Origin of the sequence: Streptomyces chumphonensis, from assembly GCF_014779715.1 — a bacterium.
GTDB classification, from domain to species: domain Bacteria; phylum Actinomycetota; class Actinomycetes; order Streptomycetales; family Streptomycetaceae; genus Streptomyces; species Streptomyces chumphonensis.
The window spans coordinates 57,672-115,342 of the sequence record NZ_JACXYU010000006.1 but is presented as its reverse complement, the minus strand read 5'-3'; the positions used below and the strand labels follow the sequence as shown (position 1 = coordinate 115,342).

48 protein-coding genes (2 of these 48 cut by a window edge) are annotated in these 57,671 nt (G+C 72.7%); 19 read left to right on the top strand and 29 right to left on the bottom strand.

The features are described 5' to 3' along the window. Nucleotides 1-1,360: the 5' portion of a M16 family metallopeptidase gene (locus IF129_RS14035; RefSeq protein ID WP_381479849.1), read on the bottom strand. 32 nt of this gene lie to the left of the window's left edge; only the first 1,360 of its 1,392 coding nucleotides appear in the window; it begins with the start codon at nucleotides 1,358-1,360; its stop codon lies beyond the left edge, outside the window. Next, a complete protein-coding gene (locus IF129_RS14030) occupies nucleotides 1,357-2,745 on the bottom strand; it encodes a M16 family metallopeptidase (RefSeq protein WP_191209964.1) in 1,389 nt (462 codons plus the stop codon). The genes IF129_RS14035 and IF129_RS14030 overlap by 4 nt, the downstream gene beginning before the upstream one ends. Before the next feature lie 315 nt (nucleotides 2,746-3,060). Between IF129_RS14030 and IF129_RS14025 the strand changes: the two genes are divergently transcribed. Beyond that, nucleotides 3,061-5,508: a DNA gyrase/topoisomerase IV subunit A gene (locus IF129_RS14025; protein ID WP_191209963.1), complete on the top strand. Its 2,448-nt coding sequence runs from the start codon at nucleotides 3,061-3,063 to the stop codon at nucleotides 5,506-5,508. 71 nt (nucleotides 5,509-5,579) lie between these two features. On the opposite strand, the gene IF129_RS14020 is transcribed toward IF129_RS14025, so the two are convergent. Continuing rightward, nucleotides 5,580-6,704: a CobW family GTP-binding protein gene (locus tag IF129_RS14020; RefSeq protein ID WP_191209962.1), complete on the bottom strand. Its 1,125-nt coding sequence runs from the start codon at nucleotides 6,702-6,704 to the stop codon at nucleotides 5,580-5,582. Nucleotides 6,705-6,799: 95 nt separating this feature from the next. Between IF129_RS14020 and IF129_RS14015 the strand changes: the two genes are divergently transcribed. After that, nucleotides 6,800-7,702 (top strand): sucrase ferredoxin, encoded by a 903-nt coding sequence (locus IF129_RS14015; protein ID WP_191209961.1) that lies wholly within the window; start codon nucleotides 6,800-6,802, stop codon nucleotides 7,700-7,702. Between the two features lie 28 nt (nucleotides 7,703-7,730). Here IF129_RS14015 and IF129_RS14010 read toward each other — a convergent pair whose 3' ends face one another. The 3 genes from IF129_RS14010 to IF129_RS14000 all read right to left on the bottom strand — a co-directional run bounded on the left by IF129_RS14010 (nucleotide 7,731) and on the right by IF129_RS14000 (nucleotide 12,303). Beyond that, the gene (locus tag IF129_RS14010; protein ID WP_318153732.1) at nucleotides 7,731-9,329 is read right to left on the bottom strand and encodes a solute symporter family protein; all 1,599 of its coding nucleotides are present in this window, start codon (nucleotides 9,327-9,329) and stop codon (nucleotides 7,731-7,733) included. Continuing rightward, nucleotides 9,326-9,790, bottom strand: coding sequence for a DUF485 domain-containing protein (locus tag IF129_RS26960; protein WP_191210108.1), 465 nt, complete (start codon nucleotides 9,788-9,790; stop codon nucleotides 9,326-9,328). Before IF129_RS26960 ends, IF129_RS14010 begins: the two co-directional genes overlap by 4 nt. A 389-nt stretch (nucleotides 9,791-10,179) precedes the next feature. Then, nucleotides 10,180-12,303 carry a DNA gyrase/topoisomerase IV subunit B gene (locus tag IF129_RS14000; RefSeq protein WP_191209960.1) on the bottom strand — a complete coding sequence of 708 codons (2,124 nt, stop codon included), beginning with the start codon at nucleotides 12,301-12,303 and terminating at the stop codon, nucleotides 10,180-10,182. A 423-nt stretch (nucleotides 12,304-12,726) separates the two neighbouring features. Here IF129_RS14000 and IF129_RS13995 point away from each other — a divergent pair, with 423 nt between their 5' ends. After that, entirely contained in the window at nucleotides 12,727-12,957 is a 231-nt protein-coding gene (locus IF129_RS13995; protein WP_191209959.1) for a DUF7455 domain-containing protein, read from the top strand. A 137-nt stretch (nucleotides 12,958-13,094) separates the two neighbouring features. Here the strand turns inward: IF129_RS13995 and IF129_RS13990 are convergent, their stop codons facing one another. The 5 genes from IF129_RS13990 to IF129_RS13970 form a co-directional block, all read right to left on the bottom strand. After that, nucleotides 13,095-13,931: a S1 family peptidase gene (locus tag IF129_RS13990; RefSeq protein ID WP_191209958.1), complete on the bottom strand. Its 837-nt coding sequence runs from the start codon at nucleotides 13,929-13,931 to the stop codon at nucleotides 13,095-13,097. 142 nt (nucleotides 13,932-14,073) lie between these two features. Further along, nucleotides 14,074-15,666, bottom strand: a complete 1,593-nt coding sequence (locus IF129_RS13985) for an RNA polymerase sigma factor (RefSeq protein WP_191209957.1) — start codon at nucleotides 15,664-15,666, stop codon at nucleotides 14,074-14,076. Between the two features lie 415 nt (nucleotides 15,667-16,081). Then, nucleotides 16,082-17,041, bottom strand: coding sequence for a FadR/GntR family transcriptional regulator (locus IF129_RS13980; protein WP_318153730.1), 960 nt, complete (start codon nucleotides 17,039-17,041; stop codon nucleotides 16,082-16,084). A gap of 99 nt (nucleotides 17,042-17,140) precedes the next feature. Further along, a complete protein-coding gene (locus tag IF129_RS13975; RefSeq protein ID WP_191209955.1) occupies nucleotides 17,141-19,030 on the bottom strand; it encodes an ABC transporter ATP-binding protein in 1,890 nt (629 codons plus the stop codon). 97 nt (nucleotides 19,031-19,127) lie between these two features. Then, nucleotides 19,128-19,871, bottom strand: coding sequence for an NUDIX hydrolase (locus IF129_RS13970; protein ID WP_191209954.1), 744 nt, complete (start codon nucleotides 19,869-19,871; stop codon nucleotides 19,128-19,130). Nucleotides 19,872-20,038: 167 nt separating this feature from the next. On the opposite strand from IF129_RS13970, the gene IF129_RS13965 reads away from it, so the two are divergent. Then, nucleotides 20,039-21,577 carry a fused MFS/spermidine synthase gene (locus tag IF129_RS13965; protein WP_318153729.1) on the top strand — a complete coding sequence of 513 codons (1,539 nt, stop codon included), beginning with the start codon at nucleotides 20,039-20,041 and terminating at the stop codon, nucleotides 21,575-21,577. Between the two features lie 49 nt (nucleotides 21,578-21,626). Here the strand turns inward: IF129_RS13965 and IF129_RS13960 are convergent, their stop codons facing one another. Next, nucleotides 21,627-22,850: a DUF4192 domain-containing protein gene (locus IF129_RS13960; RefSeq protein WP_191209952.1), complete on the bottom strand. Its 1,224-nt coding sequence runs from the start codon at nucleotides 22,848-22,850 to the stop codon at nucleotides 21,627-21,629. 156 nt (nucleotides 22,851-23,006) lie between these two features. Here IF129_RS13960 and IF129_RS13955 point away from each other — a divergent pair, with 156 nt between their 5' ends. Next, complete coding sequence (locus IF129_RS13955; RefSeq protein ID WP_191209951.1) at nucleotides 23,007-25,181, top strand: RecQ family ATP-dependent DNA helicase; 2,175 nt, start codon at nucleotides 23,007-23,009, stop codon at nucleotides 25,179-25,181. Between the two features lie 259 nt (nucleotides 25,182-25,440). After that, nucleotides 25,441-25,929, top strand: a complete 489-nt coding sequence (locus tag IF129_RS13950; protein ID WP_224754969.1) for a hypothetical protein — start codon at nucleotides 25,441-25,443, stop codon at nucleotides 25,927-25,929. A 56-nt stretch (nucleotides 25,930-25,985) separates the two neighbouring features. Here IF129_RS13950 and IF129_RS26955 read toward each other — a convergent pair whose 3' ends face one another. The 12 genes from IF129_RS26955 to IF129_RS13890 all read right to left on the bottom strand — a co-directional run bounded on the left by IF129_RS26955 (nucleotide 25,986) and on the right by IF129_RS13890 (nucleotide 41,747). Next, nucleotides 25,986-26,321 carry a hypothetical protein gene (locus IF129_RS26955; protein WP_318153728.1) on the bottom strand — a complete coding sequence of 112 codons (336 nt, stop codon included), beginning with the start codon at nucleotides 26,319-26,321 and terminating at the stop codon, nucleotides 25,986-25,988. Between the two features lie 380 nt (nucleotides 26,322-26,701). After that, complete coding sequence (locus IF129_RS13940; protein WP_191209948.1) at nucleotides 26,702-27,412, bottom strand: ribonuclease HII; 711 nt, start codon at nucleotides 27,410-27,412, stop codon at nucleotides 26,702-26,704. A 113-nt stretch (nucleotides 27,413-27,525) separates the two neighbouring features. Continuing rightward, nucleotides 27,526-28,182 (bottom strand): histidine phosphatase family protein, encoded by a 657-nt coding sequence (locus IF129_RS13935; protein ID WP_191209947.1) that lies wholly within the window; start codon nucleotides 28,180-28,182, stop codon nucleotides 27,526-27,528. 79 nt (nucleotides 28,183-28,261) lie between these two features. Then, nucleotides 28,262-28,870 carry a YdbC family protein gene (locus tag IF129_RS13930; RefSeq protein WP_191209946.1) on the bottom strand — a complete coding sequence of 203 codons (609 nt, stop codon included), beginning with the start codon at nucleotides 28,868-28,870 and terminating at the stop codon, nucleotides 28,262-28,264. A 20-nt stretch (nucleotides 28,871-28,890) separates the two neighbouring features. After that, complete coding sequence (locus IF129_RS13925; RefSeq protein ID WP_191209945.1) at nucleotides 28,891-29,718, bottom strand: arylamine N-acetyltransferase family protein; 828 nt, start codon at nucleotides 29,716-29,718, stop codon at nucleotides 28,891-28,893. Between the two features lie 128 nt (nucleotides 29,719-29,846). Next, the gene (locus IF129_RS13920; RefSeq protein ID WP_191209944.1) at nucleotides 29,847-32,741 is read right to left on the bottom strand and encodes a vitamin B12-dependent ribonucleotide reductase; all 2,895 of its coding nucleotides are present in this window, start codon (nucleotides 32,739-32,741) and stop codon (nucleotides 29,847-29,849) included. 120 nt (nucleotides 32,742-32,861) lie between these two features. Next, complete coding sequence (nrdR, locus tag IF129_RS13915) at nucleotides 32,862-33,386, bottom strand: transcriptional regulator NrdR (protein ID WP_191209943.1); 525 nt, start codon at nucleotides 33,384-33,386, stop codon at nucleotides 32,862-32,864. Between the two features lie 577 nt (nucleotides 33,387-33,963). Next, nucleotides 33,964-34,776: a transcriptional repressor LexA gene (lexA, locus tag IF129_RS13910; RefSeq protein ID WP_191209942.1), complete on the bottom strand. Its 813-nt coding sequence runs from the start codon at nucleotides 34,774-34,776 to the stop codon at nucleotides 33,964-33,966. A gap of 201 nt (nucleotides 34,777-34,977) precedes the next feature. Beyond that, on the bottom strand, nucleotides 34,978-37,026 hold the full coding sequence (locus tag IF129_RS13905; protein WP_191209941.1) for an ATP-dependent DNA helicase: 2,049 nt from the start codon (nucleotides 37,024-37,026) through the stop codon (nucleotides 34,978-34,980). A 54-nt stretch (nucleotides 37,027-37,080) separates the two neighbouring features. Next, a complete protein-coding gene (locus IF129_RS13900) occupies nucleotides 37,081-38,844 on the bottom strand; it encodes an IucA/IucC family protein (protein ID WP_191209940.1) in 1,764 nt (587 codons plus the stop codon). Nucleotides 38,845-38,994: 150 nt separating this feature from the next. Continuing rightward, nucleotides 38,995-39,774: a GNAT family N-acetyltransferase gene (locus IF129_RS13895; RefSeq protein WP_318153725.1), complete on the bottom strand. Its 780-nt coding sequence runs from the start codon at nucleotides 39,772-39,774 to the stop codon at nucleotides 38,995-38,997. A 26-nt stretch (nucleotides 39,775-39,800) separates the two neighbouring features. After that, nucleotides 39,801-41,747, bottom strand: a complete 1,947-nt coding sequence (locus tag IF129_RS13890; protein ID WP_318153724.1) for an IucA/IucC family protein — start codon at nucleotides 41,745-41,747, stop codon at nucleotides 39,801-39,803. 225 nt (nucleotides 41,748-41,972) lie between these two features. Here IF129_RS13890 and IF129_RS13885 point away from each other — a divergent pair, with 225 nt between their 5' ends. The 3 genes from IF129_RS13885 (at nucleotide 41,973) to IF129_RS13880 (ending at nucleotide 44,542) form a co-directional block, all read left to right on the top strand. After that, nucleotides 41,973-43,178: a trypsin-like serine peptidase gene (locus IF129_RS13885; protein ID WP_191209937.1), complete on the top strand. Its 1,206-nt coding sequence runs from the start codon at nucleotides 41,973-41,975 to the stop codon at nucleotides 43,176-43,178. A gap of 153 nt (nucleotides 43,179-43,331) precedes the next feature. Then, complete coding sequence (locus IF129_RS27155; protein WP_224754939.1) at nucleotides 43,332-43,541, top strand: hypothetical protein; 210 nt, start codon at nucleotides 43,332-43,334, stop codon at nucleotides 43,539-43,541. 116 nt (nucleotides 43,542-43,657) lie between these two features. After that, nucleotides 43,658-44,542 carry a trypsin-like serine peptidase gene (locus IF129_RS13880; RefSeq protein ID WP_224754938.1) on the top strand — a complete coding sequence of 295 codons (885 nt, stop codon included), beginning with the start codon at nucleotides 43,658-43,660 and terminating at the stop codon, nucleotides 44,540-44,542. A gap of 91 nt (nucleotides 44,543-44,633) precedes the next feature. Here IF129_RS13880 and panD read toward each other — a convergent pair whose 3' ends face one another. The 3 genes from panD to IF129_RS13865 form a co-directional block, all read right to left on the bottom strand. Continuing rightward, the gene (gene panD, locus IF129_RS13875) at nucleotides 44,634-45,050 is read right to left on the bottom strand and encodes an aspartate 1-decarboxylase (protein WP_191209936.1); all 417 of its coding nucleotides are present in this window, start codon (nucleotides 45,048-45,050) and stop codon (nucleotides 44,634-44,636) included. Nucleotides 45,051-45,258: 208 nt separating this feature from the next. Next, nucleotides 45,259-45,978, bottom strand: coding sequence for a siderophore-interacting protein (locus tag IF129_RS13870; RefSeq protein WP_191209935.1), 720 nt, complete (start codon nucleotides 45,976-45,978; stop codon nucleotides 45,259-45,261). Nucleotides 45,979-46,080: 102 nt separating this feature from the next. Further along, the gene (locus IF129_RS13865; RefSeq protein ID WP_191209934.1) at nucleotides 46,081-46,332 is read right to left on the bottom strand and encodes a hypothetical protein; all 252 of its coding nucleotides are present in this window, start codon (nucleotides 46,330-46,332) and stop codon (nucleotides 46,081-46,083) included. 160 nt (nucleotides 46,333-46,492) lie between these two features. On the opposite strand from IF129_RS13865, the gene IF129_RS13860 reads away from it, so the two are divergent. From IF129_RS13860 to IF129_RS13835, 6 genes are all read left to right on the top strand, one after another. Continuing rightward, nucleotides 46,493-47,302, top strand: a complete 810-nt coding sequence (locus IF129_RS13860) for an alpha/beta fold hydrolase (RefSeq protein ID WP_191209933.1) — start codon at nucleotides 46,493-46,495, stop codon at nucleotides 47,300-47,302. A gap of 374 nt (nucleotides 47,303-47,676) precedes the next feature. Beyond that, the gene (gene pstS / locus IF129_RS13855; protein ID WP_191209932.1) at nucleotides 47,677-48,783 is read left to right on the top strand and encodes a phosphate ABC transporter substrate-binding protein PstS; all 1,107 of its coding nucleotides are present in this window, start codon (nucleotides 47,677-47,679) and stop codon (nucleotides 48,781-48,783) included. Nucleotides 48,784-48,898: 115 nt separating this feature from the next. Next, entirely contained in the window at nucleotides 48,899-49,843 is a 945-nt protein-coding gene (gene pstC / locus IF129_RS13850) for a phosphate ABC transporter permease subunit PstC (protein ID WP_318153723.1), read from the top strand. Then, a complete protein-coding gene (pstA, locus tag IF129_RS13845; protein ID WP_191209931.1) occupies nucleotides 49,843-50,916 on the top strand; it encodes a phosphate ABC transporter permease PstA in 1,074 nt (357 codons plus the stop codon). The genes pstC and pstA overlap by 1 nt, the downstream gene beginning before the upstream one ends. 46 nt (nucleotides 50,917-50,962) lie before the next feature. Next, entirely contained in the window at nucleotides 50,963-51,742 is a 780-nt protein-coding gene (pstB, locus tag IF129_RS13840; protein ID WP_191209930.1) for a phosphate ABC transporter ATP-binding protein PstB, read from the top strand. A gap of 109 nt (nucleotides 51,743-51,851) precedes the next feature. Next, nucleotides 51,852-52,649 (top strand): response regulator transcription factor, encoded by a 798-nt coding sequence (locus IF129_RS13835; protein WP_318153722.1) that lies wholly within the window; start codon nucleotides 51,852-51,854, stop codon nucleotides 52,647-52,649. Here IF129_RS13835 and IF129_RS13830 read toward each other — a convergent pair. Continuing rightward, nucleotides 52,640-53,092: an ATP-binding protein gene (locus IF129_RS13830; protein WP_318153721.1), complete on the bottom strand. Its 453-nt coding sequence runs from the start codon at nucleotides 53,090-53,092 to the stop codon at nucleotides 52,640-52,642. The two genes, IF129_RS13835 and IF129_RS13830, sit on opposite strands and share 10 nt — an antisense overlap. Before the next feature lie 199 nt (nucleotides 53,093-53,291). Here IF129_RS13830 and IF129_RS13825 point away from each other — a divergent pair, with 199 nt between their 5' ends. Together IF129_RS13825 and IF129_RS13820 are read left to right on the top strand one after the other, a co-directional pair. Further along, the gene (locus IF129_RS13825; protein WP_191209929.1) at nucleotides 53,292-54,143 is read left to right on the top strand and encodes a helix-turn-helix domain-containing protein; all 852 of its coding nucleotides are present in this window, start codon (nucleotides 53,292-53,294) and stop codon (nucleotides 54,141-54,143) included. Beyond that, nucleotides 54,140-54,349, top strand: coding sequence for a DUF397 domain-containing protein (locus IF129_RS13820; RefSeq protein ID WP_191209928.1), 210 nt, complete (start codon nucleotides 54,140-54,142; stop codon nucleotides 54,347-54,349). Before IF129_RS13825 ends, IF129_RS13820 begins: the two co-directional genes overlap by 4 nt. Nucleotides 54,350-54,506: 157 nt before the next feature. Here the strand turns inward: IF129_RS13820 and IF129_RS13815 are convergent, their stop codons facing one another. Then, nucleotides 54,507-56,234, bottom strand: coding sequence for a glycoside hydrolase family 6 protein (locus IF129_RS13815; protein WP_191209927.1), 1,728 nt, complete (start codon nucleotides 56,232-56,234; stop codon nucleotides 54,507-54,509). 432 nt (nucleotides 56,235-56,666) lie between these two features. Here IF129_RS13815 and IF129_RS13810 point away from each other — a divergent pair, with 432 nt between their 5' ends. Continuing rightward, a complete protein-coding gene (locus IF129_RS13810) occupies nucleotides 56,667-57,344 on the top strand; it encodes a response regulator transcription factor (RefSeq protein WP_191209926.1) in 678 nt (225 codons plus the stop codon). Beyond that, nucleotides 57,341-57,671: the start of a sensor histidine kinase gene (locus tag IF129_RS26740; protein ID WP_191209925.1), read on the top strand. 1,043 nt of this gene lie beyond the right edge of the window; 331 of the gene's 1,374 nt are visible here — the first part of the coding sequence; the start codon lies at nucleotides 57,341-57,343; the stop codon falls past the right edge of the window. Before IF129_RS13810 ends, IF129_RS26740 begins: the two co-directional genes overlap by 4 nt.

Below are 57,671 nucleotides of genomic sequence, written 5' to 3'. Positions count from 1 at the left end.
TGTTCAGCCCGCGCACGGGAGCCTCGATCTGCTCGGCGTCCCCCACCAGGACGGTCACCAGCCGGTCGACGGGGAAGGCCGCCACCGCCGCCGCCGTGGCCTCGACCGTGCCCGTCTCGGCCAGCCGCTCGTAGAGCCGTGCCTGGAAGTCGTCGGGAAGGAACTGCTCCACCTGGTCCGCGAGGGTTCCGGCGACCGCCGCCGCCGTCTCGTAGCGCAGCGGGGCGACACCCACCAGGTTCTGCACGGCGGTGTCACGCTCGTCGTCGGTCAGCCCCTCGGCCGCCAGGGTCCGCAGGACGTGCCACAGGTCCGCGAGGGCGGGGCCGGTAACGTCGGTGGCCACCGAACCGCTGATCGCGAGCATGGCCGTACCGCTGCCGTCCGGCGTCGACCGCAGCACCTGGCTGTAGGCGCGCACGCCGTAGGTGTAGCCCTTCTCCTCGCGCAGGACCCGGTCGAGCCGGGAGGTGAGCGTTCCGCCGAGGCAGTAGACGCCGAGGACCTGGGCGGGCCACACGGCGTCGTGCCGGTCGGCGCCGGTGCGTCCGATGAGCAGCTGTGTCTGGACCGCCCCGGGGCGGTCCACGATGACCACGCGGCCGGTGTCGTCCGCGGTGACCGGTGGCGCGGGGCGCGGCCGGGCGGACGCACCCGTCCACGCGCCGAGCGTCTCGGTCAGCGTTCCGGCGAGATCGACCCCGGTGAAGTCGCCGACCACGACGGCCGTGACCGCGGCCGGGCGCACGTGCGCCTCGTAGAAGGCCCGCACGGCCGCCGCGTCGATACGCCGGACGGACTCCTCGGTGCCCTGGCGCGGGCGGGACATCCGCGAGGTGTCCGGGAACAGCTCCCCGGACATGGCGATCGCGGCACGACGGGCCGGGTTGGCCAGCTCGTGCGGGATCTCGTCGAGCCGGTTGGCCACCAGGCGCGACACCTCGCCGTCGGGGAACGCCGGGGCGCGCAGGGCGTCCGCGAGCAGGCCGAGCCCCTTGGCCAGCCGGGAGACGGGCACCTCCAGGGAGACGCGCACACCCGGGTGGTCGGCGAACGCGTCGAGCGTGGCACCGCACCGCTCCAGCTCGGCGGCGAACTCCTCGGCCGAGTGCTTGTCCGTGCCCTCGCTCAGGGCGCGGGCCATGATCGTCGCGACGCCCTCCAGGCCCTGCGGCTCGGCGTCCAGGGGGGCGACGAGGTTCACCTCGACGGCCACGACCTGCTGGCCGGGGCGGTGGCAGTGCAGCACCGTCAGCCCGTTGGGCAGGGTGGCGCGCTCGGGGGCCGGGAAGGCCCAGGGCTTCGCGCTGCCGCCGGCCGGCTGCGGGTGGAACTCCATGGTGGGGGTGGCGTCGCTCACTGCTCGGCCCCTTCCTGCGCGGTGTGGTGCACGTCGGCTGCGTCGTCGGAGATGACCTCGGTGGCGTCCTCTTCGCCCCGCTCCGCCCCGGACGTCGGCTCGTAGACGAGGACGGCCCGGTTGTCCCGGCCCAGACGCGCGGCGGCGACCGCCCGCACCTCCTCCGGCGTGACCTCCAGCACCCGCTGGACGGCCGTGAGGGCCAGCTGCGGGTCGCCGAAGAGGACGGCGTACCGGCACAGCTCGTCCGCGCGCCCGCTGACGGTGGCCAGCCGGTCCAGCCACTCCCGCTCCAACTGGGCCTGGGCGCGCTCCATCTCCTCCGGGCTCGGTCCCTCGGCGGCGAAGCGTGCCAGCTCCTCGTCGACGGCCGCCTCGATCTCGGCGACCGTCGCCTCCCCCGACGCCTTGATGTCGAGCCAGCCGAGCGAGGGCGCCCCGGCGAGCCGCAGCATGCCGAAGCCCGCCGTGACCGCCGAGCGGTCCCTGCGCACCAGCCGGTTGTACAGGCGGGAGGACTCGCCACCGCCGAGCGCCGTCAGCGCCAGGTCGACGGCGTCCGCCTCACGGGTGCCGTCGTGCGGCAGGCGGTAGGCCTGGAGCAGGGCCCGGGAGGGCACGTCCTCGTGCATCGTGCGGCGCGGCTCCTCCCCCATGACGTCGGGCAACGTGCCGTCGCGCGGCGGCTGTTTGCCGTCGTGCCCGGGGATCGAGCCGAAGTACTTCTCGATCCAGGCGAGCGTCTGCTCCGGATCGATGTCGCCGACGACGGACAGCACGGCGTTGTTGGGCGCGTAGTACGTGCGGAAGAACTGCCGGGCGTCCTCCAGCGAGGCGGCGTCGAGGTCGGCCATGGAGCCGATCGGCGTGTGGTGGTACGGGTGGCCCTCCGGGTAGGCCATGGCGACCAGCGTCTCGAAGGCCGTGCCGTAGGGGACGTTGTCGTACCGCTGGCGCCGTTCGTTCTTGACGACGTCCCGCTGGTTCTCCATGGACTCCTCGTCCAGGGCGGCCAGCAGCGAACCCATGCGGTCCGCCTCCAGCCACAGCGCCAGCTCCAGCTGGTGGGCCGGCATGGTCTCGAAGTAGTTGGTGCGCTCGAAGCTGGTCGTGCCGTTCAGCGAACCGCCGACGCCCTGGACGAGTTCGAAGTGCCCGTTGCCCGGAACCTGCGCCGACCCCTGGAACATCAGGTGCTCGAAGAGGTGGGCGAGACCGGTGCGGCCCTTCACCTCGTGCCGGGAACCGACGTCGTACCAGAGGCAGACGGCGGCGACGGGGGTCAGGTGGTCCTCGGAGAGCACCACCCGCAGGCCGTTCGCAAGCCGGTGTTCGGTTGCTGTGAGCACTCCCTGGGGGGGAGGGGGCGTGGCCGTGTGACCCATGCGCGAAGTGTCCCTTCGATACGGCGGCTGGTGGACCTCTGCGGGCCGGCGGACGGTCGTCGGCTGCCGCCGATCGGTCGTCGCCCGGCGGAGCGGCCGGGCTGGCCGGGGTGGTCGGCCCGCGCAGTCCTGTCACTCTATGCAAGCGTGGCGGGCCCATGTGAAGTTCCCTGCCGGGCGGGGTGGACGGCGCCCTGTCGGCGCCGGGGTCCACAATGGTCCGCGTCAGTGCCAGCACATCCGCTTCAGCGCCCGGCCGTACCAGCCCGTACGCGGCGGCGCGACCGTACGTCTTGCGAAGGAGCAGCAGCCGCGATGGCCCGCCGCAGCACGAAGACCCCGCCGCCGGAGGATTTCGAGGAGCGCATCCTCGACATCGACGTCGTCGACGAGATGCAGGGCTCCTTCCTGGAGTACGCCTACTCGGTGATCTACTCGCGCGCCCTTCCCGACGCGCGGGACGGGCTGAAGCCGGTTCACCGGCGCATCCTCTACCAGATGCACGAGATGGGACTCCGCCCGGAGCGCTCCTACGTCAAGTGCGCGCGCGTCGTGGGCGAGGTGATGGGCAAGCTCCACCCGCACGGGGACTCCGCCATCTACGACGCACTCGTGCGCATGGCGCAGCCGTTCTCCATGCGCCTGCCGCTGGTCGACGGCCACGGGAACTTCGGCTCGCTCGGCAACGACGACCCGCCCGCCGCGATGCGGTACACCGAGTGCCGCAGCGCCTCGGCCGCCGGTCTGATGACCGACTCGATCGACGAGGAGACCGTCGACTTCGCGCCCAACTACGACGGCAGCGAGCAGGAGCCGGTCGCGCTTCCGGCCGCCTACCCGAACCTCCTGGTCAACGGCGCGTCCGGCATCGCGGTGGGCATGGCCACCAACATGCCGCCGCACAACCTGAGCGAGATCATCGCGGCGGCGCGGCACCTCATCAAGCACCCGGGCGCGGACCTGGAGACGCTGATGCGCTACGTGCCCGGCCCCGATCTGCCCACGGGCGGACGGATCGTGGGGCTCGACGGCGTCAAGGACGCCTACGCCAAGGGCCGCGGCACGTTCCGCATCCGGGCGACGGCGGAGGTCGAGCAGGTCACGGCGCGGCGCAAGGGTCTGATCGTCACCGAACTGCCCTTCACCGTCGGCCCGGAGAAGGTCATCTCCAAGATCAAGGACCTGGTCAACGCCAAGCGGTTGCAGGGCATCGCCGACGTCAAGGACCTCACCGACCGCCAGCACGGGCTGCGGCTCGTCATCGAGATCAAGAACGGCTTCCATCCCGAGGCCGTCCTGGAGCAGCTCTACAAGCTGACGCCGATGGAGGAGTCCTTCGGCATCAACAACGTGGCCCTGGTGGACGGCCAGCCGCTCACGCTCGGGTTGAAGGAGCTCCTGGAGGTCTACGTCGACCACCGGTTCGACGTCGTGCGGCGGCGCAGCGCCTTCCGGCGCGGCAAGCGGCAGGACCGGCTGCACCTCGTGGAGGGTCTGCTCGTCGCACTCGTCGACATCGACGAGGTCATCGGCATCATCCGGTCGAGTGACAACGCCGCGCAGGCCAAGGAGGCGCTGATCGCGCGCTTCGGCCTCTCGGACGTCCAGACCCAGTACATCCTCGACACCCCGCTGCGCCGGCTCACCCGCTTCGACCGGCTGGAGCTGGAGAGCGAGCGGGACCGGCTGGGGCAGGAGATCGAGGAACTGACCCGCATCCTGGAGTCCGACGCCGAGCTGCGCAAGCTGGTCTCCACGGAACTGGCCGCCGTCGCGAAGACGTACGGCACCCCCCGGCGGACCGTCCTGCTGGAGTCGGCCGGCGCGCCCGTGGCCACGGTCCCGCTGGAGGTCGCCGACGACCCGTGCCGCGTGCTGCTCTCCTCCACCGGGCTGCTCGCGCGCACCGCCTCCGTGGACGCCGTCTTCGACCAGGACGCCAGGCGCACCAAGCACGACGTCATCGTCTCCGCCGTCCCCGCGACCGCGCGGGGCGAGGTCGGAGCGGTGACGTCCGCCGGCCGGCTGCTGCGCCTGTCCGTCATCGACCTGCCCCAGCTGCCCGCCTCGGCGACCACGCCCAACCTGGCCGGCGGCGCGAAGCTGACCGAGTTCCTGACGCTGGAGGACGGCGAGTCGCTCCTGTGCCTGACGACGCTGGACGAGTCCTCCCCCGGCCTCGCCCTCGGCACCCGGCACGGGGTGGTGAAACGCGTCGTGCCGGACTACCCGGCGAACAAGGACGAGTTGGAGGTCATCTCGCTCCGGGAGGGCGATCGGGTCGTCGGAGCCGTCGAGTTGCGCACCGGGGAGGAGGACCTGGTGTTCATCACCGACGAGGCCCAGCTGCTGCGGTATCCGGCCGGGCAGGTCCGTCCGCAGGGCCGCGCCGCGGGGGGCATGAGCGGCGTCAAGCTCGGCCCCGACGCGCAGGTCGTCTCGTTCACCGCCGTCGACCCGGCCGCCGAGGCCGTCGTCTTCACGGCGGCGGGAGCGGAGGGCACGTTGGACGACACCCCGGGCTCGGCCAAGCTGACGCCCTTCGACCAGTACCCGCGCAAGGGCCGGGCCACCGGCGGCGTCCGCTGCCAGCGGTTCCTGAAGGGCGAGGAACGGCTGGTGCTGGCCTGGGCCGGCCACGCGCCCGCCCGGGCCGCCACGAAGGCCGGCGCTCCAGCGGGTCTTCCCGAGATCGACCCGCGCCGGGACGGGTCAGGGGTGCCGCTGGCCGGCCCCGTCGCGGTGATCGGCGGTCCCGTCTGATCCGAGCCGTGCGGGCTGCGCCCGCCCGGTCCGCCCGGCCCGCACGCCTGCGGGCCGGGCGGGGAGCGGCCTCAGGCGGGTTCTTCGCGGAACTCGGGGTCGCCGTACGCGGCGGGCTCCTCGGCGTCCGGGGCACCCTCGTCCGGGGCGTCCACATAGCGCAGGACGCCCCACAGGGCGCTGGGGCCCTCGTCCTCGGGCCCCGGCCCGGCGCAGGCGTCGAGGCCCCGCCGCAGGCCCTGCGTGTCCAGCCCCGAACCGATCAGGACGAGCTGAGTGCGGCGCGGCTCCCCCGTCGGCCAGGGCTCCGGGGAGAAGCGCAGGAACGCCCCGACCGCGTGGACGGTCCAGCGCCGCGCCGCGCCCTCACCCCCGAGGTGGAGGTGGCCCTTCATCCGGTAGAGCCCGGCCGGGCGCGCGTCGAGGAAGGCGAGGAGGCGGCGCGGGCTGAGCGGCTCCGCGCAGGTGAAGGACAGCGTCTGGTAGGCCTCGTGCAGGTGCGTGTGGTCGGCGGCGTCCTGGTCGGGGTGGTCCGGATGGTCCGGATCCTCGACGTACAGGTCCTCGAAGGAGAGCTGGCGCACCCCCTCGTCAGGTGCCTCGTCCGGGTCGAAGAGGAGCGCGGGGTCGATCCGTCCGTGGGAGGCGGCGACGACGGGCGTGCCGTCGGCCAGTGATGTCAGGGTGGCCAGCAGAGCCTCGCGGTCCTGCGCCGACACGCGGTCCGTCTTGTTCAGCACCACGAGGTCGGCCACCCGCACGTGCCGCTCCAGCTCCGGGTGGCGGCGGCGCACGGCGTCGAACTCGGCGGCGTCCACGACCTCGACGAGCCCTCCGTAGACGATGCGCGGATCGGAGCTGGCCAGGAGCATGCGGATCAGCGTCTGCGGCTCCGCCAGTCCGCTCGCCTCGATGACGATGAGGTCGATGCCGGCCGCCGGGCGGGCCAGGGCGTCCAGCACGTCGTCCAGGTCCTCGGTGTCCACCGCGCAGCACAGGCAGCCGTCGCCGAGCGAGACCATCGAGTCGACCTGGCCGGAGACCGTCATCGCGTCGATCTCGATGGAGCCGAAGTCGTTGACGACCGCACCGATGCGGACGCCGCGGCGGTTGCGGAGGAGATGGTTCAGCAGCGTCGTCTTGCCGGAGCCGAGGAAGCCCGCGAGGACGATGACGGGGATGCGACGTGGGGCCACCGGTGCCCTTTCTCGTACGGGACCACGGCACCGGCGTCCGACGCCGGGTCCGGGGGAAACGGCAGCCGATCGTAGCGGAGGTTAGGCTCACCTCTGTGACAACGTGTGCGATCGCCTCCCGGGAACAGGCCGAACCGCTCGCGGCCACCGCCGCGACCGCACGGACCTGGTTGCTCCTGGAGCAGCCGGGGCCGTGGGGTGCGGACGCGCTGACCGCGAGCCGCCTGGACCGGGAGGCCGGGCGCGCGCTGGCCGCCGCCGGCCAGGGCACGGGGGTCCGCGTGGCCCTCATCCGGCGCCCGGGCCGGCACGCGGACCTCGGCGGCGCCCCGCGCCGGCGCGTCTTCGCCGCCCACACCGTGCCGGGCCGCTCCTGGGTACGGACCTGGTGGACCACGGACCCGGCCTCGTGCGCCGGGCTGGACTTCGCGGCTCTCGGGCGTGGCGAGCACGGCGGCGTCGGGGAACCGTACCGGGGCGACCCCCTGGCGCTCGTCTGCACCAACGGGCGACGCGACCGCTGCTGCGCCCTGCTCGGCCGCCCCCTGGCGGAGGAGCTCGCGGCCTCCGGCGGCGCGGGCGTCTGGGAGATCACGCACATCGGCGGTCACCGCTTCTCCCCCACCCTGCTGGTGCTGCCGTACGGCTACGCCTACGGACGGGCGGACGCGCCCTCGGTCAAGGACGTGCTGGCCTCCGTCCGCCGGGGCCGGATGGTGACCGAGCGGTGCCGGGGTCGTTCCGCCTGGGGACGTCCGGGGCAGGCCGCCGAACTGGCCGTGCGGGAACTGACCGGCGAGGACGACGCGGAGGCGCTGACGCTCACGGACCCGGTGGAACCCGGCCCGCGGTGGTCCGTCGTCGTGACCCACCGGGACGGGCGCACCTGGCGGGTGGACGGCGTCACGGAGCCGGGCGCCGAGGTCGCGGCGAGCTGCGGAGCCGTGCCCGGCCCCCAGCCCCGGGAACACGTCCTCGCCGTCTCGCGGCTGGGCTGAGGGGCCCGGCACCGGGTCACCGCGCCGCTCACACCGCGCCCGCCCCGGTCAACGCGCGCACCTCCGTCTCCGCGTGGCGGTACGGGTCGGGCCTCCCACGCCCGGAGACGGTGCCGAGCCACCCCGCGAGGAAGCCGAGCGGGATCGAGACGATTCCGGGGTTCTGGAGCGGGAACCAGGCGAAGTCCAGCCCCGGCAGGAGCGCGTCCGGGCTGCCCGAGACCACCGGGGAGAGCACCACCAGGGCGAGGGACGGGAGCAGGCCCCCGTACACCGCCCACAGGGCGCCCCGGGTGGTGAAGCGTCGCCAGAAGAGCGTGTAGAGCAGCACCGGCAGGTTGGCCGAGGCGGCGACGGCGAACGCCAGTCCCACGAGGAACGCCACGTTCAGGTTGCGGGCGAGGAGGCCGAGGCCGATCGCCAGCGCTCCGACCCCGATGGCCGCCAGCCGTGCCACGGTCACCTCCCCGAGACGGCGCCGCCCGCGCCGCCGGGCGAGCGAGCCGTACAGGTCGTGGGCGATGGCCGCCGAGGAGGCCAGCGTGATCCCCGCGACGACGGCGAGGATCGTGGCGAAGGCGATCGCCGCGACGACCGCGAACAGCACCGTGCCGCCCGTCGTGCCCGCACCGCCGCCCAGGAACCGGGCGAGGAGCGGCACGGCCGTGTTGCCCGCGGCGTTGTCCGCGCGGACCGTGTCCGGCCCCAGCAGCGCCGCCGCACCGAAGCCGAGCACGATCGTCATCAGGTAGAAGCCCCCGATGAGCCCGACGGCCCACATCACCGAACGGCGAGCGGCCCGGGCGGTCGGCACCGTGTAGAAGCGGGCGAGGATGTGCGGCAGGCCGGCCGTCCCGAGGACGAGTGCGAGCCCGAGGCTGACGAGGTCGGCGCGGGAGACCCAGGTGTCCCCGAAGAGCAGCCCCGGGCCGAGGAACGCGTCGCCGTACCCGCTGCGCTCGGCGGCTCCGGTGAGGAGGGAGGCCGGATCGCCGCCGAAGCGCAGCAGGACGAGGGCGGTCAGGGTGAGGGCACCGCCCATGAGGAGGACGGCCTTGATGATCTGGATCCAGGTGGTGCCCCGCATGCCGCCGAAGGCGACGTACACGATCATCAGCGCGCCGACGCCGACGACCGTCCACGTCCGCACGTCGGGCCCGGTGTCGCCCAGGAGCAGGGCCACGAGCGTTCCCGCGCCGACCATCTGGGCCACCAGGTAGAGCAGCGAGACCAGCACCGACGCGGTGCCGGACGCGACCCGGACCGGGCGCTCGCGCAGCCGCGAGACCAGCACGTCGGCAAGGGTGAAGCGTCCGCAGTTCCGCACGAGCTCCGCGACGAGGAAGAGCACGACGAGCCAGGCCACCAGGAAGCCCACCGCGTAGACCAGGCCGTCGTACCCGTAGAGCGCGATGAGCCCCGAGATGCCGAGGAAGGACGCGGCGGACATGTAGTCGCCCGCGATGGCGAAACCGTTCTCCACGGGGGAGAACAGCCGGCCGCCGGCGTAGAACTCCTCCGGCGTCCCCTGGCGCCGGTGGGCCGCCCAGGTCGTGACCGCCAGGGTGACGGCGATGAAGACGGTGACGAGGACGAGGGCGGGCAGGCGGTCGTCGTGCCAGTTCACCGGACGGCCTCCCGGGTGAGCTGCTGCGTCTCCCACCGCAGGTCCAGGGCGGCCCGGTCCCGGCGCAGGCGGGCGTGGCAGGCGTACGCGCACGTCAGCAGAGCCGTCGTGAGGAACTGGCCGAGCCCGGCGAGCAGACCCACGTTGACCGGGCCACCGCCCACCGGTGTGCTCATCAGCCCCGGCGCGGTCGTGGCGGCGACGAGATAGGCCAGGTACCACGAGAGGAACAGCGCCGTGGCGGGGAAGACGAAACGCCGATGCCGGCGACGGACCTCCCGGAAGGCGGCGCTGCGGTGCACCGCGACGTACACGGCGGCCCGCGCGTCATCGGCCGGCAGCGGTGCTCCGGGAGCCGCCACGGCCCTCGGGCGCCCCTCTCGCAGCTCGGGCGCCCGCCCGCCGCGCGAGGGCCCCGATCGGCCCCCGGGGGCCTGCCACGGGGCCTCCGGGCCGCTCACGGGACCCCGTGGAGGCGCGGGCCGGGACGGATCGGGGCTGCTGGGCGGAAGCGGCCGGGCGTGCCACGGCACGGCGCCGGCCGCCGGTGCTCCGCCCTGCCGGGAATCCGGCCGCACCGCCTCCGGCTCGCGCCGACCCGAGGCCACCGCGTCGTACCAGGGGTCGTCCTCGTACCCGAGGACACCACCCGTCCCGCGCCCGTCCGGACCGTCCTGCTGTGTCACCGCACTCTCCTCGCTCCCCCGGGAGACCCAGAATGGCGAGCGGGGCGGCGCGCGGGGCGGGCGTTCGGGCGACCTTCACCGTTTCAGGTGACATGAGGCACGAACCGCGTCGGTGACGGACGGCGGGCAGCACACTGCCCGCCGTCCTCACCCGGCCCCGTCCGTCACACGTCGATGCGGGAGCGGTCCAGCGTGGCGGCCGACGTCGTGATGAACTCCTTGCGCGGCGCGACCTCGTTGCCCATGAGCAGGTCGAACGCCTTCTCCGCCGCCTCCAGGTCGCCGATGTTGATGCGGCGCAGCGTGCGGTGGCGCGGATCCATGGTCGTCTCCGCGAGCTGGTCGGCGTCCATCTCCCCCAGACCCTTGTAGCGCTGGATGGAGTCCTTGAACCGGATGTTCTTGCTCTGCAGCTCGAGCAGCGTCTGGCGCAGTTCGTTGTCCGAGTACGTGTACCGGTACTTCTCCTGCCCCTTCTTCGGGTTGATCAGCTCGATGCGGTGCAGCGGCGGCACCGCGGAGAAGACCCGGCCCTGCTCGACCATCGGCCGCATGTAGCGCTGGAACAGCGTCAGCAGCAGGCAGCGGATGTGAGCCCCGTCGACGTCGGCGTCCGCCAGGAAGATCACCTTGCCGTAGCGGGCCTGGTCGATGTCGAACGTGCGCCCCGACCCGGCTCCTATGACCTGGATGATGGCGCCGCACTCGGCGTTCTTCAGCATGTCGGACACGGAGGACTTCTGGACGTTCAGGATCTTGCCGCGGATGGGCAGCAGGGCCTGGAACTCCGAGTTGCGCGCGAGCTTGGCGGTGCCCAGGGCGGAGTCCCCCTCGACGATGAACAGCTCGCTGCGGTCGACGTCGTCACTGCGGCAGTCCGCGAGCTTCGCGGGCAGGGCCGAGGACTCCAGGGCCGTCTTGCGGCGCTGCGCCTCCTTGTGCTGACGGGCGGCGATGCGGGTGCGGGCGGCGGCGACGGCCTTCTCCAGCACGGCCCGCGCCTGCTGCTTCGCGTCCCGCTTGGCGGACGTCAGGAAGGCCTTGAGCTCCTTCGCGACGACCTGGCCCACGATCCGCGACGCGGCCGAGGTGCCCAGCACCTCCTTCGTCTGCCCCTCGAACTGCGGTTCGGCCAGCCGGACCGTGACGACGGCGGTGAGGCCCTCCAGGGCGTCGTCCTTGACGATGTCGTCCTCGGCCACGCGCAGCAGCTTCGACGCCCTCAGCACCTCGTTCATCGTGCGGGTGACGGCCCGCTCGAAGCCCGCGAGGTGTGTGCCGCCCTTGGGCGTGGCGATGATGTTCACGAACGACCGGACCGTCGTGTCGTACCCGGTGCCCCAGCGCAGCGCGACGTCCACGCCCAGCTCGCGGGTGACCTCCTTGGGCATCATGTGCCCGCGGTCGTCGAGGACCGGCACGGTCTCCTTGAACGTGCCCTGCCCCTCCAGCCGGACGACGTCGTTCAGCGGCCTGTCCTGCGCCAGGTACTCGCAGAACTCGCTGATCCCGCCGTCGTAGCGGAAGACCTCCTCCGTCACCGCGCTGTCGTCTATCCCGCGCTCGTCGCGCACGGTGATCGTCAGCCCGGGCACGAGGAAGGCCGTCTGCCGGGCGCGCGCGTGGAGCGTCTCCAGGGACAGGCGGGCGTCCTTGAGGAAGATCTGGCGGTCCGCCCAGTACCGCACCCGGGTGCCGGTCCGGGTCTTGGGGATCTTCTTGCCGGTCAGCAGCCCGCCGGAGGGGTCGAACGGGGCGTCGGGACCGGACTCGGTGAAGATCCCCGGCACGCCGCGCCGGAAGCTGATGGCGTGCGTCTTCCCGCCGCGGTCCACCTCGACGTCCAGCCGGGCGGACAGCGCGTTCACCACGGAGGCACCCACGCCGTGCAGGCCGCCGGAGGCGGCGTACGAGCCGCCGCCGAACTTGCCTCCGGCGTGCAGCTTCGTCATGACGACCTCGACACCCGAGAGCCCCGTCTTCGGCTCGACGTCCACCGGGATGCCGCGACCGTTGTCGCGGACCTCGACGGAGCCGTCCGTGTGGAGGACGACGTCGATCCGGTCGCAGTGGCCGCCCAGGGCCTCGTCGACCGAGTTGTCGATGATCTCCCAGAGGCAGTGCATCAGGCCCCGGCTGTCGGTGGAGCCGATGTACATGCCGGGTCGTTTCCGTACCGCCTCAAGGCCCTCGAGGACGAGGAGATGCCGCGCGGTGTAGTTGGAACCGTCCCGGTCCGCTCCGGTCAGCAGCGCTGTGGACGACGGCACAGACGTCTCGGCGGTCACGCGGTTCGCTCCTCGCTGAATCCAACTGGGGGTGGCTTGCTTGCCGGTCAGAGGGTACCGAGGCCCAGGAGCCCTGGTGAGCAGCCACCCTCGGGTAAACCTATGCTAGAGGAGGGTCGCATACGCGTTCGATAACTCGGGAGGGTGACGTGTACATCACGTTCACTTTGAGGCATGAACCATTTAGGCTCCGGGCACGTCCTCCGATACGAACCGGTTGACAACCGGGACCGACGACAGGACGAACCGCATGAGACCCGCAAGCGACCAGTAACCCTGCAATACGGCTCTTTCGCCGCCAACCGGCAACAGCCAACCCCCTCGGAAGGAAAACTTCGGGGCAAAGCTCCGGGCGGGAACATTCTCGGGCTGGTTGGATGTTGACCCTGGTACGACAGCTCGTCGAGCTAGAGAAGAGGCGACGTGACTACTGTTCTGACACCCGCGAGCCCGCTGACGGCGGCGGACCGCTGCGACCGTTGCGGCGCCCAGGCATACCTGCGCGTCGTGCTGGTCAGCGGTGGCGAGCTGCTGTTCTGCGCGCACCACGGCCGTAAGTTCGAGCCGGAACTCAAGAAGATCGCCGCCGAGATACAGGACGAGACGGAGCGGCTCACCGCCACTCCCGCGAACGCGTCCGACGACGAACGCTGACCTGCGGGTCTGACGGCCCCGCGCCCCCGGCCCGATGGCCGGAGCCCGGGTGCCGCGGACGAGAGCGATGCGCCGGCCCCACGCCGGACAACGGCGGGCGGCCACCCCACCACGGGGTGGCCGCCCGCCGTCCTTCGTCAGGACACGCCCCCGGAGTCCGCGATCAGGTCGCGCACGGATCCCACCCGGGTGTAGACCCCGGGCAGATCCCGTTCACCGCAGCCGACCCCCCAGGAGACCAGGCCCACCAGTCGCCCACGGGCCACCAGAGGCCCCCCGCTGTCGCCCTGGCAGGCGTCCGGACCACCCTGCGGGAGACCCGCGCAGACCATGCTCTCCGGCTGGTACGTGCCCGCAGGGCCCCCCGGGTACGCAGCGGCACAGCGGGCATCCTCCAGGACGCTCACCCGGGCCTTCCGCAACGTGGTGGCGTAACTGCCGTCGCCCCGCACGTCCCCCCAGCCGAACACACCCGCCGACGTACCGGGCGCGTACGCCGGATCCTCCTTCTCCGCCATGGGGAGCACGTCCCCGGCGGGCATCGGACTCGCCAGGGTGAGCACGGCGAGGTCCCCGGCGTTCGTCCGGCTGTCCCACGCGGGGTTGACCCAGACGCGTGCCACCTCGATCTCCCGGCCCTCGTCCGTCCGCAGGTCGGTCCGACCGACGACCACCCGCAGGTCGTCCACCCGCGAGACGTCGGTGCCCAGGACCTCCGAGCTGAAGCAGTGCGCCGCCGTGGCCACGGCACTCCGGCCCACGAGCACGCCACCGCAGAACTGACCCGACCTGCCGCTGCCGAAGTACTCCCGGCTCGCCACGGCCACCACCCAGGGGTGGTCCGCGGCGGTCACTTCGCTGCCGCCGATCACCCGGGTGGCGGCCGTGGCCGACGGCGGCCCCAGCGCCGCCAGATGGCCGAGGGGCAGGGCGAGCGCGAGGGCGCCGAGCAGCAGGCGCGGAAAGTTTCTCATACGGCTTCCTGACTCTACGCAGTCAGGAAGTCACCGAAGGGTCAGGCCGACCGGCGTTTCGCGGCACTCCCCGGCCCGGTTCCGGACGCGCCGAGGGCCGGCCCCCGGGAAGGGTGCCGGCCCTCGGCGGAGAACGCGCTCGTCAGTCCAGGTAGTCCCGCAGGACCTGCGAGCGGGAAGGGTGCCGCAGCTTGGACATCGTCTTGGACTCGATCTGGCGGATGCGCTCGCGCGTCACGCCGTAGACCTTGCCGATCTCGTCCAGCGTCTTGGGCTGACCGTCGGTGAGACCGAAACGCATCGACACGACGCCCGCCTCGCGCTCGCTGAGCGTGTCGAGCACCGAGTGCAGCTGCTCCTGCAGGAGGGTGAAACTGACGGCGTCGGCGGGCACGACGGCCTCGGAGTCCTCGATGAGGTCGCCGAACTCGCTGTCGCCGTCCTCGCCCAGCGGGGTGTGCAGGGAGATCGGCTCACGCCCGTACTTCTGGACCTCGACGACCTTCTCGGGCGTCATGTCCAGCTCCTTGGCCAGCTCCTCCGGCGTGGGCTCGCGGCCCAGGTCCTGGAGCATCTGGCGCTGGACGCGCGCCAGCTTGTTGATGACCTCGACCATGTGCACCGGGATGCGGATGGTGCGGGCCTGGTCGGCCATGGCGCGGGTGATGGCCTGCCTGATCCACCAGGTGGCGTACGTCGAGAACTTGTAGCCCTTGGTGTAGTCGAACTTCTCGACCGCACGGATCAGGCCGAGGTTCCCCTCCTGGATCAGGTCCAGGAAGAGCATGCCGCGGCCCGTGTAGCGCTTGGCGAGGGACACCACGAGGCGGAGGTTGGCCTCCAGCAGGTGGTTCTTGGCCCGGCGGCCGTCCTCCGCGATGATCTCCAGCTCGCGCTTGAGCTTGGGTGCCAGCTTGTCGGAGTTCGCCAGCTTGTCCTCGGCGAACAGGCCGGCCTCGATGCGCTTGGCCAGCTCCACCTCCTGCTCGGCGTTGAGCAGGGGGACCTTGCCGATCTGCTTGAGGTAGTCCTTGACCGGGTCGGCGGTGGCACCGGCGGCGGCCACCTGCTGGGCCGGGGCGTCGTCCTCGTCCTCGTCGGACAGCACGAAGCCCTCGCCGCTCTCACCCTCCTTGGGCTCGGCCGCGGCGTCCTCGGGACCGCCCTTGCCGCGCTTGGCCGTGGGCTCCTCCACGTTCTCCTCATCGCCTTCGAGGAGCTCGTCGACGACCGACTTCTTGGCTGTCGTCTTCTTGGCGGCCGTCTTCTTGGCCGCGGTCTTCTTCGCCGTCGTCTTCTTGGCCACGGCCTTCTTGGCGGCGGCCTTCTTCGCGGGCCGGTCCTCCGCGGCCTCGGCCGCGGGCTCGTCGGTCACCGTGGCGCCCACGGGCTCCGCGGCGGGGGGCGGAGCCGGGGCGGTCTTGGCAGGGCTCTTGGCAGCCGCCGGTTTGGCGGCGGCACGCCGGACCGGTGCCTTCGCTGCGGCGCTCTTGCGGGTGCGCTTGGGCGCCTCGGCGGCACTCACCATCAGCGTCACACCCTCCTCGTCGAGGATCTGGTTGAGGCTGCGCAGGACGTTCTTCCACTGGGTTGGCGGAATCTGGTCAGCCTCGAAGGCCCGACGCACGTCGTCGCCGGCGATCTGCCCCTCAGTCTTTCCCCGCTCGATGAGCGCCATCACAGACTCGGACTCGGCGATCTCCGCGGGGAGCGTACGGGATGTGCTGGCCGACACGAACAACCTCTCGGAACGATGGGAACGGCTACGACCCCGCCCACAGGGGGGCCGGGCCGAGGGACGCCGGCGGGGATGAACCGGCTGCCCGGGCGGGCAGTGCAGGGAGGAGGTACAACGCCGATGTCGTGAGCGCTGTTCCCGCTGTGGCCACTACCTCTTGAACCATCGCGCTGTCCGCGCAAAGCGTTACGCCCGTTCCGCGTGTCGCGAGTCACAGGGCTTATCGGACATACAAGAGCATATAAGGAGCAACGGCCGGTGATGTGTGCACCGACGGCCAGCCGCCCGACGCCCACAGGTCGCACAGCGGGCCACGCGTCGGCGCGGACGCGGGCATGTCGGCCGACAGCCGTCGCCGGACTCCGCCGTGCGGGGTCCGGCGACGCAGGGGCGCGACGGTTCGCGGACGTCCTCAGTGCTCTCGCGGCGCGGGCACGACGTGACCGTCCCCCGCCGCCGCGCTCGCCGTCTCGGGATGGACGGCGAGAAGCTCGCGCATCGCCGCCTCGGCCGCCGCGGGCTCGCCCGCGTCCAGGGCGTCAGCGATCCGCTGGTGCTGGGTGATCGCGGACTCCGTGGGGCGCTCACAGCCCGTGGCCGGCCCCCCGGAGACGTGCAACGCCGCACAGACGATGCCCGACAGGTGCTCCAGCATGCGGTTGCCCGCCGCCTGGAGCAGGAGCGTGTGGAACTCGGTGTCGGCCCGGGAGAAGGTCAGGGCGTCCCCCTGGGCGAGAGCGCGCCCCATGATCTCCACCATGTCCGCCAGGCGCTGCTGGAGTTCGTCCCGCCCGTGACCGACGGCGAGGCGAGCGGCGAGCGGCTCGATCGCCCAACGCAGCTCACGGAGCTCACGGCGCTGGTCGTCGCGCTGGGGGCCGAAGGCCCGCCACTCGATGATGTCGGGGTCGAGCAGGTTCCAGTCGCTCACGGGACGGACGCGGGTGCCGACGTTGGGCCGGGCGCTGACGAGCCCCTTGGCCTCCAGGACGCGCAGCGATTCCCGGACCACCGTGCGGGACACCTCGAACCGCTGGCCGATCTCCTCGGGGACGAGCGGCCGGTCGGCGCCGAGATCCCCGGAGACGATCATCTGGCCGAGCTGCTGGACCAGCTGGCCGTGCAGGCCGCGCCCGCGACTGCCGGCCGCCCGGCGCCCCGCCCGGGCCATGTCGGCGTCGCCGCCGTCCCAGGCGGGAACGCTCGTGGTCGCCCGGGGGACACCGGTGGACTCGGCGTACGAGTAGCGGTCCAGCTCGACTCGGGCCGAGTCGGCGGTACGGGAGGAGGTCATGGTGGAGTGCGCAAGGGTAGTCACGCATCCTTTGTCGGCCGCCCACCCGACCGGCTTGAGGGCTTTGGTGAAAAGCACACGAAAGGGTGATCACCGGGCGGTTCCGGATTGACGTCGGCCGAGGAACCCCGCAGCAAGGTCGTTCGTCGCAGGTCAGAGCGGCGCGGGCGGCCCCTCTCAGCGGAGTCTGCCGTACAGGGTGGTGCCGGCGTAGGCGCAGAACAGTGCGATGAGGGAAATCGCGAGCGCACTGGCCATCGGCTGCGACACCAGGTGCGCGGCGACAGGAGCCCACGAGTCCGCACCCCCGGGCCAGCGCACGAGGAACAGCGGCTCGACGCGCTGCGCCAGGGCGGTGAGACCGGCGGCGTCCTCCTGGGTCAGCACGTGCCGGACCCCGGGAGCCAGCACGACCGGCACCGCGAGCACCGCGGCGAGCCCGAGCACGGTGGAACGCAGGACCGCGGCGGCCAGCGCACCGGCCCAGGCGCACCCCACGGCCAGCGCGGCGGTCGCGATGAGCCCGGGGAGCCAGTGCCGGGGCAGGTCGAGCAGGCCGGTCCCGTAGCAGAGGGTCAAGGCCACGGCGTTGAGCAGCACGGTTGCCAGGGTGAGCAGAAGCGCCAGCGCGGCGGCGACGAGGAGCTTCACGACGAGCATGCCCAGCCGACGCGGTACCGGGGCGTGGGCCGGGGCGAGCGCGGGATACCGGAACTCGTGGCCGAAGGAGAGGGCGCCGAGCAGCCCGGCCGCCGCCGCCCCGAACGGCAGCGGCAGCATGGACGGCCAGCCGGCCAGCGCCCGCACGGTATCCCTCTCGGCCCCATGCCCCAGCGCGAGGGCGGCGACGAGCCCCGCCACCAGGGCGGCGACGCACAGCAGCCACGTGCTGCGCACGCCGACCAGCCGCCGCAGCTCGTAACGCAGGGGCCGGGAGGGGCCGGCGGAGGCGACGGCCGGCAGTCGCGGCCACGCGGCCGTCCCTTCGGCGCCCGACCTCCCTGCCGGAGCACCTTTCGCCAAGGGCCGCGGAGTCGAGGGCCGCCCTCCGGTGCCCGGTGCGCCGCTCCGGCCGTCCGCCCGGTCGAGCGGGGGCGCGGAGCCCGGTGCGGTGTCACCGACTTCCTCGGCGAGCCGGTGCACGAGGATTCCGTGGCGGTACGCGGTCTCGCCGACGACGGCGCAGGTGCTGCCGTACACGCAGATCCTCCCGCCGCCCTCCTCCACGATCTCGACGGGCTGCGCGGCCTCCCCCCGGCCCCGCGCGGCCCGGGGGCCGACTCGTCCGTCCACGGAAGTGGACCGAGCGGGCCCGAAGAGCCCTCCCCGCTCGGCACTGCGTACCTCCTGTGCGAGGACGGCGGCCAGTCGACGGGCGTGCGGCGACGCCACCACGACACGTGGACGCAGCCGGGTCCGGGCGAACTCCGCCGACTCCTGGTCGGCCATGAGGCGACCGCCGTCCACGGTCACGATCCGGTCGGCCAGCCGGGCCGCCTCCTTCGGGTCGCGCGTGGTCGTGAGTACGAGGCCGCCCTGATCGGAGAAGCCGCGCAACACGTTGTACAGCCAGGCCGCTTCGCGCGCCGTCAGGCCCTGGGCGGGATCGTCGAGGACGAGCGTGTGCGGGTCGCCGAGCAGGGCGGCCGCCAGACCGAGCCGGCGGTCCATCCCGAGGGAGAAGGCGGCCAGCCGCTGATCGGCGAGCCCACTGAGCCCGACGACGTCCAGAAGCTCGTCGGCCCGTTCGGCGGGCACCCCCACCGCCGCACTCAGCATGCGCAGGTGGCCACGGGCCGTGCGTCCGGGGTGGCCGGGCACGTCACCGAGCAACACGCCCACCTCACGGGCGGGCCGCGGCAGCTGATGCAGCGCGCGCCCCCGGAAGAGGGCCACTCCGCGACCGCCTTGCAACTGGAGCATGAGCCGCAGCGCCGTCGACTTGCCGGAACCCGTGGGGCCGAGGAGCGCCGTGATGCGACCGGGTCGGGCCTCGAAGGTGAGGTCGTCGACGGCCGGCGGCCGTCCACGGCGGGGGTCGCTGGTGAGCCCGATCGCCTGAATCATCGCTTCTCCCGCTGAGCGCATGAGCAACGCACAGCACGATAACGCGACATATCCGACATTAAGGTCAGTCGGGTTCCCCGCCGGGGTGTCGGAGGAGTCAAACCTCCGGACGCAGCATCGGGGGATTCAGCACCGTGGCGCCACCGGCCCGGAACAACTGGGCCGGACGCCCGCCCTGACGGGTCGTCGTTCCTCCCGTCGGCACCAGGAAGCCGGGAGTCCCGGTGACCTTGCGGTGAAAGTTCCGAGGATCGAGAGCGACCCCCCACACCGCCTCGTAGACCCTCCGCAACTCGCCCACGGTGAACTCCGGAGGGCAGAAGGCGGCGGCGAGCGAGGAGTACTCGATCTTGGACCGGGCCCGTTCCACACCGTCCGCGAGGATGCGGTCGTGATCGAACGCGAGTCGTCCGGGCGACGCCTCCCCCCGGTCCTCCTCCGGGGCCAGGAGGCGTTCGACCGGCGTCCAGCGAGCGGTCTTGGCGTCACCTCCCGAGACGGGCGCCGGCAGATCGGGAGCGAGTACCAGGTGAGCCACGCTGACCACCCGCATCCGGGGATCGCGGCCGGGATCACCATAGGTGGCCAGCTGTTCCAGGTGCGCGCTGTGCCCGCCCGGCTCCTCCACCTGCAGCCCGGTCTCCTCGGCCAGTTCCCGTGCCGCAGCTCCGCCCAGGTCCTCGTCCGGCAGGACGAACCCACCGGGCAACGCCCACTGCCCCTGGAAAGGAGGCTCGCCCCGCCGCACCGCAAGGGCGCACAGCGCGTGCTTGCGCACGGTGAGAACGACCAGATCGACAGTGACGGCGAAGGGCGGATAGGCCGACGGGTCGTAGGGCATGACATGATCTTAGTCGTCTTCCTGACGATAAACAGGGGCACGGCCGACCGCGTCCGAATTCCCCCTCCAGCGCTCACGGAAGCGGCCACAGTGGGCGGGCGCCGGGCCCGCAGGGGTCCTTCCCGCACGGCCGTCGCCGGGCCGTACCCCGTGCGAGGATGACGCGCGTGACCACACCGTCTTCCTCGCCCGTCGACGAGGGCACGACACCCGGCCGGCACGGCCTGGGCCCAAGAGCAGCGGCCGTGCTGGTGTTCGGATCCTCCGCCGCGGTCCTGGTGGTCGAGATCGTCGCCCTGCGACTGCTGGCCCCCTATCTCGGCCTCACCCTTGAGACCAGCACGATGGTGATCGGCATCGCCCTCACCGCCATCGCCCTGGGCTCCTGGCTGGGCGGGCGCCTGGCCGACCAGGTCGACCCGCGCCGCCTCGTAGGGCCTTCGCTCGGGGTGTCCGGAGCGGTCGTGGCGCTCACCCCCGCCGTGCTCCGGACGACTGCGGAGTGGGCGCCTGCCTTGCTGCTGCTCATCGCGGCGCTGACCATCCTCGTGCCGGGCGCCCTCCTCTCCGCGGTGACTCCGATCGCGACCAAGCTGCGGCTCACCAACCTCGCCGAGACGGGAACGGTCGTCGGCAGGCTGTCCGGCGTGGGGACCGTCGGCGCCATCGTCGGCACCGTCCTCACCGGCTTCGTCCTCGTGTCGCGGTTGCCCGTCAGCGGCATCCTGATCGGCCTCGGCACGCTGCTGGTGCTCGGCTCCGCGGTGGTGGAGTGGCGCACGCGAGGGTGGAGGGGAGCCTCCGCGCTCGCTCTCGTGGTCGTCGTCGGCGGCCTGGCCACCGCGGTCGCGCCCGGGGGGTGCGACGCGGAAACCCGATACCACTGCGTACGCGTGGTCGCGGACCCCGACCGGGACAGCGGCCGCACTCTCGTTCTGGACGGCGTGCGGCACTCCTACGTCGACATGGAGGACCCGACCTTTCTGAAGTTCACGTATGTGCGCGCCATCGCCTCGGTGATCGACTCCGCCTTTCCCGCAGGGGAACCGCTCGACGCCCACCACCTGGGCGGCGGGGGGCTCACCATCCCCCGATACCTCGCGGCCACGCGGCCCGGTACGCGCAGCCTCGTCTCGGAGATCGACAGCGGAGTCGTGCGGATCGACCGTGACCGCCTCGGGCTGGTGCCGGACACCGGTGTCGACGTCCGCGCGGAGGACGGCAGACTGGGCCTGCGGCGGCTGGAGCCCGACAGCCGTGATCTCGTCGTCGGCGACGCCTTCGGGGGCGTGAGCGTGCCGTGGCATCTCACGACGGTGGAGGCGATGACGGACGTCCGACGGGTACTCGACGAGGACGGCGTCTACGTGGTCAACCTGATCGACTACGGTGAACTGGCCTTCGCCCGGGCCGAAGTGGCCACCCTCCAGACGACGTTCGAGCACGTCGCGCTCCTCGGTGATCCGGTGGACATCGGGGTCGACCCGACAGCCGGGGCCGAGGGCGGCAATCTGGTGCTGCTCGCCTCCGACCGGCCGGTCGATCTGCGCTCGGTCCAGGAATCCCTGGACACGCGACAGACCGGGTGGAAGATCGCCACGGGCGACGACCTCGCCTCCTGGGTCGGTGACGCACCCGCGCTCACGGACGACTTCGCGCCCGTGGACCAGCTCTTCCAGCCCTACCGGTCGCCGAGCGGCAGATGAGAGAGCACCCGCCCCGAACCCGGCCGAGGGCACCGCTCGGCGGCTCACCTCACGCCTCCGGATCCGCGCCGGATCCAGCGCCCCGGCAGGCTTCGGGGCGGCCCCCGTGTGCCGCACGCTGACCTCGTAGGGTGCCGCGCAGCGGCTCCGGGTCGAGTCCGCTGTTGCACGCGGAGTGCAGCAGCCTGGCGAAGACGCATTCGGGATCGGCCTCCAGCGCGGCGCTCAGGGCGACGCGCGCGTTCGTCTCGTCCCCGGTGGACCAGGAGACCCAGCCGGCCAGGGTCAACGGCGCCGCCGCGTACTCCGTGAAGGCACCGACGCAGCGTCGGCCGAGGGCCCGCCACAGCCGCAGCGCCGGCTGGGCGTCCTCCTCCTCCATCCATTCGGCGGCGCGGTCCCGCGTGATCCTGTCCTGAAGTCCGACGATGAGCGAGGCCGCCTCGGCCTCCGAGAGCCGGGCGTCGTCGCTGAGGTCGGCCTCCGAGGGACCGCGGCCCGCGGGGATCGGTGCGGAGGAGAACCGGTCCAGAAGGCGCGCGGCGATCTCCAGCGTCCTGGTCCGCACGACCTCCTTGGCCGAGACGTCCAGCATGCGCGGCAGCAGATCCGCCGCGGCCGCGTCCAGCGCCTGTTCCTGGAGCGGAACCCGGTGCGGCGCGAGCGGAGCCAGCCTGGCGGCCAGTTCCTTGAGTGTTCCCTGGACCCGGATGCCCGCGTAGGTGGCGGCCGCCGCCATCGGGGAGGATCCCGGCGGCTCCAGCTCGTTGCCCTCCGGCGGGCAGCAGCGGGGGTCCTCGCAGCAGAACGACCAGAAGCGTCCACCGGAGAGACACAGGGCCTCGAACACCGGCATGTCCAGCGCCCCGCAGGCGGCGCGCAGCTCTTGGGCGAGCGGCCGGAGGCGGACGGGCACCGCGGCGGCGTCCTCGCCGGCTCGCGCGTCCTGGCAGAGGTAGACGACGGCGCCGGTGGGCCGGTCTGCCTCCTCGCATCCGGCGAGGAGGCACACGGCGACCTGACGAGCCGCCTCCGGCCACTCGCCCGGGACCGCGGGGATGCCGAGGCGGACACGGCCGCCGAACCTGCCGTGCTCCCCGTGCACCGCGATCACGACGATCGAGTCGTCCGGGTGGTACCCCAGGAGGTACGGCAGCGCGTCCGCGAGTTCGGCCGGGCCGCGCAGCGTCACGCGCCGCGCGGACTCGGAGGCGAGCTCCGGAGCGGCGTCGGAGGAGGACTGGGAAGCGAGGTGGCGATCACTGTGTGTCATGACTCGACCTTGTCGCATCGGCCTCCCGCACCATCCACACCACCATGACGACGATCCGATCAACGCACTGGCAGTCGTCCGATCAACGCACGATCGGCACGTTGTCCACAACACTGGATTCGCCGTACCGGCCGGGCGTCGGGTTGCATGGTCGCCATGACAGCCAACGACCTGCGCACCGCAGCCGATGCCGTCCTCGCCCGTTTGGTGGGAGACGACACGGGGACGGCGCGGCTCCGGGAAGACCAGTGGAAGGCCGTCGAGGCGCTCGTCGCCGACCACCGGCGCGTGCTCGTCGTCCAGCGCACCGGCTGGGGCAAATCGGCGGTGTACTTCGTCGCGACCGCCCTCCTACGGCGGCGCGGCAGCGGCCCGACGGTGATCGTCTCGCCGCTGCTGGCCCTCATGCGCAATCAGATCGAGGCGGCCGGCCGGGCGGGCATCCGGGCCCGCACCATCAACTCGGCCAACGTCGAGGAGTGGGACGCCGTGCGCGAGGCCGTGCGCGCCGAGGAGGTCGACGTCCTACTCGTCAGCCCCGAGCGGCTGAACAATCCCGACTTCCGGGACCAGGTCCTACCCAGCCTGGCGGAGACGACGGGGCTACTCGTCGTCGACGAGGCGCACTGCATCTCCGACTGGGGCCACGACTTCCGCCCCGACTACCGTCGGCTGCGCAGCATGCTGGCCGCACTGCGCCCGGGCGTCCCCGTGCTCGCCACGACGGCGACGGCCAACGCACGGGTCACCTCCGATGTCGCCGAACAGCTCGGCACGGGCGGGCAGCAGAGCGACACGCCGGACGCTCTGGTGCTGCGCGGCCCGCTGGACCGGGAGTCGCTCAGTCTGTCGGTACTGCGGCTGCGCGACGCGGCGCACCGGCTCGCCTGGCTGGACGGCCATCTCCACGAGCTCCCGGGCTCGGGGATCATCTACACGCTGACCGTCGCGGCGGCCGAGGAGGTCGCGGCCCACCTGCGGCAGCGCGGTCACACGGTGGCCTCCTACACCGGGCGGACGGAGAACGCCGACCGGGAGGCCGCCGAGAGTGACCTCCTGGCCAACCGAGTGAAGGCCCTCGTCGCCACGTCGGCCCTCGGCATGGGGTTCGACAAGCCGGACCTCGGCTTCGTCGTGCATCTCGGCTCCCCCTCCTCCCCCATCGCCTACTACCAACAGGTCGGCAGGGCGGGACGCGGCGTGGAGCACGCGGAGGTGCTCCTGCTGCCCGGCCCGGAGGACGAGGCCATCTGGAAGTACTTCGCCTCGCTGGCCTTTCCGCCCGAGGAGCAGGTGCGGCGAACCCTCGACGTCCTGGCCTCGGCCGACCGACCCCTGTCCCTTCCCGCGTTGGAGCCCCTGGTCGAACTCCGCCGGTCCCGACTGGAGATGATGCTCAAGGTCCTGGACGTGGACGGCGCGGTGCGCCGTGTCCGCGGGGGCTGGACCGCGACCGGTGAGCCTTGGCGGTACGACACCGAGCGGTATTCCTGGGTGGCGCGGCAGCGTGCGGCGGAGCGACAGGCGATGCGGGAGTACGCGAGCACCGGCCAGTGCCGGCTGGAGTTCCTGCGCCGGCAGCTGGACGATCCCGAGGCGGCTGCGTGTGGCCGCTGCGACAACTGCGCCGGAACGCGGTTCGGTGAGGAGGCCCCAGCTGACGCGCTGGCCGCCGCACAGGGCCAGCTCGACCGTCCGGGCACGGAGGTCGAACCCCGCAGGATGTGGCCGACCGGGCTCCCGGCGGTCGGGGTGGATCTGCGCGGCCGCATTCCCGCCGACCGGCAGGCGTCCCCCGGCAGGGCGCTCGGCAGGCTGACCGACATCGGCTGGGGCAGTCGCCTTCGGCCGCTTCTGGAGCCGCAGGCGCCCGACGGCCCGGTACCGGAGGACGTCGTCGGCGCCGTCGTCGCCGTACTGGCCGACTGGGCGAAGGGCCCGGGCGGATGGGCCGCGAGCGAAGCGCCGGCAGGGTCCCGGCCCGCCGGTGTGGTCACGGTCGCTTCGCGGTCCAGGCCGCAGCTGGTCCGGTCGTTGGGAGAACGCATCGCATCGGTCGGCCGTATACCCCTGCTCGGCGAGGTGGCGATGGCCGGGGACGAAGCGGGCCGGGCGGCCTCGCACACCAACAGCGCGCAACGCGTACGGGCCCTCCACGCCACGGTCACCGTGCCGCCCGCCCTCGCACAGGCGGTGGCCGACGCCGCGGGCCCGGTGCTCCTGGTGGACGACTACGCGGACACGGGATGGACCTTGGCCGTCGTGGCCGATCGGCTGAGGCAGGCGGGGGCGCGGGGGGTGCTGCCTCTGGTCCTGGCACTCCAGGGCTGACACCGGCTCGGACAGGCGCTACCCCGCGTGGGGCTACGGGCCCGTTCCGGCCAGTTGGACGCGATGGTGCGTTGCCCCACGTCAACCGGCCAGCGACAATTGACCTCACTCCCGCAACGGACCGAGAGGTACCCGTGCTCGTCGTGGCGTGCGCCCCTGCCCGACGGCTCCGCTCCACGGGCGCAGAGAAGGGAGAACCGTGACCGTCGCAGCTCCGAAGGCTCCGACCACCGACGCCACCTCCCGGCTGGCGCGCACCATGGAACCGGCCGAGTGGGCAGCAGCGGGTATACCCCTGCTGCGCGCTCCCCGAGAGGTCGTCACCGGCTTGCACGCCCGTCACCGACCGCGGCCGCTCACGGCGATCGTGGCGGTGCTCGGGCCGGACGACCGACTCACCGCCAGCGCCTCCTTCGGCAGGGGCGCGGCACAGCCCGACGGCTGGGAGTTCCGGAACGCGCTTTTGGACCAGCTACGCCGCGTCATACCCCACGACCTGCGGCTGCGCCGTCCCGTACGGACCGCGATGCTCCTGTACTGCCGGGAGGGCGAAGAGGGGTGGACGGAGGAGGACGGCGCCTGGATGTGGGCGCTGCGGGACGCCTGCACGCTGCACGGCCTGCGGTGTGGCGCCTACGTGACGCTCACGCCGCGAGGCTGGCGGGTGCACGGCGAGGAGCGGCGGGGGCGCCGTCCTGCGGTACGGCTCGGCGGCCCTCGCCCCGTGACGGGCGGCGCGCGGAGGTAACCGGCCCAGGGCCGGTCGTCCGGCCCCGTGCCTGCGAGACGGCCGCACGGCAGGCGTCAGAGGAGGCTGCGAAGCTGCTCGGGGTCACCGCAGACGACGAGGTCCGTGCCGGCCTTGCCGAGAGCGCTCGGCAGGCTCTCGGCGATCGCCGCGTCGGTGCCGCCGTTGACGGCCACGACCACGACGGGCCGGCTCGTGGCGCGCGCGAGCGCGGAAGTGTGCGCGTAGAACACGTCGCCGCCCTCCGACTGCTGCCGCCAGTAGGCGCCCTCGCCGAAGGTGAGCTCGTGCTCGGCCCACGGGTGTGGGCCCCCCGTGGTGAGGACGAGGATGTCGCCGGGCGAACGACCCTCGTCGAGCAGGGCGTCGACGGCGTCGTCCGCGACCGCCACGGCGGTCGCCGCCGTGGCGGCCTCCAGCCGGATGCGTGCGGTGGGCGCCGTGAGGGCCGCCGTCGAGGTGCCCGGGGACGACGGCGCCGGGCCCCGGGCGGGCCTCGTGGAACCTGACGCCCCGGGGCCGGGGCGGCTGCGGTCGGCGCGCGGGGGTGCGGGCCGGGGGCCGGGACGCGGCCCCGGAACGGCGGGGCGAGGGGGCTGGGGAACACGGGCGGTACCCGCGGAAGCGCGGGGGCCGGGAACGCTGGGGCGGATCTGGGGCTCCTCGGAGCTGTGCGGCATGGATGTTGTCTATCAAACAGGGCGCGGGGCCGTGTCGGCGGGTCGTCCCGCCGGGGCGGTGCGCGAACGGGAAGAGTCAGAACGGTGAAGTCTCAGAACAGTCGGGCCTGTTCCTCCTCGGCCTCCGCGACGGCCGGGCCCGGAACTGCCGCCAGGGGGTGAGGCTTCTTCAGGTGCTTCCAGCGCGGCAGGGCGTCCAGGTACGCCCAGGTGAGCCGGTGGTGCGGGGTGGGGCCGAGGTCGGCGAGCGCCGCCCGGTGGGTGGGCGCGGGGTAACCGGCGTTCCCCTGGAAGTCGAACGCGGCGTGCGAGGCGCCCAGTTCGGCCATCAGAGTGTCGCGCTGGACCTTCGCGAGGACGGACGCCGCGGCCACCGAGACACAGGACCGGTCGCCCTTGACGACGGTGCGCACGTGCCAGGGCGCTCCGAGATAGTCGTGGGAGCCGTCCAGGATCACGGCGTCGGGCCGCTGTGGCAGCGCCTGCAACGCGCGCTCGGCGGCCAGCCGCAGCGCCGCCGTCATGCCGAGGAGGTCGATCTCTTCGGGCCAGGCGTGCCCGAAGCCGTGCGCCGTGACCCAGCCGCGCAGCACCTCGGCCAGTTCGGTGCGGCGTCCCCGGGCGAGCAGCTTGGAGTCCGTCAAACCCTCGGGGGGACGACGCAGGCCGGTGACGGCGGCGCACACGGTGACCGGCCCGGCCCACGCGCCGCGTCCCACCTCGTCCACCCCGGCGACGAGCCGGGCGGAGGTCGTGGCCCGCAGCGAACGTTCGACGCGGTGGGTGGGTGGGTCGTACGGCACGGTTCAAGCCTACTCGGCAGGTGTCGGCACCCGGGCGGGCAGGGCCTCGGTCGCGACGCCCGGGGCCCTGCCCGCCGGGGGGACCGTCGGCGTCGGAGGACGCGATGGGCTTCTCAGGGCACCTGGTAGGGCTCCGGGGTGCACCACCTCTCGAAGGGCCGGTCCAGGTGGTAGCGGCCTTCCGGGCCGAGGACGAGGGCCCGGGTCTCCGCGTTGTCCGGGTTCGACAAGGACTCGAACTCCGCGACGGTCCAGTGCATCCAGCGCATGCAGAAGAGCCGCATGGTCAGCCCGTGGGTGACCAGCAGGACGTTCGGGGGGTGGTCGGGGGCCTGGAAGCTCCGCCACAGGCTCTCCAGGAAGGCGTCGACCCGGTCGTAGACGTCGGCGCCCGACTCGCCCTGGGAGAAGCGGTAGAAGAAGTGGCCGTAGGCGTTCCGTGCGGCCTTCTGGCTGCGTACGTCGTCCCAGTCCTGCCAGTTGCCCCAGTCCTGTTCGCGCAGGCGCGGCTCCTCCCGCACCCGCACGAGCGCGGGGTCGAGTCGCAGTTCGCGGAACGTCTCGTGGGTGCGGCGGTAGGGGGACACGTACGCCGACACCCGCTCGTCACCGAACAGGGCGCGCAGCCCCTCTCCGGCCCCGGCGGCCTGGCGGCGCCCTTCGGGCGTCAGCCGGAGGGCGTGGTCGGGCACCCGGGAGTACACGGAGTCGTCGGCATTTCCCTCGGACTCGCCGTGCCGGAGGAGGACGATGCGACGAGGTCGTGCCATGAGGACAGCGTAAGCCCCGCACACCCCGGGAGCGGGCCGGGCGACACGGGTACGCGCGGCGGGCAGGTCGGTGCGCGCGTCAGACCGTCCACGAGGGCTGGAGATCGATGACGTCCCCGTCGATGGCGGCGATGTCCGCGCCGGTCTGGGCGCGCAGCGACAGCCGCTCGACGCGTTCGACCCGGTACTTGCCGTGTTCGGCGGCGGAGTCCCACATGGAGAGGACGAGGAACTCCGCCAGGCCCGGGGCCTCGGCGAACACGCCGCGCAGCATGCCCGGCGACCCGGCCATGGCGGGGTTCCAGACCTTCTCCTGCATGAGCACGTAGTGGTCGACCCGCTCACTGCGCACCCGGCAGTGAGCGACGCGCAGCAGGTCGGCGTCGGTGAACTCCGGGCGGAACCCGGTCTTCACGTCGAAGCGGTACTCGAAGAGGAGGGCGCGCATGTCCCGGTAGGTGCCGACCTGGGCCGCGTGCAGCCGGTCGTGCGACCGTGCCATGAAGGAGTCGTAGAAGGCGCGGCTCTCCCAGAAGCCGAAGAGGTGCGCGACACCGCTGCGGGAGCGGCTCCAGCCGCCTCCCTGCCCGCGGAAACCGGGCTCGCCGAGCAGGCCCGCCCACTTCCGCTGTCCGCGCTCGAATCCGCGGCGATCGACCACGGTGCACCGCACCCACTTGACCAGCACCGCGCCATCGTACGGGCATCTCAGCCGCTGATCGTCCGTTGGCGCTCTCCCAGAACCGTCAACTCCTCCTCGCTCAGGGTCAGTCCGAACACCTCGTCCAGGACGGAGCCCAGTTCGCTCCCGGAGACCTCGCGCTCGTCGGTCGTGCCGTCGGGGCGGATGACGGCGAGCCGGGAGCCGAGGAGGGCCGTCCGGTCCTTCATAGCCGACACCTGCACGACGGGGCGGCGGGTGAACGGAGAGCGGGCGTGGGTGGAGACGTAGTAGTTGAAGACGAAGTAGTCGGGCGGGAAGGCCGGGTCCTCGGTGAAGGAGTAGAGGTCCACCCATCCCTCGGGACGCAGGCCGCGCAGCATCCAGACGCCGTCCGCGTCCCGGTCGAGGGCGTACGACCACTCGCCGTGGCGCACCTCCTCGCCCGCCCGCAGCCGGATCGGCAGCCGCGGCCCCTCGCTGCCGAAGCCGACGTCCGCCAGCCACCGCTCGCCGTCGATCTCGACGATCAGGAGCATGTGGGTGGGCGGGAGGATCTTGTCGGGCTCACCCTGGACGACGCGTCCGGCCCGTCCGGTGAGGGTGTAGCCGATGCGCTCCAGCACGGCGGCGAACAGCGAGTTCTGCTCGTGGCAGTAGCCGCCGCGACGCCGGGTGATCATCTTGTCCTGGAGGGATTCCAGGTCCAGCAGCACCGGCCGCCCGAGCATGATCTCCAGGTTCTCGAACGGCACCTGCTCCACGTGGGCCCGGTGCAGCTTCCGGAGGGTGGCCAGGTCGGGCCGGGGTGTGTCGCCGGTGTACCCGATGCGGTTCAGGTAGGCGTTCAGATCCAGCTTCTCGGAACTCCACATGATCGCGACAACGCGGCCCGGTGGGCGGCCATTCCCGCCGGGGGTGAGACGACGAGGCGGGGCCCCGGTCGCGGACCGGGGCCCCGCCTGCGCCGACGGCGCCCGGCCGGTGGCCGGGCGCCCGGGGGTCAGCTGCAGCCGCTCGTGGAACCGCATCCCTCGCAGAGGTAGCAGCTGCCGGCGCGGCGCATCTTCGTGCCGCACGAGAAGCACAGGGGTGCGTCGGCGTTGAGGCCGAACTGCATCTCCGCGAGCTCGGTGGAGTTGTGCGCCGCCGCCGGGGCCGGGGCCTCGGCCTCGGGCGGCTGCGGCGCGGCGGGGGGCTGCTCGGCGCGCCGGGGCGCCGACTGGGCCAGCGACTCGACGTCGAGGTCGTCGTCGGGCTCGTAGGAGCCCGTCTCCAGGTGCCGCTCCCGTTCGGCCGCCGAGTGGATGCCGAGCGCCGAGCGCGTCTCGAAGGGCAGGAAGTCCAGCGCCAGGCGGCGGAAGATGTAGTCGACGATCGACTGCGCCATCCGCACGTCCGGGTCGTCGGTCATGCCGGCCGGTTCGAAGCGCATGTTGGTGAACTTCGAGACGTACGTCTCCAGCGGGACGCCGTACTGGAGGCCGACGGAGACGGCGATCGAGAAGGCGTCCATCATGCCCGCGAGCGTCGAGCCCTGCTTGGACATCTTGAGGAAGACCTCGCCCAGGCCGTCGTCCGGGTAGGAGTTCGCCGTCATGTAGCCCTCGGCACCGCCCACGGTGAAGGACGTGGTGATGCCCGGGCGTCCCTTGGGCAGGCGACGGCGCACCGGCCGGTACTCGATGACCTTCTCCACCGGCTTCTCCTCGGTGGTGTCGGCCTTCGCGTCGTCCTTCTTCTTGGCCGACAGCGGCTGGCCGACCTTGCTGTTCTCGACGTAGACGGCGAGCGCCTTCGTACCGAGCTTCCAGCCCTGGAGGTAGATCTCCTCGACGTCCTCGACCGTGCTGGAGCTCGGCATGTTGACGGTCTTGCTGATGGCGCCCGAGAGGAAGGGCTGCGCGGCGGCCATCATCCGCACGTGGCCCATCGGGGAGATGGCCCGCTCGCCCATGGCGCAGTCGAAGACCTCGTAGTGCTCCGGCTTGAGGCCGGGCGCGTCGACGACGTTGCCGTGGTCGGCGATGTGGGCCACGATCGCCTCGACCTGCTCGTCCTGGTACCCCAGGCGCTTGAGGGCCTTGGGCACCGTGTTGTTGACGATCTGCATGGAGCCGCCGCCGACGAGCTTCTTGAACTTCACCAGGGCGAGGTCCGGCTCGACGCCCGTGGTGTCGCAGTCCATCATCAGCCCGATGGTGCCCGTGGGGGCGAGCACGCTGGCCTGGGCGTTGCGGAAGCCGTTCTTCTTGCCCAGGCGGAGCACGTCCTGCCACGCCTCGGTGGCGGCGGCCCAGACCGGCGTGTCCAGGTCGTCCATGCGCCGCGCGGAGTCGTTGGCCTCGGCGTGCTGCTTCATGACGCGGTTGTGCGCGCTGGAGTTGCGGGCGTAGCCCTCGTACGGGCCGACGGTTGCGGCCAGCTCGGCGGAGCGCCGGTAGGACGTGCCCGTCATCAGGGAGGTGATCGCTCCGGCGAGGGCTCGGCCGCCGTCGGAGTCGTAGGCGTGGCCGGTCGCCATCAGGAGTGCGCCGAGGTTGGCGTACCCGATGCCGAGCTGGCGGAAGGCCCGGGTGGTCTCCCCGATCTTGGCGGTGGGGAAGTCGGCGAAGCAGATGGAGATGTCCATCGCCGTGATGACGAGCTCGACGACCTTGGCGAAGCGTTCGGCGTCGAAGGCCTGGTTGCCCTCGGCGTCGTCCCGCAGGAACTTCATGAGGTTGAGGGAGGCGAGGTTGCACGAGGAGTTGTCCAGGTGCATGTACTCGCTGCAGGGGTTCGAGGCGCTGATGCGGCCCGATTCCGGGGAGGTGTGCCAGTGGTTGATCGTGTCGTCGTACTGGATGCCCGGGTCGGCGCAGACGTGTGCGGCCTCGGCCATCTTGCGGAAGAGGGCGCGGGCGTCGACCTCCTCCAGCACCTCACCGGTCATGCGGGCCCGCAGCCCGAACTTCGAACCGGACTCGACGGCCTTCATGAACGCGTCGTTGACCCGGACGGAGTTGTTGGCGTTCTGGTACTGAACGGAGGTGATGTCGTCCCCGCCCAGGTCCATGTCGAAGCCCGCGTCGCGCAGGGCGCGGATCTTCTCCTCCTCCTTCACCTTCGTCTCGATGAAGGCCTCGATGTCCGGGTGGTCCACGTCGAGGACGACCATCTTGGCGGCTCGTCGCGTCGCGCCACCGGACTTGATGGTGCCGGCCGAGGCGTCGGCGCCGCGCATGAAGGAGACGGGGCCGGAGGCGTTGCCGCCGGAGGAGAGGAGCTCCTTGGAGGAACGGATGCGGGAGAGGTTCAGCCCGGCGCCGGAGCCTCCCTTGAAGATCATCCCCTCTTCCTTGTACCAGTCGAGGATCGACTCCATGGAGTCGTCGACGGAGAGGATGAAGCAGGCGGAGACCTGCTGGGGCTGCTGGGTGCCGACGTTGAACCACACCGGGGAGTTGAAGGAGAAGACCTGGTGCAGCACCGCGTAGGCCAGCTCGTGCTCGAAGATCTCGGCGTCGGCGGGTGAGGCGAAGTAGCCGTGCTCCTCGCCCGCGGCGCGGTAGGTCTTCACCACCCGGTCGATCAGCTGCTTGAGGCTGGTCTCGCGCTGCGGGGTGCCCACGGCCCCGCGGAAGTACTTGCTGGTGACGATGTTGGCGGCGTTGACCGACCAGAACTCGGGGAACTCGACGCCCCGCTGCTCGAAGTTGACCGAGCCGTCCCGCCAGTTCGTCATGACGACGTCACGGCGCTCCCAGACCACCTCGTCGTAAGGGTGCACCCCGGGGGTGGTGTGGATGCGCTCGACCCGCAGGCCCCCGGCCGGACGACCGGCCTTCTCAGCCTTCTCCGGCTTGCCGGCCTTGGCTCGGGAGCCTCGTGCCGGGCCGCTCGTCGTCTCTGTCATTCCGCCTCCCTGGTACGGGCATAACGCCCTGTGTGTCCCGTTTCTTCCGGGTCACGATGTCTGGCTGCCACCGGGTGGCGCCGCTGGGCGCCCCCCGGTGAGGTCTTGGCTGTGTGCCGGTCAGTCGCCGGCGGTCGCCGGGGCCGGGCTCTCGGCCGCGTCGACGGCACGCGGTGCCGGCTCGGGACCGCCGGGCTGCGGCACGGGGTGCCGCAGCTCCGCGATGGCGGCCTCGAAGTCCTCCAGCGAGTCGAACGCCCGGTAGACGGACGCGAAGCGGAGGTAGGCGACCACGTCGAGTTCGCGCAGCGGGCCGAGTATGGCGAGTCCCACGTCGTGCGTGGAGAGCTCCGCGCTGCCGGTGGCCCGCACCGCCTCCTCGACGCGCTGGCCGAGCTGGGCGAGGGCGTCCTCACCGACCGGTCTCCCCTGGCACGCCTTGCGCACCCCGGCGATCACCTTGTCCCGGCTGAAGGGTTCGGTGACGCCGCTCCGCTTGATCACCATGAGTGACGCGTTCTCCAGCGTCGTGAAGCGACGGGAGCAGTGCGGGCACTGGCGGCGTCGGCGGATGGCGGCTCCGTCGTCCGTCGTCCGGCTGTCGACGACGCGGCTGTCAGGGTGCCGGCAGAAGGGGCAGTGCATCGGGAACCACCTTCCTCACCCTTGATGTGCGACATGGCGAAACAGCCCCTCGGAGGCGGAAAGCGCCCCCTCGGAACGGACCCCAGCATAGGCGATGCCGGTCGGACGGAAAGCACCGGGACACAAGCTGTTGGGGCCGTGCCTCATACAACCACTAGATGTGGTAGCTCTGCACACCGGGGGCGCACAGCGGGGAACGGGCCCGGACGGCCGGGAACGGGGCGCCGGGGGCACGGCCGTGGCGGCGGACGCCGCTCATGGCGGCCGTCGCACCGACCCGACCCGACGGCCGCCCGTGAGCGGTTCCTGTCGGTCGGTCGGCAAGCCGGTACGGCCTCGGCGTGGGCGCGACGGCGGCCGTCGGCACGCGGAGAACGCGCCCGCGAGAGACTACCTCAGGTGACGACGCGTCCGCCCCGAGGCGGTCCGGTGTGGGCACGCGCGGCGGCCCTTCGCTCGACCACCGGGTCGTGCGGAGGGCCGCAGGAGTCGCGGGAGGCGACGGACGCGGGCGCGCGGGCCCGGAGGTGACCCCCGCACCGGGCGCGCGCCGCCGCCGCTTCGGGACGGGGAGGGCTCAGATGCGCCGCATCACCGCGACGACCTTGCCGAGGATCGTCGCCTCGTCCCCGGCGATCGGCTGGTAGGCGGAGTTGTGCGGGAGGAGCCAGACGTGGCCGTCCTCGCGCTTGAAGCGCTTCACCGTGGCCTCGCCGTCCAGCATCGCGGCCACGATGTCGCCGTTCTCCGCGACCGGCTGACGGCGCACGGTCACCCAGTCGCCGTCGCAGATCGCGGCCTCGACCATCGAGTCCCCGACGACCTTGAGCACGAACAGCTCACCGTCGCCCACCAGCTGCCGGGGCAGCGGGAAGACATCCTCCACCGACTCCTCGGCGAGGATCGGGCCGCCGGCGGCGATGCGGCCGAGGAGCGGGACGTACGACGCCGCCGGCTTCCCGGTGGTGTCCGTCGTCTGCGTGCTCGGGGTGTCGGAGCCGCGCACCTCGTAGGCCCGCGGCCGGTGCGGGTCGCGCCGCAGGAAGCCCTTGCGCTCCAGCGCCATGAGCTGGTGGGCGACGGAGGACGTGCTGGAGAGGCCGACCGCCTGGCCGATCTCCCGCATGGAGGGCGGGTAGCCGCGGCGCTGCACCGAGTCCCTGATCACCTCGATGACGCGACGCTGCCGGTCGGTCAGACCGGTGCTGTCCGCCCGGATACCGGGTGGCCTGCCGGGCAGCGCGCGGGCGGCCCTGGGAGCCCCCCGGCCGCCGGCTCCTGAGGCGCCGAGGGGCACCTCGGCGGTCTCACCGACCGGGTGGACCCGGTCGGCACCGCCCTCGACGGTGTCCTGGGCAGTGAACGTCACGCTGTCTGCGGTGGTCGTCACGGTGGTCGGCACCCCTTTCGAACTGTTCTCCCTGTGGCACAACGGTAGTTGGTTTCGAAAGGTTGCGCCAAACACACGTTCGAGTGAAATATCGCCGAAAGCATGCCGCGATCACACTGTGCGGTGTATGGGCCACACCTCCGCAGCCCGGACAGGCCGCCCGCCGCGCGGCGGACTCCTGAGGCCGCCCGCCCGGCGGACTCAGGAGTCGGCGACGTCGATCGCTGTGAGCGAGCGACGGACCTGGGCGGGGTCGGTGGTGTACCAGAAGTCGGGCATGGAGGACCGCAGGAAGCCGCCGTAGCGGGCCTTCGCCAGCCTCGGGTCCAGCACGGCGACGACGCCGCGATCCCCCATGGCCCGGACCAGCCGACCGGCGCCCTGGGCCATCAGCAGCGCCGCGTGCGTGGCGGCGACCGCCATGAAGCCGTTGCCGCCGGCCTGCTCGACCGCCTTCTGCCGCGCGCTCATGAGCGGGTCGTCGGGGCGCGGGAAGGGGATGCGGTCCATGACGACGAGCTGGCAGCCGGCCCCCGGCACGTCGACGCCCTGCCACAGCGACAGCGTGCCGAACAGACACGTCCGCGCGTCCTCGGCGAAGCGGCGGATCAGCTCGCCCAGCGTCTCCTCACCCTGAAGGAGGACCGGGACGTCCAGCCGGCCGCGCAGCTCCTCGGCCGCCGTCTGCGCCCCCCGCATCGAGGAGAAGAGGCCGAGCGTGCGCCCGCCCGCCGCCTCGACCAGGCCGGACAGCTCGTCGAGCATGTCACTGCGGGCGCCCTCGCGGCCGGGTGGGGCCAGATGCCGGGCGACGTACAGAATGCCCTGCTTGCGGTAGTCGAACGGGGAACCGACGTCCAGCCCCTGCCAGCGGGGGGACTCCTCCTCCCCGGCGGCGTCCCCGGCCCCGGCGTCACCGGCGTCCCCCGCGTGTTCCCGCCGGCCTTCGGGGGCCAGGCCCAGTGAGGCCGCGACGCCGTTGAAGTCGCCACCGAGCCGGAGGGTCGCGGACGTCAGGACGACGGAGCGGTCGTGGAAGAGCTTCTCCCGCAGCAGGCCGGAGACGTTCAGGGGCGCGACCCGCAGCGAGGCGCCGAACCGGTCGTGGCGCTCGTACCAGATGACGTCGTACTCCGAGCCCTGGGCGATCCGGTCGGCGACGGCGTGGACGTTCTCCAGCGAGGCGACCGCCTGCTTGCGCACGGCGTCCTCGTCCTGCACGGAGCGGTCGCGGGTGTTGCCGAGGGACGTCAGGCAGTTCCGGGCGGCGTCCCGCAAGGCGGCGAGCGCGTGGCCGAGGTCCTCGGGGACCTGCTCCAGGCGGCCGGGCAGCGCCAGCTCCATGACCCGCTCGAAGCCCTCGGAGGCCGTCAGCAGCCGGTCGGCCGCCTTCTCGTCGACGAGCTTCGCCGAGCGGCGCACGGCCCGGCTCACCCCGGCGGGCGTGAGCTCCCCGGAGGCGACACCCGTGACGCGGGAGACCAGTTCGTGCGCCTCGTCGACGATCAGCACCTCGTGGCCGGGCAGCACCGGCGCGCCCTCGATGGCGTCGATCGCCAGCAGCGCGTGGTTCGTGACGACGACGTCGGCCAGCTTGGCCCGCTCCCGGGCGGCCTCGGCGAAACACTCGGCCCCGTAGGCACACTTGGCGGCGCCCAGGCACTCGCGCGAGGAGACGGAGACCTGGCCCCAGGCGCGGTCGGAGACACCGGGCCGCAGGTCGTCGCGGTCCCCCGTCTCCGTCTCGTCCGCCCAGTCCCGCACTCGCAGCAGGTCCTTGCCGAGCTTGCTGGAGGCGCCCGCCGGACCGGCGGCCCGGGCCGCCGCCTCGACGGGGTCGAAGAGGGCGTCCTCCTCCTCCGCCGGGACGCCCTCGTGCAGCCGGTGCAGACACAGGTAGTTCGACCGGCCCTTGAGCATCGCGTACTCCGGCCGGCGGCGCAGCAGCGGGTGCAGGGCCTCCACCGTGCGCGGGAGGTCCCGCTCGACGAGCTGGCGCTGGAGGGCGAGCGTCGCCGTCGCGACGACGACGCGCTCGCCCTGGGCCAGCGCGGGCACGAGGTAACCGAGCGACTTCCCGGTGCCGGTGCCCGCCTGGATCAGCAGGTGGGTGCCCTCGCCGACGGCCTCCGCCACGGCCTCGGCCATGGCGACCTGGCCGGGCCGCTCGGTGCCGCCGACGGCGGTGACGGCCGCGTGCAGGAGGTCGGAGAGGGCCGGGCGGGTGGGGAGGGCGGATGCTTCGCTCATAGGCGAGCAACCCTACGTGGTGCCTCTGACACCCGGGCACGGGACGCCCGGCCGCTACCCGGCGTGGAGCGGGTTGGGGACCGTGCCGTCGACCACGGCGTGCGGACGTCCGGCGCGGTCGCGGTAGCCGTCCGCGTACAGCCGGTTGCGGTTCAGGCACAGGCGGTCGATGCGCGGCGTGAGGAGGTCGAAGAGCGCGAAGCGGGGTTTCAGTTCCGGGAAGCGCCGCTGGTGGGCCAGGACGGTCTCGCGGACGAGGGCCCAGAACTCCGCCTCCGGCACGCCGAGTCCCTCCGCGCACAGGGGCGCGAGGTAGCGGAAGACGCCGACGAACAGGCCGCTGTGGATGAACTGGGTGAGGAAGTCCGCCGGCTCGGTCAGCAGGGTGGTGCGGACGGTGGGCGGCAGGTCGGCCAGTTCGGGGAGCGCTTCGTCGCTGAGGTTGACGTCGTCGACGAAGTCCTTCACGGCCAGCCGCACCGGCACCTCGTGCGCGTCGAAGACGACGATGCTGTTCTCGCCGTGCGGGGAGAAGACGGTGCCGTAGCGGTAGAGGAAGTGCAGGAGCGGCGGTAGGAGCGCCTCGAAGAGGTGGCGCAGCCACACCCGGGGGGCGAGCCCGGACCGGCGGACCAGTTCGGCGGTGAGCGCCCGGCCCGCCGGGTCGGTGTGGAGCAGTGCGGCGAGGCTGCGGGCGCGTTCCCCGGCCGCGAGGTGGGGGCCCAACGGCTCGCGCCAGATGCAGCCGAGCAGTTCCCGGTACTGGTAGGGGACGCCGGGGAGCCGGTCGTAGAGCGGGTGCTCGACCGTCACCGAGGCGACCTCGCCGAGCAGGACGACGCGCGTCTCGTCGCGCAGGAACGGATCGGCGTCCCGCATACCGTGGATCCAGGACGTGACGGCCGGGGCGGCGAGGGTGCGTTCGGTGGGCAGTCCGCGCCACACCAGCGTGTTGAGCACGGACAGCGGCAGTTTGACGGTGCGGGCCTGCGGTCGGCTGACGTTGAGGAACGTGCGCACCGACTGCTGGGGCAGTCGCAGGTCCTCGTCCTCGGGCAGCGGTATGAGGGTGCCGTCGGCGAGCTGGGGGGCGAACAGCGGCGCGATCGTCTCGTCCCACTGCCAGGGGTGCACGGGGAGCCACAGGTACTCCTCGGGGCGTCGTCCGCGTGCGGCGACGGTGGCGGCGAAGACCTCCCGGGTCGCGGTGGAGAGCTCCTGGCCGTAGAGGCGCGCGGCGTCGCCGAGCGCGGCGGTGCCCCGGTAGCGGGCGAGGCTGCGGTGCACGGCGAGCCAGGGCAGGCGGGTCGCGGCGCGGGCCTCGGGCGTCCACCGACCGCTGTCGGTGTGGGACAGGCCGAGCCGGCCCTTGTTGGCGACCAGCCAGGGGTGGCCGGTGAGATGGCCCTCCAACTCGGCGTAGCCCAGGTCGGCGAGGTCCGGGACGGACAGCGCCGTCGCGGCGAGCCGGACGTCGGCGCTGAGCGTGGCGGTCAGCTCCCGGAGCAGGTGGCCGAGCGTGTCTCCCGCGAGCCCGAGCGGCACGTCGTGGGCGGCGGTGAGGAAGACCAGCGGGTCGGCGTGCGGGGTGATGCTGTCGGGATCGACGCGCCAGTGGCCGTAGGCGCCGCGCCGCGCGCGGAAGCGGTGGACCGTCCCGTCGGGGACGGCCACCCGGTACCGGCCGGTGGCGGATGCGGCGCCGTCGCGTTCCGGCACGAGGATCCCCTCGTAGGCGAATTCGCCGAGTAGTTTGGCGAACAGCTTCCGGGACGCGGTGTGCCAGGGCGTGGCGGGCTCGGTGGATGACGTCTGCAAGGGCGTTCTCCTCAGGTGCGGAGCCGAACGGGACGGTTCTCCGGTCCGGTCCGGACGCCGCCGGGGACGGCGGGCGCACGGGCGGACCACGGGGAACGACGTGCGGTGTCGCGGCCGGCACCGAGGTGCCGGTGGGGAGGCCGGTCGACCTCAGAGCGCCGGAATCCCTCCCCGTTCGCGGACGACGACGGCCGCACGTTTGTCCGGCAGGTCGACCTCCGCCGCGCGCCGGTAGCCGGCCCGCAGGAAGGCGCTGACGGACACGGCGTTGCGGACGTCGGGTTCGGCGAGCACGCGACGGCAGGCCGGACGGTGCGTCAGGACCAGCTCGGACACCGCCCCCAACAGCGCCGCGCCGAGGCCGCGGCCGCGCCGGTCCGCCGGACCGATCAGTACGTGCAGGCCGGTGTCGTGGGGAAGGGTGGGGAAGTAGCGGGCCAGCGGGTCGAGGTCGGCGCGGTAGATCTCCCAGTAGCTCATCGGGACGCCGTCCAGCACGCCGAGGCACGGGACGCTGCGCCCGTCGCCCTCCAGTTGCGGGCGGAGGTGCTTCGCGGTGACGTCCTCGTCCCCGGCGAGGGCCCAGAAGGCGGCGACGGCCGGGTCGTTCATCCAGGCCGTGACGAGCGTCAGGTCGCGTTCGAGCCGGACGGGGACGAGTTGGAAGGTGCCGAAGGACCCGCGGGCGGCCCGCCAGCGGTCGACGGCGCCCACCAGGTCGGTGCCGGGCGCGGCGTCCGGCACGGGACCCTCGAACCCGGGAGACCCGGGAGACCCGGGAGACCAGGGAGACCCGGGAGGCCCGGCTGGCCCGGCCGGGCCGGTACGGAGTTCGGGCGGCAGCTCCAGGTCGAGGGTGTCGTCCTCGGCCGGACCTCCGGGTCCGCCGAACACGTCGGCCTGTTCGGTGGCGGGGTCGGGGGTCGGCACGGCGGCGCTTCCTTCCGGCTCGCGGGTCACTGCGGCGGGTGGACGGCGAGCGGGTTGGGGACGCTGACGTAGACGGACTGGGTGTCCACCGGGCCGACGAGCTCGTCGAGCCCGTGCAGCCGGGTCAGCAGGTTGGCCTTGCAGCGCAGCGACGGCGCGTCGAGGAGGAGAGCGGCCAGCGGGGACGTCGGCACGTCGCCGCCCCGCGTGGCGTGCGCGTCGAGGAAGCGCCGGAAGGCGGCCAGGAGCATGGCCTCGTCGACGCCGACCTGGGAGCCGAAGGCGCCGATGAGTCCGAGTACGTGGTTGATGCCCAGGTAGTAGGCGAAGCGCTCGTCGGTGACCGCGTCGGGCACGAAGGAGTCGCTCTCCTCCCCCACACCCGGCACCAGCGCCTGGAGCGCGGCCCGGTGCGAGGCGCGGAAGTAGTAGCCCTGGTTGTCCCGGTAGCGGCCGCCGACGGGCCAGCCGTCGGGGTCGAGCAGCACGACGGTGTTCTGCTGATGGGCCTCCAGCGCGATGCCCGCGTGCGCGTCGAGCCACAGGACGGGGGCGACGACCGCGTCCAGGTAGCGCAGGAACCACTCGGCCGCCACGGCCCGCGTCCGCCGGCCGGTGGCCGACGCCAGGCGCCGCACGACGTCGGCCAGCCGCGAGCGGGTCGGGTGCCCGGCGGTGTCCGGCCACGGGCGGGGCGAGGTGAGCGAGGCCAGGCAGACGGCGTCGTTGTCGGGCCGGAAGGGGTTGTGCCGGAAGACGGTGTCCAGCCCCGGCACGGGCGTGCCGTCGGCGTCGTCGACACCGAGCCAGGCCGGGTCGCGCACGATGTCGAAGCAGGGGTGGACGGCCCGCCAACGCTCGCCCAGTCCACTGCGCAGCAGCCGGTGCACCTCCACACCGCGATGCAGTTCCTTGCGGAGGTTCTCCCGCCGGGAGTTGGTGACGCGGACGGCCAGGGAGAGCTTGAGCATCATCGGCTCCCCCGGACGGGCGACGGTGCGGATCGACGACGTCGGGTGCCACCGCCCGCCGTGCGGCCCGAGGTCGTGGAGCAGACCGGCGTCGAACAGCGCGGCCACGGACGGGCGACCGCGGACGGTGCGGGCCTGCCAGGGGTGCAGCGGCAGGGCGACGGTCCCGGCGGGCAGCGGAAGGTCCGGTGCGAGTCGGGAGGCGAGCTCGGCGGCCGTCCGTGCCCGGCCGCGCTCCGTCCACGCCGAGTCGCAGGCCAGGGCGGTGTGGTGGACGGCGAACCAGTGCAGGGGGAAGCTTCCGTGAAGCTCGGGCGAGTACCACTCCGTCTCCTCGTCGCCGAACCCCTCCCGGCTCTTGGGCGCCGGGTGCGCCGGGTGGCCGAACACGAGGGCCTGCTCCGCCGCGAGGAACGGATCAGCCCCGGCGGGCGGCCCGGGCCGGGCGCGACGGGCCGCCAGGAACCGTGCCGTCTGCCGCACGGAGTCGGCGACGCGGGCGGACAGGTCGCTGCTCTCCCCCGGGGTTCCCGCCTGGTGCGCGGCCTCGCGGGCGAGGAGGCCGGCGAGGGTGACGGCGTCGAGGGGGGCGGCGTCCGCCGGGGCGGAGTCGAGACGCACCGGGCCGAAGCGGTGCCAGCCCGTCGGGGACCAGTACCGCACGGGCACCTGGAGGGCGGTGCCGCTGCCCGGCAGGGGGACGTGCAGGGGGCGGCCGGGTGGCGGTGCCGCTCGGCCCGTCTCCCGTACCCAGCAGCGGAGGAGGTTCTCCGCCCCGGCCGCGTCGGCGGCGCGGTGGGCGTCGGCGGCGTCGAGAGGGTCGGCGGCGGGATCGGCCGGATCGGCGGCGTCCGTCGTGGCCGCGAGCCCGGACGGGCCCGGGCGAGCGGCGCGGCGTGCCTGGCGGGGGACGGTCGGGTCGTCGAGCAGGCGGGCGAGGCGCTGCGGGACGGGGGCGCCGTCCCCGTCGGGGGACTCCTCGGAACCGGCCGTTGCGTTCACAAAACCTCCCTGAGCGTGCGGGAACCGCTGCGCAGCCCGTATGGCGTAACGACGCGACCGCCGTCCGATCACGGTCGGCGGCAAGATCCTTTCCGCGGCCGTGGGGAACCGCCGACCCGGCAGCGGCCGTCGTAGGCGGCACCTGCATAGTTGGGGGGCACCCCGTTCGGCGGGGTGCATGACAAGCCACACGCAAGGTGAACCAGTTCAGGGGGAGTTCGTTCCATGTCGTCCACGCGCACGACCGCACGGCGCCGTACGGCGCTGGCGGCGGTCGCCGCCGTCACCGTTCTGACGGTGACCGCCACCGCATGCGGTCCCGACGAGGCACCGGACAGCGACGCGAAGCCGGCCGCCTCCGAGGCCGCCGATTCCGGAAGCAACGATCTGGGGCTGCCCAAGGACCTGCCCTTCTCCCTGGACGACCTGAAGCGGTGGAAGGAGGGCGAGTGGGACAACTGGGAGCCCGACGGCTGGCTCGGTGACGCCAAGGACTTCATCAACCCGATCATCGAGGACCTCTGGGACCGCGAGCGGATGAAGGACGCGGAGGAGCCGGAGCGCGAGGTCGACGAGGAGGAGATCGACGGCACCCCGGACGGCGACGGGGAGGGCGCGACCGAGGACGAGGGAGCCACCGACCCCGAGCCCGCGGTGGTGGAGGCCGCCGACGTCCCGACGCCCTACACCGACGGGGCCGCGCCCTACGGCAAGGTGTTCATGGACACGCCGCAGGGCCAGATGGTCTGCTCCGCGACGGTGGTCGAGGACCCGGCGAACCCCGGGAAGTCCGACCTCGTCGCCACCGCCGGACACTGCGTGCACGGCGGTGAGGGCAAGGGCTGGTTCCGCAACGTCGTCTTCGTGCCGGGCTTCAACCACAAGGGCCTGCCCGCCGAGCAGCTGGAGACCGCCCCCGAGGAGGACGTCCTCCCGCACGGCATCTGGTGGGCCGGTGAGGCCGCCACGACCGAGCACTGGCGCAGCGCCGGCGCCGAGCGCGGTGGGGCGGGTGCCCAGCAGGACTTCGCCGTGCTGAAGGTCAGCCCCGAGGAGGGCGGCAGCGAGACCTCGCTGGAGGAGACGGTCGGTTCGGCCGTGGCGGTCAACTTCAGCCTCCCGCAGGTCAGCACGTTGCCCGAGCTCACCGTGCGCGGGTACCCCGCGGCACCGCCGTTCGACGGCAGCTCCATGTTCAGCTGCACGGGCGCGGCCGGCCGGCTCACGATCGACGCCGAGCAGCCCACGATGTACCGCGTCGGCTGCACGATGACCGGCGGTTCCTCCGGCGGTGGCTGGGTGGCCCCGGGGCCCGACGGCGAGGACCAGCTCTACTCGGTGACGTCCATCGGCCCGCTCACGGCGACGTGGCTGGCCGGTCCGCGGCTCGGCCCGGAGGCCAAGGCCGTCTTCGACTCGCTCAGCTCCTAGCCGTCCGCCGGCGCCGCGACGCGGTGCCGACGCCGGACCGATCGGCGCGGGCGGGGTGCGCTCCCGTGCACCCCGCCCGCGCCTTCTGACGTCGCGCTCCGCCCGACGTCACGTTCCGCCTGCCGATGTCCCGAGTTCCGAGGAGAACTCCGCATGCCCGCTGCACGCACGGCCCGCCGTCCCGCCCTCGCGCTGACGGCCGCCCTGGCCGCGCTCGCCCTGACCGCCACGGCCTGCGGCCCCGACGACGTGGACCCCGACGCCGGGGCCGGTGTCTCCGCGTCGCCCGACGCCGGGGACGGCGAGAAGGACCGGGCCTCGGCCTGCCCGACGAGCTGCCGGCCGACCTGCCCGACGCCCTGAAGGATCTGGAGGGCTGGAAGAAGGGCGGCTGGGAGGACTGGGACGAGGACGGCTGGCTCCGCGACGCGCAGGACTTCGTCAACCCCTACGTCGAGGACCTGTGGGACAGCGACCGCATGCGGAAGGCGGAGGACCACCGCAAGGAGCTCAGCGAGGAGGAGCTGGCCGCCGCCTCCGCGCGGACCGGCACGGACCCGGCACCGGCGGCGGTCGAGGCGTCCGAGGTGGACCGGCCCTACCACCGGCACGCCGCCCCCGTCGGCAAGGTGTTCATGGACACCCCGAGCGGTCCGATGGTCTGCTCCGGGACGGTCGTCAAGGACCCGAACAACCCGGGCGCCTCCAACCTGGTGGCCACCGCGGGCCACTGCGTGCACGGCGGCGGCGACGCGGGCTGGTTCCGCAACATCATGTTCGTGCCCTCCTACAACGACCGGGGCCGCGCGCCGGAGCAGCTGACCGGAGCGCCGTCGCACGAGGTCGCGCCCTACAGGATGTGGTGGGCCGACTGGGCCCAGACGACGTCCTACTGGATCGAGCGCGGTGACGCGCGGCGCGGCGACGCCGGGGCGGCGCAGGACTTCGCCGTGCTGCACGTCGAGCCCGAGGACGGTTCGGGGAAGTCGCTGGAGGAGACCGTCGGCAACGCCCTGGCGATCGACTTCGACGCCCCGGGCCCCGACGAGCTGGCCGGGCTCAGCTCCTACGGCTACCCGGCGGCGCCGCCCTACGACGGGGCGCTGATGTACACCTGCACCGACCGGCCCGGCCGTCTCACGGTCGACCCCGGGCAGCCGGCGATGTACCGGATCGGGTGCACGATGACCGGCGGCACCTCGGGCGGCGGCATGTACGTCGCGGGCCCGGACGGCAAGGCCGAGCTGGTCTCCGTCAACTCGATCGGCCCGCGTCCGGCGACCTGGCTCGCCGGGCCCTACCTCGGCGCCTCGGCCGAGGGGGTCTTCTCCGCGATCAGTGAGAAGTTCGCCGGCCAGAGCTGAGCGGACATCCCGAGGCACCGGGTTCGACGGCCCCGGCACTCCGTGGAGTGCCGGGGCCGTCGGCGTACGCGATCGGCGCGCGGTACGGACGTCAGACGTGGGCGAAGGGGCTGCGCACCGTGTCGCCGCCGGGCACCGGGGCCGAGGGGTCCTCCCCCAGCTCCACGATCCGGTTGCCGGCGTCCACGTGGACGACGCGGGGCGTGTAGGTGCGCGCCTCGGCGTCGTCCAGCTGTGCGTAGCTGATGAGGATGACCAGGTCACCGGGGTGCACGAGGTGGGCGGCGGCCCCGTTGATCCCGATCACGCCGGAACCCCGCTCGCCCGCGATGGTGTACGTCTCCAGCCGGGCGCCGTTGGTGACGTCGACGATGTGCACCAGCTCGCCGGGCAGCAGGTCGGCGGCGTCCAGCAGGTCCGCGTCCACGGTGACGGACCCCACGTAGTGCAGGTCGGCCTCGGTGACGGTGGCACGGTGGATCTTGGACTTGAACATCGTACGCATCATCGCGGTACTCCCAGATGTCGGCTCCCTGCCTGCGCTTTAGCAGGTCAAGGGCTGTTTCCCACCCTACAGGCGGCTGTCCGCGCACCCCTCGGAGAGCGCGCTGACCTCTCCGCCGCCGGTCAGGCGACGTACCCAGCCTATGCGTCACCACGAAGAGCGTCCGTGACCGCCGTCACCCGAACGGCGGGACGCCGGTCAGACGCGGCGCTCAGGTGGGCTGCCAGTAGCCGAGCGCGTGCACCCTGTCCTTCGGCATGCGGAGCTGTTTGCGCGCGAAGGAGGCCAGGGCCCGTGTGGTCGCCGTGTCACAGGCGATCCAGAGATACGCGTCGTCGTCGAGGAGGTCCGGGAGTGCGCCGCGTACCGTCGCGGCCAGGTGGGTGCCGCCGTTTCGCCTGGGCACCGTGATGACCTCACGCGGCGCGTCCCCGCCGGAGGGGGTGTGGTCCGTGTCGGCCGGATGCGACGTCTCGAACCAGATGGTGGCCGGTGCCCGCGGAAGCGCGTCGAGCAGGGAGTCGATGGCCGGCCGCGACGCCGGGTCGCCGACGACGAAGAGCCGCGACGGTTCCGTGGCGGGCACGGTGAACCGCGAACCCTGGACGGTCGCCTCCACGGTGTCGCCGGGCTGGGCCGCCCTCGCCCAATCGCTGGCGGGGCCGGGGTGCAGTACGAAGTCCACGGTGAAGGTCCCCGCCTCGGGGGCAGGTGTCACGAGAGTGTAGGCACGTTGGTGCGGGCGGCCGTCGTCGTCGAACCAGAGGCGCACCCACATCGTGGGGTGGACCGAGGTGTTCCGCAGCAGGCCGCCGTCGCTGAAGGACAGGCGGTGTACGCGGTCGGATATGCGCTCGTTGGAGCGGACGGTAAGGGTGAAGTCCCGGCCCCGCATGAGCTTGAGAACCGCGCCCTGCCAACCGTGAGCCATGTCTGCTGCCTTCTCTTGGGGGTGACCGTGCGTCGGAGGTGGGAGGTGGTGGCCGGCCCGGGCGGCGCTCCGACCGGGGAGGCCGTTTACCCACGTGGTGCTTCAGCCGGACGCCATGCGGTACGGCTTGAACCGGTAGTCCGGCCGGCGGCGCCGCAGGACCGTCGCGGTCGACAGGAGGGCCCGGGAGGACCGTGCCAGCAGTGCCCCGAGGAAGCGGGGCACTGCGTTGGGGGCGGCGGTGGAGTCGACGAGAAGCCCGCGCCCCCCGCGTGTCTGCGCCACTCCCGAGGGGAGCGGGATCAGCAGGGCCCCCCGCACGGTGCCGGGTTCGGGTCGGCGCTTCTCGTCCATGCACACCTCACGATTACTTAGGTGAGGCTAACCTAACTTGTCGGTAGTGTGGTGTCCAGGCCCCACCATGCTCCCCCGACGGCGCCCCGCAGGTCCGGGACCGGCGGATTCCGGGCCAGGTGAGGCCGGCGTCGACCCAACAGGAAAGCGAGGAAGCGTGATGACGCGACGGACCATACGCGGCGGTGACGGAGTCGACCTCGGGGTAGGTGAGTACGGCGATCCTGAGGGCCGACCGGTGCTGCTCCAGCACGGCCTCATCGGCGGTGCCGGGCTCCCGCCGGACTGGGACCGGTGGGCACGGGAGGCAGGGGTGCGCCTGCTGGCCTGGGAGCGGCCGGGCTACGGCCTCACCGAGCCCACGCCGATGTCGGCGGTCGCCGACTGGGTCCCGTTGCTGCTTCCCGCCTTGGACGCACTGGGCGTGCGTACCTACCAGGCCCTGGCCATCTCGGCGGGCGCCCCGTACGCCTACGCACTCGGTGCTCTGGCGCCCGAGCGGTGCGAAGGGGTAGGGGTTCTCAGCGGACTTCCCTACGTCTATGACGACGCGATCCGTGGCCACTACCCCGAGAGGTCGCTGCGCGCCTGGGACTTGTACGGGAGCGCGCCGCAGGAGGAGGTCGCGGAGCAGTTCGCGGCGGCGGCCCCCCGCTTCGCCGACGCCTTCCGCGATTCGCCGTGGACGCTGGCCGCCCTCGAAGAGATGGGTCGTCACGGCCACCGCGGGCCGGCCCGCGAGGCGCGGCTGCAGGTCGGACACTGGGGCTTCACTCCGGCCGACGTGCGATGCCCGGTCCGACTGTGGCACGCCCCCGGCGACCCCGACGTCCCCATCGCCGCCGCCCGTGCGACCGCCTCGCTCTTCGCGGACGCGGCGCTGACGGAGCAGGCCGAGCCCACCCACCTGCCGAGCGAGCGTAGCGTCCGGGCGTGCCTCACGGTGCTCGCCGCACTCCGGGCTCACTGACCCCGCGCACCCGGGGGCGACGGCACCCGGCCGTCGGTGGGCAGGGTGGCGCCTCGACGCGGCGCCACCCTGCCCACGGAGACATCGCGCCGTGGGGGACGGCGGAGGCAGGAGCCCGTCCGACGCCCCGCGCAGGTCACCATGACCGCCCGCACGGCGACGGCACCGGCGACGTGTGCTCCGGACGGGGTTGTGCGGCTATGCCCAGTGGTTATCGCGGTGTGACGCAACCGTGATGTCACCTGTGTGGCATCGCGCCGTTCATCGACCGTTCAGGATCGCTGCCACATCAGGCCACTTCGCGCTCCTAGCGTCCAGCGCATCAAGTACTCCTCAGGTCGGCTGGGCCGGCCGGTGTTTCGGAAGAGGCAATCGTGAAGCGCAGCACCCGTAGCCGCATCCTCGCTCTGTCGACCGCGGCCGTCCTGTCCCTCAGCCTCGCGGCCTGCGGCTCCTCGAACGAGTCCGACGACGACAACGGCGGCGGTGGCGGCGGCGGTGAGTCGTCGCTCTCCGGCACCCTGTCGGGCGCGGGCGCCAGCTCGCAGGACGCCGCCCAGCAGGCGTGGATGGCCGGGTTCCAGGAGAAGAACCCGGACGTGACGGTCAACTACGACCCGATCGGTTCCGGCGGCGGCCGGGAGCAGTTCCTCGCCGGTGGCTCCGACTTCGGCGGCACCGACGCCTACCTCGACGAGGAGGAGGTGGCGAAGGCCACGGAGCGGTGCGGCGAGCTCATCGAGATCCCCGCCTACGTCTCCCCGATCGCGGTCGTCTTCAACCTCGACGGCGTGGAGGAGCTGAACCTCAAGCCCGGCACCATCGCCCAGATCTTCGACCAGAAGATCACCAAGTGGGACGACCCGGCCATCGCCGAGGACAACCCGGACGTGGAGCTGCCCGACACGGCCATCTCCCCGGTGAACCGCTCCGACGAGTCCGGGACCACGGAGAACTTCGTGGAGTACCTGTCCGCCACCGCCGGGGACGACTGGCCGCACGAGGTCAGCGGTGACTGGCCGGTCTCCGGCGGGGAGGCCGCCCAGGGCACCTCCGGCGTCGTGCAGGCGGTGACGAGCGGCACCGGCACGATCGGCTACGCCGACGCCAGCCAGGCCGGTGACCTGGGCACCGTCAACGTCGGCGTGGGCGAGGAGTTCGTCGGCTACTCGCCGGAGGCGGCGGCCAAGGTGGTCGAGGTCTCCGAGCGCGTCGAGGGTCGCGGCGAGTACGACTTCGCGTACGACCTGGCCCGGGACACGACCGAGGCGGGCACGTACCCGATCGTCCTGGTCTCCTACGCCATGGCCTGCTCCACCTACGAGGACGAGCAGACCGCCGAGCTGGTGCAGGCCTACCTGGGCTACATGGTGAGCGAGGACGGCCAGGCCGCCGCCGCCGAGGCGGCGGGTTCCGCGCCGCTGTCGGACACGCTGCGCGAGCAGGCCGAGGGAGCCATCGAGGCCATCTCGGCGGGCTGAACCGGCCGACCCCGTCCGGGCGGTCCGCGCACGACGCGGACCGCCCGGGCTCCGGTCGAGCCGGACACCGGCTCGACCGCACGTGCAACGGAAGGCTTGAGGAAGGAACGTGTCCGTGCCCATCACCACCGAGCCCACCGGTCGGCAACGCACACCCCAGAGGCTGGGGGACCGGGTCTTCTCCGGTGCGTCGACCGGGGCCGGCGTGCTGATCCTGGCCGTGCTGGCGGGGGTGGCCGCGTTCCTGCTCGTCGAGGCGTGGCCCGCCGTCACCGCACCGGCCGAGGACATGCCCGGCGGCGAGGGCGTCGCGCTGTACGTGTGGCCCCTGTTGTTCGGCACGCTGCTGTCGGCCCTGCTCGCCCTGGCGATCGCCGCACCGCTGTCGGTCGCGATCGCCCTGTTCATCACGCAGTACGCGCACCGCCGCGTGGCGACCACGCTGGGCTACGTCATCGATCTGCTGGCCGCCGTGCCGAGCATCATCTTCGGCCTGTGGGGCGTCTCGCAGCTGGCACCGCTGACCGTGGACCCCACCGGCTGGCTCGCGGAGAACCTCGGCTTCATCCCGCTGTTCGCGGGGCCGGCGTCCTCCACCGGACGCACGATGCTCACCGTCGCGCTGGTGCTGGCCATCATGATCCTGCCGATCAACACGGCCGTGGTCCGTGAGGCGTTCCGGCAGACGCCGCGCCTGCACGAGGAGGCGTCCTGGGCGCTGGGCGCGACCCGCTCGGAGATGATCCGCATGTCCGTGCTGCCGTTCGGCCGTTCGGCGATCATCGGCGGGTCCATGCTGGGGCTGGGCCGCGCGCTCGGCGAGACGATGGCCGTGGCCATGGTGCTGTCCACCTCGGGCGGCGTGACCTTCAACCTGATCAGCAACGGCAATCCGTCGACGATCGCCGCCAACATCGCGCTGCAGTTCCCCGAGTCGACGGGCATCAAGGTCAACGCCCTCATCGCGTCCGGGCTCGTGCTCTTCGCCGTGACGCTCGCGGTCAACATGACGGCGCGCGCGGTGATCAACCGGCGGCGCGAATTCTCGGGAGCCAACTGATGTCCCTCTCCACGACCGACACCGAGCCCGACGAGCGCTCCGCCGCGGCGGAGCCGTTGACGCACGGAACCCTCCCCGCCTCGGGGCCGCCGCTGGTGCTCCTGGGCGCGATCGCCACGGGGGCGGTGCTGTGGCTGCTGGGCTGGAACCCGGCCCTCAGCGGCATCGTCGCGGCGGTCGGCTACACGGCCGTCGTCTACGTCTGGTCCCGCGCGGTGGAGGAGGCGCGGGCGGCCCGGGACCGTCTGATCACCGCCGTGGTCTCCTCGGCGTTCCTGCTGGCCATGCTGCCGCTGGTCTCGGTCCTGGCCACCGTCGTCAGCCGGGGCCTGGCCCGCTTCGACGGCGAGTTCTTCACGCACTCGATGCGGGGTGTGGTCGCCGAGGGCGGCGGCGTCCACCACGCGATCTTCGGCACCCTCATCATCACCGGGCTCACGACGCTGATCTCCGTCCCGGTGGGCCTGCTGACGGCCGTGTACCTCGTCGAGTACGGGCGCGGCCGACTCGCCCGCGCCATCACCTTCTTCGTCGACGTGATGACGGGCATCCCCTCCATCGTGGCCGGGTTGTTCGCCTACGCGCTGTTCGTGCTGTTCTTCGGGCCGGGCGTCCGCATGGGCATCGCGGGAGCGGTGGCGCTCAGCGTGCTCATGATCCCCGTCGTGGTGCGCTCGGCGGAGGAGATGCTGAAGCTCGTCCCGAACGAGCTGCGCGAGGCGTCGTACGCGCTGGGCGTGCCGAAGTGGCGGACGATCCTGCGCATCGTGCTGCCGACCGCGCTGGCCGGCATCGCGACCGGCGTCACGCTGGCCATCGCCCGCGTGATCGGGGAGACGGCTCCGCTGCTGATCACCGTCGGGATCACGACGAGCGACAACTTCAACCCCTTCGACGGGCGCATGGCGACGCTGTCGGTGTTCTCGTACTACGAGTACGTCTCGCCCGGCGTACCGCCCGAGGCGTCGCTCGACCGGGCGTGGGCGGCGGCGCTCGTGCTCATCCTCATCGTCATGGCGCTCAACCTCGTGGCCCGGCTGATCTCCCGCCTCTTCGCGCCGAAGAGCGCGTGAGGCACCTCCTCCGGCGCCACCAGCCCACCGACAAGGAAGAACCCCCGTGGCCACACGTATCCAGGTCTCCGGCCTCGACATCCACTACGACCGCTTCCTGGCCGTTCAGGACGTGTCGATGGACATCGAGCCCCGACAGGTCACCGCGCTGATCGGCCCCTCCGGCTGCGGCAAGTCCACGTTGCTGCGGTCGCTGAACCGCATGCACGAACTCGTGCCCGGTGCCCGCGTGAGCGGAAAGGTCGTGCTGGACGGTCAGGACCTCTACGGGCCGGACGTGGACCCGGTGCGGGTGCGGCGGCACGTGGGGATGGTCTTCCAACGGCCCAACCCGTTCCCGACCATGTCCGTGTACGACAACGTCGCCGCCGGGCTGCGTCTGAACCACCGGCGCATGCCGCGCTCGGAGATGGACGGCCGCGTCGAGCGGTCCCTACGGGCGGCCAACCTGTGGACGGAGGTCCGCGACCGGCTGCACCGGCCCGGCTCCGGCCTCTCCGGCGGGCAGCAGCAACGCCTGTGCATCGCACGGGCGATCGCCGTCGAGCCGGACGTCCTCCTCATGGACGAGCCGTGCTCGGCGCTCGACCCGATCTCCACGCAGGCGATCGAGGACCTCATCCTGGACCTCAAGTCGAGCTACACGATCGTCATCGTGACGCACAACATGCAGCAGGCCCAGCGCGTCAGCGACACCACGGGCTTCTTCAACCTGCGTGCCGCCGGTGAGCCCGGTGTCCTCGTGGAGATGGCGGACACCACCACCCTCTTCACCCGACCGGCCAAGCAGGCCACCGAGGACTACGTCTCCGGCCGCTTCGGCTGACACCGCTTGCGAGCCGGCGCCGCCGGTCCGGGGGCGTAGCCGTTCGGCCGAGCGCCTGACCCGCGCCCGGCCGGCGCCCTCGGGCATCGACACGAGGGGAGAACGTGCCGTGACAGCCAAGCACACCGGGTCCGCGGTGGACGGCGCGCAGCCCGCCGCGGTGCCCGGGCCGGGTATCGGACTGGACCTGGGCGCCGACCCCGTCGTGCTGCTCGCGGACGCTGACGAAAGGATTCGCCAGGGCCTGACGGCGCACCTCGCCCGCTACCGGGTGTCCGTGGTCCACTGCGCCGACGGTGCGAGCGCGCTGCTGGAGACCGGGCTGCGGCAGCCGGACGTCCTGCTGGTCTCCGCCCGGCTGCCCCTGCTGGACGGCACCGACGTCCTCCGCGTCATCCGGCGGCGCGCGGCGACGCCGGTGGTGCTGGGCGTCGGCCCGGAGGACACCGGCCTGGTGGCCTCGGCGCTGGCGGACGGCGCGAGTGCGTGCGTCGCCCGCCCCTACCGGCCGCGCGAGGTCGCCCGGCTGCTCAGCCTGGCCGACGTGGGCGACCGCGGCTGGGCGCACCCCCTCAGCTGCGGCCCGATCACCCTGGACCCGAGCACGTACGAGGTCCACGTGCACGGCAGGCCGACGGCCCAACTCCCGCTGCGCGAGTTCCAGCTCCTGCACCTCCTGATGCGCAACCCCCGCAAGGTCATCACCCGGGCCCGCATCCGCAACGAGGTCTGGGGCGACGAGGCCCAGCGCTCCAACACCATCACCGTGCACGTCCGGCGGCTGCGCGAACGGCTCGGCGACGACCCGCACCATCCGGAGCTCATCCAGACCGTCCGGGGCGTCGGCTACCGCCTCGTCCCACCCCCTGACGCCACCCGCCGCCGTCCGCCCGGGGCTCAGGGATAGGCGACCTCGGCCCAGACGGTCTTGGTGAGCGCGTCGCGGCACACGCAGCCCCAGCGGGCGGCGTAGACGGCGACGAGGAGCAGCCCGCGTCCCGACTCGGCGTCCGGTGGGCCCGGCGCGTTCGCCGGGTGGACGATGCCGCGTTCCGGCCTGCTGTCGGTCACCTCGACGCGCAGGACGCCCTCCACCGGCAGGAGCAGCGTCAGCGCGAAGTCGCGGCCGGGAACGGTGCCGTGGGCGACGGCGTTGGCCGCCAGTTCGTCCGTGACGAGGGCGACGGCGTACGCGGCGTCACAGTGGTGCGGAAGGCCGGTCCACTCGGTGAACTGCTGGACGGCGAGCCGCCGCGCCAGCCGCACACCACGGCGGCCCGCGCTGAGTCGCAGCCCCAGTCGCAAGGGTTCGGTGCCGCCGGTCGGGGAGGTGGTCTGTCGTTGGGTCACGGCGCCCAGCGTCGGCCTCCGGGTACGCCCTGACCAGGGACGACGACCGTACCCGGCCCCGAGGTACGGCGAAGGCCCGGCACCGACGCGGCAGTTGTACGGGTCGTGTACGGGTCGACGCCCGTGCCCTGCCGGAGCGGGGCCCGTTGGTCCCGGTGCGGCGGGTCCACGGGCATCCGGGAGGAAGGGCGTGAGGGAAGTGCGGGATACACGCAACGGTCGCGCGACGCGGACGAAGGATCAGAGAGGCGAGCGGCCGGGGGCCTGGTCGGCGTACGGGCGGCTGCTCCAGCATCTACGGAAGCGGGCCGGGCTCAGTCAGCAGGAGTTCGGCGAGGCCATCGGGTACTCGCTGGAGCTCGTCGCCTCGGTCGAGCAGGGACGACGCCCGGCGAAGGCCGCGTTCACGGCGGCGGCCGAGCGCGTCCTGGAGGCGCGGGGCGTTCTGGAGGTGCTCCAGGACGAGGTGGACCGGGCGAAGTTGCCCCGGTTCTTCCGCAACTTCGCCGTCATCGAGGCGGAGGTCGTGAGCCGCTTCTCCTACGACCCGCTGCTGGTGCCCGGACTGTTGCAGACCGAAGCCTACGCGCGGGCCGTCTTCGCCGGGCACTGTCCGCCGCTCAGCGAGGAGACCATCGACCAGCACACCGAGGCCCGGCTCAGCCGACAGAAACTCCTCACCCGCGACGGCCCGTTGGCGGAGCTGTCGTTCATCATCAGCGAGGACGCGCTGCGCGACCCGGTGGGTGGACCGGACGTCATGAGGGAGCAGTGGCGGCGGCTCTTGGACATCAGCGCCCTGCGCAACGTGGAGGTGCAGGTCATGCCTGGCCGGTCAGGAGTGCACCCAGGAAGGAACGGCCCGTTCGTCGTGCTGGAGACCAGTGAGCATCAGCACCTCGGCTACATCGAATCCCACGAGGTCGGCTGTGTGATCCGAGATGCGGCAGAGGTCAGCGCCTTCGGGATGCGGTATGGCAAGCTGCGGTCGCAGGCCCTCAACGGCAGGGATTCTGCGCAGCTCATCCAACGGCTGATCGGAGAGACATGAGCGTGGAGCGGGTAACCCGGAACGCCGACGGGCTTCTCTGGTTCAAGAGCAGCTACAGCGGTTCCGGCGGCGGGGACTGCGTAGAGATCGCCGCTGACGGCCACACCGTCTACGTCCGCGACTCCAAGGCGGCGGCGAGCGGGCCCGTCCTCCGCGTCAATGAGGACACCTGGGCGGCCTTCGTGGCCCGCACAGCAGCCCGATAGCGCACGGCGCACACGTGACCGCCCCCACCGGACGGTGGGGGCGGTCGCGTTCGGCTGTTCCCGGCCGCTCCGCACGACGGAAGGACGCCGGGCAGCGGGGCGACGGGTCCCGGCGACGCGGGGGCCGCCGTGCGGGGCGGGCCGGGGGCCGAAGCCGTTACGGCAGCGGCGGGTACGCGTTGCCCATCAGCTCCTGGAACTGGGCGGAGAACCAGTGTCCGGAGACGGGGGCGTCCGGCAGGGCGCCCGAGAGGTTGCCGCCGTTGCGGGGATTACCGGTGTACGTGGGGTCGCACATGCGGTCGAAGCCCTTGCCCTCGTCGTTCGGGATCTCCCGGCTGGACCCGTCGGACTCCCCCGGCGGCTTCATCCACACGTAGGCGTCGATGCCGGGCTCCGGTGCGGCCTGCGGTCGTTCGCCGAGGCCGGCTCCCTGCTGGTTGCACCAGTTGCCGATGTGGATGCGGCGGTCGTAGCGGCCCCCGTCCACGTAGGCGTCGACGCCGGTCGTCGCGCCGGGGCCGGTGGGCCGGTCGGCTCCGCCCCAGCCGTTGCGGGAGGTGTCGATCAGCATGCCGATGCCGGCGTCGAAGCCGACGGAGACCAGCTCCTGGCGGAACGCCTGGGCGAAGGAGAGCTCGTCGACGTAGCGGTTCCAGTCGACCCACTGGGACTGGCGTACCGACGTTCCGGCCACCTGGTCGTCGATGGAGAAGTTCTCCTCGCGCAGGGCGCTGTAGTTGGCGGTGTTGGTGATGAAGCCGTGCACGTCGTCCACGGTCGCGCCCTCGGCGGTCGCGGCCTCCTTGAAGACGTCGGCGGTGGCGCCGAAGTTGTCGTCCCAGCCGATCCAGCCGTGGTGGCCCGCGTCGACGTAGTTGTAGACGTGGGGGACGTCGCCGAGCCGGTCGAGGGCGTAGCCGACGCCCTTGACGTAGTTGCCGTTGGCCTTCATCACGTCGCACGCGGGCGTCGCGGTGGGCCGGCTGCCGGTGTTCGTGACGAGGTTGGGCAGGGAGTCGATCTCGACGGTGGTGACGATGCGCAGGTCGGCGTACTTCTCGTCGCCCAGTATCGCGGCGATCGGGTCGATGTACTCGGTCTTGTAGCGGTCGATCTCGGTCGGCCCGAGCTCGCCGTTGGAGGCGAGGGCGGCGCAGTCCCGGCCGGGCAGGTTGTAGATGACGAGCTGGACGACGAGTTCGTCGGAGCCCTTCTGTTCCAGGGCCGCGTCGAGGTGGTCGCGCAGGCCCATGCCGCCGTCCACTCCTTCGATGGCGGCGATGCGGTCGAGCCAGACGCCGGTGGGCTGGTCGGCGACGCGGTCGCCGCCGGGCTCGGCGGCGGCGTTGGCGGACCACTCGGGGTTCACGTACACCTGGGCGCCGCTGTACGGGTTGTCGACCCGGTCGCCGGGGGGCGGGTCGGTCGGGTCGGGCGGGTCGGTGGGGTCGGTGGGCCCGCCGGAGTCGACGTCGCACGTCGTCCCGTTCAGGGTGAACGTGTCGGGGACCGCGTTGCTGCCGCTGTACCCGGCCTGGAAGCCGAAGCTCACGGACGCGCCGGTGCCCAGGTGGCCGTTGTAGGACTCGTTGGTGGCGCTGACCTCGGTACCGGACTGGCTGAGCCGGGCGTTCCAGCCGTTCGTGATCGTCTGGTTCCCGGCGTAGGTCCAGCCGACGTCCCAGGAGGTCACGGGTGCGGCGTTGTTGGTCACGGTCACCGAGGCGGTGAAGCCGGTGTCCCAGGCGTTCTGCACCTCGTAGTCGACGGTGCAGGGGACTGCGGCCGTTCCGGGGCTTCCGGGGGCGACGGCGAGGGCCGTCCCGGTGGCGCCGGCGACCATCGCCATGGCGGCGAGGAGCGCGGTTCTGGTGCGGTTCATGAGTGCGGATCTCCCCTACGTGAGTGCGTCGTGCCGTACGGATGACGTGTCTGAACGGAGCGGTGTGCGTGGCGCGGAGAGAGCGGTGACGCCTGCCGGAGACGCGTCCGGCGCCTCACCGGTGGGAGCGCGCACGGAGACACAGCACCCTTGACGTTGCGACCCCAAGGGCGTTGCCGCCGTGGAACGTTCGCCTTGAGAGCGCTCCCACTCATCGAAAGGTAGAGCACGCGGGTTCAGCGCGACCAGAGCCGGTACCGGGGCGAACGTTAGGGCGGCGTTATCCGCACGACAGCCGCGGGTTTGCCCGTGCTCGGCACACGGCGCGGGACCGGCTCGGCCACCCCCGCGTCCGGGCCTCCGTCGGCGGCGGACGCCGCAGCCGCCGCCGACCCCTGCCGGTGACCGCCTTCGCTGACCTACCGTGCACGCATGACCACGGTTCTCGTCGTCGAGGACGACGTACTCGTCCGCGAGGCACTCGTCCGCTCGCTGACGTCGGCGGGGTACGGCGTGACCTCCGTCGGCACCGCGATGGGGCTGATGCGCCGGCTCGTCCCGCCCCTGCCCGACCTGGTCGTGCTGGACCTGGGCCTGCCCGACCTCGACGGCGGACAGGTCCTGCGGATGATGCGGGCGGTCAGCCGGGTCCCGGTGATCATCGCGACGGCCCGCAGCGACGAGTCGGAAATCGTCCGGCTGCTGCGCGACGGGGCCGACGACTACGTGACCAAGCCGTTCTCCGGGGAGCAGCTCGCGGCCCGCGTCCTGGCGGTCCTGCGCCGCGCGGGGCAGGCACCGCCCGACACGCTGGCGGCCGGGGACCTCGTCATCGACCTGGCGCGGCGGCGGGTGACGCTGGGCGGCTCGCCCGTGGACCTGAACCGGCGGGAGTTCGACCTGCTCGCGTACCTGGCGCGGCGGGACGGCGCGGTGGTCACCCGCAGGGAGCTGCTGACCGAGGTGTGGCGGGGCAGCGACGTGTACGACCGCACGATCGACGTCCACGTGTACTGGCTGCGGCGCAAGCTGGCCGCGTGCGGCGGAGACCCGGGCTACGTGGAGACCGTCCGGGGTGTGGGGCTGCGGCTGGCCGTCCCCGCGCCATGACGCTCCGCGGCTGGCAGTTGGGCCTGTCCCTCGGTGTCGCGCTGCTCACGGCGCTGGCCTTCGCCCTGCCCCTGGGCTACGCGGCGCGGCAGCAGGCGGCGGACCGCGCCCAGCAGCGGTCCGAGCGCAGGGCCGCGGTGCTGGTGACGGTGCTCGCGGCGACCCGTGACGTGGACGCGGTGCGGGCCGCCTGGCGCAGCTCGGGCGAGGACCGGGCCTCGACCTGTGTGCGTCTGCCGGGGGCCGGGACGGTGGGTCGGTGCCGCGCCTCCGGGGACGCCGCCGGGCGGGCCGTGCGGGACGGGCGCACGGTCCGGGCCCGGATCG

Excerpts from the sequence above, each read along its gene's own strand:
- IF129_RS14030 (WP_191209964.1), bottom strand. The coding sequence starts at position 2,745 with ATGGGTCACACGGCCACGCCCCCTCCCCCCCAGGGAGTGCTCACAGCA.
- IF129_RS14025 (WP_191209963.1), top strand. The coding sequence starts at position 3,061 with ATGGCCCGCCGCAGCACGAAGACCCCGCCGCCGGAGGATTTCGAGGAG.
- IF129_RS13990 (WP_191209958.1), bottom strand. The coding sequence starts at position 13,931 with ATGAGAAACTTTCCGCGCCTGCTGCTCGGCGCCCTCGCGCTCGCCCTG.
- IF129_RS13975 (WP_191209955.1), bottom strand. The coding sequence starts at position 19,030 with ATGATTCAGGCGATCGGGCTCACCAGCGACCCCCGCCGTGGACGGCCG.
- IF129_RS13970 (WP_191209954.1), bottom strand. The coding sequence starts at position 19,871 with ATGCCCTACGACCCGTCGGCCTATCCGCCCTTCGCCGTCACTGTCGAT.
- IF129_RS13960 (WP_191209952.1), bottom strand. The coding sequence starts at position 22,850 with ATGACACACAGTGATCGCCACCTCGCTTCCCAGTCCTCCTCCGACGCC.
- IF129_RS13955 (WP_191209951.1), top strand. The coding sequence starts at position 23,007 with ATGACAGCCAACGACCTGCGCACCGCAGCCGATGCCGTCCTCGCCCGT.
- IF129_RS13950 (WP_224754969.1), top strand. The coding sequence starts at position 25,441 with ATGGAACCGGCCGAGTGGGCAGCAGCGGGTATACCCCTGCTGCGCGCT.
- IF129_RS13935 (WP_191209947.1), bottom strand. The coding sequence starts at position 28,182 with ATGGCACGACCTCGTCGCATCGTCCTCCTCCGGCACGGCGAGTCCGAG.
- IF129_RS13925 (WP_191209945.1), bottom strand. The coding sequence starts at position 29,718 with ATGTGGAGTTCCGAGAAGCTGGATCTGAACGCCTACCTGAACCGCATC.
- IF129_RS13920 (WP_191209944.1), bottom strand. The coding sequence starts at position 32,741 with ATGACAGAGACGACGAGCGGCCCGGCACGAGGCTCCCGAGCCAAGGCC.
- nrdR (WP_191209943.1), bottom strand. The coding sequence starts at position 33,386 with ATGCACTGCCCCTTCTGCCGGCACCCTGACAGCCGCGTCGTCGACAGC.
- IF129_RS13905 (WP_191209941.1), bottom strand. The coding sequence starts at position 37,026 with ATGAGCGAAGCATCCGCCCTCCCCACCCGCCCGGCCCTCTCCGACCTC.
- IF129_RS13885 (WP_191209937.1), top strand. The coding sequence starts at position 41,973 with ATGTCGTCCACGCGCACGACCGCACGGCGCCGTACGGCGCTGGCGGCG.
- IF129_RS27155 (WP_224754939.1), top strand. The coding sequence starts at position 43,332 with ATGCCCGCTGCACGCACGGCCCGCCGTCCCGCCCTCGCGCTGACGGCC.
- IF129_RS13880 (WP_224754938.1), top strand. The coding sequence starts at position 43,658 with ATGCGGAAGGCGGAGGACCACCGCAAGGAGCTCAGCGAGGAGGAGCTG.
- panD (WP_191209936.1), bottom strand. The coding sequence starts at position 45,050 with ATGATGCGTACGATGTTCAAGTCCAAGATCCACCGTGCCACCGTCACC.
- IF129_RS13870 (WP_191209935.1), bottom strand. The coding sequence starts at position 45,978 with ATGGCTCACGGTTGGCAGGGCGCGGTTCTCAAGCTCATGCGGGGCCGG.
- IF129_RS13865 (WP_191209934.1), bottom strand. The coding sequence starts at position 46,332 with ATGGACGAGAAGCGCCGACCCGAACCCGGCACCGTGCGGGGGGCCCTG.
- IF129_RS13860 (WP_191209933.1), top strand. The coding sequence starts at position 46,493 with ATGACGCGACGGACCATACGCGGCGGTGACGGAGTCGACCTCGGGGTA.
- pstA (WP_191209931.1), top strand. The coding sequence starts at position 49,843 with ATGTCCCTCTCCACGACCGACACCGAGCCCGACGAGCGCTCCGCCGCG.
- IF129_RS13820 (WP_191209928.1), top strand. The coding sequence starts at position 54,140 with ATGAGCGTGGAGCGGGTAACCCGGAACGCCGACGGGCTTCTCTGGTTC.
- IF129_RS13815 (WP_191209927.1), bottom strand. The coding sequence starts at position 56,234 with ATGAACCGCACCAGAACCGCGCTCCTCGCCGCCATGGCGATGGTCGCC.
- IF129_RS13810 (WP_191209926.1), top strand. The coding sequence starts at position 56,667 with ATGACCACGGTTCTCGTCGTCGAGGACGACGTACTCGTCCGCGAGGCA.